This is a genomic window from Escherichia sp. MOD1-EC6300 (genome assembly GCF_002965045.1).
GTDB classification, from domain to species: Bacteria; Pseudomonadota; Gammaproteobacteria; order Enterobacterales; family Enterobacteriaceae; genus Escherichia; species Escherichia coli_F.
The window spans coordinates 230685-288156 of record NZ_PTRH01000003.1; the positions used below are offsets into that span (position 1 = coordinate 230685).

The window sequence follows — 57472 nt, forward strand, 5'->3', positions numbered from 1 at the left end:
CGCGAATCACGCCACTATTACGGGCAATTAAATTCTGACCAAAATCGACATCGCCGTTATCCTGGGCTGTTCGGAAAGATTGCAATGTTTTTAATGGTTCGCCTGCCGGATGTTTTTGCCCTTTTTCTGGGCTGACGGTGGTGAAAATACAGCGGCTACAAGGTTTAACCACATCAAACACCACATCACCAATACGAAGCACTTTCCAGCTATCTTCTTCCCAGGCTGACGCGCCGGAAACCACCAGATTGGGGCGGAATTGCTCCATTTTTACACTGGCCGGACAACGGTGTTGGAGATCACGTAACGAGGCTTCGTTAGCAAGAAGGTAAGGATAGCCATCAGCAAATGACAGAGGTACAGTGTTGTGGCGTTTCACGCGCCGGGTCATTTGTGGCCCCACCCAGCGCAATTGCACTTCGCGGGAGAAAAATCCACTTAACCATTTGTTGATCGCGTCTGGCGCAATTCGCGCGGTAAAATGTGTGCCCCAAACTTCGGTTGGTGCGTCTTGTGTTGCGAAATCAGCAAAACGAACATATGCGCTACTGCCATCTGGTGCGGTGAGATGCAAGCCATCATGCACAGGTGAAGGAGTAAACCGTACCATCTGGGGAAACTGGCGAGCGGTAATAAACGTACCGTCAGGTTCCGTGATCATAAAGATGCGATCGAAGGCCAGACCACTGACATCTGCCAGAGCATGTGTAAGACCAATGCCGCGCATCGATTTAACAGGATGAATAAAAAGCCGGGTTAATGTCGCCACGGTGCGGTCCTCAAATGAAAATAAGCCCTCAACTTTATGACATGACGCGCTTATTAGCTATAATGCGCAACAATTTTCTTAGAGTAAAAGTGACGATATGAATTCTCTGTTTGCCAGTACGGCCCGTGGGCTGGAAGAGCTGTTAAAAACTGAACTGGAAAACCTGGGGGCCGTTGAATGCCAGGTGGTTCAGGGTGGGGTCCATTTTAAGGGCGACACACGGCTTGTTTACCAGAGCCTGATGTGGAGCCGCCTGGCCTCGCGTATTATGTTGCCGCTGGGCGAGTGTAAGGTTTACAGTGATTTAGACCTCTATCTCGGCGTTCAGGCGATCAACTGGACAGAGATGTTTAATCCTGGCGCGACCTTCGCTGTCCATTTCAGTGGTTTAAATGACACCATTCGCAACAGCCAGTACGGCGCGATGAAAGTGAAAGACGCGATCGTCGATGCTTTCACGCGGAAAAATTTGCCGCGTCCAAATGTTGATCGCGATGCGCCGGATATCCGCGTTAACGTCTGGCTGCATAAAGAAACTGCCAGTATCGCCCTTGATCTCAGTGGTGATGGTTTACATCTGCGTGGCTATCGCGATCGTGCTGGTATTGCGCCGATCAAAGAAACCCTGGCAGCCGCGATTGTGATGCGATCCGGCTGGCAGCCGGGAACACCGCTGCTCGATCCAATGTGTGGTTCTGGTACGTTGCTGATTGAAGCTGCGATGCTGGCGACCGATCGCGCACCAGGTTTGCACCGTGGGCGTTGGGGCTTTAGCGGCTGGGCGCAGCATGATGAAGCTATCTGGCAGGAAGTGAAAGCGGAAGCGCAAACTCGCGCCCGTAAAGGCCTGGCTGAGTATAGCTCTCATTTTTACGGTTCGGACAGCGACGCCCGGGTGATTCAACGTGCGCGCACTAACGCACGTCTTGCGGGGATTGGTGAACTGATTACCTTTGAGGTGAAAGATGTTGCGCAACTGACCAATCCGCTGCCGAAAGGGCCGTACGGTACAGTGTTGAGCAACCCGCCATACGGTGAACGTCTGGACAGCGAACCGGCGCTGATTGCGCTGCATAGTCTGCTGGGCCGAATCATGAAAAACCAGTTCGGTGGCTGGAATCTCTCTTTGTTTAGTGCCTCGCCGGATCTACTCAGCTGCTTGCAGCTGCGTGCAGACAAACAGTACAAGGCAAAAAACGGCCCGCTGGACTGCGTACAGAAAAATTACCACGTTGCCGAAAGCACTCCAGACAGCAAACCGGCGATGGTAGCGGAAGACTACGCTAACCGCCTGCGTAAGAACCTCAAAAAATTCGAGAAGTGGGCTCGCCAGGAAGGGATTGAATGTTACCGCCTGTATGACGCCGATCTGCCGGAATATAACGTTGCCGTTGATCGTTATGCCGACTGGGTGGTGGTGCAGGAGTATGCGCCGCCAAAAACTATTGATGCGCACAAAGCGCGTCAGCGTCTGTTCGATATTATCGCTGCAACCATTTCGGTACTGGGGATTGCGCCAAACAAACTGGTGCTGAAAACCCGTGAACGCCAGAAGGGCAAAAATCAGTACCAGAAACTGGGCGAGAAGGGCGAGTTTCTCGAAGTCACCGAATATAACGCTCACTTGTGGGTGAACCTGACGGATTACCTCGATACCGGTCTGTTCCTCGATCACCGTATCGCCCGTCGTATGCTCGGTCAGATGAGCAAAGGCAAAGATTTCCTCAACCTGTTCTCTTATACCGGCAGCGCCACCGTGCACGCGGGATTAGGCGGTGCACGCAGCACTACCACCGTGGATATGTCGCGTACTTATCTGGAGTGGGCAGAACGCAACCTGCGTCTGAATGGCCTAACCGGGCGTGCGCATCGCCTGATTCAGGCCGATTGCCTGGCGTGGCTGCGTGAGGCAAATGAACAGTTCGATCTGATCTTTATCGATCCGCCAACCTTCTCTAACTCAAAACGAATGGAAGATGCGTTTGATGTTCAGCGCGATCATCTGGCGCTGATGAAAGATTTGAAACGTCTGCTGCGTGCTGGTGGGACGATCATGTTCTCGAACAACAAACGTGGCTTCCGTATGGATCTTGACGGACTGGCAAAACTGGGACTGAAAGCACAAGAAATTACGCAAAAAACGCTCTCCCAGGATTTCGCCCGTAACCGCCAGATCCACAACTGCTGGCTGATTACCGCAGCCTGAAAGGAATAGTAATGTCATTAATCAGTATGCATGGCGCATGGCTGTCGTTCAGCGACGCGCCGCTTCTCGATAACGCAGAACTGCATATCGAAGATAACGAACGTGTTTGTCTGGTAGGCCGTAACGGCGCAGGCAAATCGACGTTAATGAAAATCCTCAACCGTGAACAAGGGCTGGATGACGGTCGCATTATTTACGAGCAAGATTTGATTGTCGCTCGTCTGCAACAGGATCCGCCGCGTAACGTTGAGGGTAGCGTTTATGATTTCGTTGCCGAAGGCATTGAAGAACAAGCGGAATACCTGAAACGCTATCACGATATTTCGCGCCTGGTGATGAACGACCCGAGCGAGAAAAATCTCAACGAACTGGCGAAGGTTCAGGAACAGTTGGATCACCACAACCTGTGGCAGCTGGAAAACCGCATTAACGAAGTGCTGGCGCAACTGGGGTTAGATCCTAACGTTGCGCTGTCGTCGCTTTCCGGCGGCTGGTTGCGTAAAGCGGCATTAGGACGCGCGCTGGTGAGCAATCCGCGCGTATTGCTGCTCGACGAACCGACTAACCACCTGGATATCGAAACCATCGACTGGCTGGAAGGATTCCTTAAAACCTTCAATGGGACGATAATTTTCATCTCCCACGACCGTTCGTTTATCCGCAATATGGCGACGCGCATTGTTGATCTCGATCGCGGCAAGTTGGTGACCTATCCTGGGAATTACGACCAGTACCTGCTGGAAAAAGAAGAAGCCCTGCGCGTGGAAGAACTACAAAATGCCGAGTTCGATCGCAAACTGGCGCAGGAAGAGGTGTGGATCCGCCAGGGGATCAAAGCACGCCGTACCCGTAATGAAGGCCGCGTACGCGCCCTGAAAGCAATGCGTCGCGAGCGTGGCGAGCGTCGCGAAGTGATGGGTACCGCAAAGATGCAGGTGGAAGAAGCCAGCCGCTCCGGAAAGATCGTTTTCGAAATGGAAGACGTTTGCTACCAGGTTGACGGTAAGCAACTGGTAAAAGATTTTTCTGCCCAGGTTCTACGTGGCGACAAAATTGCCCTGATTGGCCCGAATGGGTGCGGCAAAACCACGCTGCTGAAACTGATGCTCGGTCAGCTTCAGGCGGACAGCGGGCGTATTCACGTTGGCACCAAACTGGAAGTGGCTTATTTCGATCAGCACCGCGCGGAACTGGATCCCGATAAAACGGTGATGGATAACCTGGCCGAAGGCAAACAAGAAGTGATGGTTAACGGCAAACCACGCCATGTACTGGGTTATTTGCAGGACTTCCTGTTCCATCCGAAACGGGCGATGACGCCGGTACGTGCGCTATCTGGCGGTGAGCGTAACCGCTTGCTGCTGGCGCGTTTGTTCCTCAAACCAAGCAATTTATTGATTCTTGACGAACCGACCAACGACCTTGATGTCGAAACGCTGGAATTGCTGGAAGAACTGATCGACAGCTACCAGGGCACGGTATTGCTGGTGAGCCACGATCGTCAGTTTGTCGATAACACGGTTACAGAATGCTGGATCTTCGAAGGCGGCGGTAAAATTGGTCGTTATGTCGGCGGTTATCATGATGCCCGTGGTCAGCAAGAACAGTATGTGGCGCTTAAACAGCCTGCGGTGAAAAAAACCGAAGAAACCGCCGTGCCAAAAGCAGAAACTGTAAAACGCAGCAGTAGCAAACTAAGCTATAAATTGCAGCGCGAACTGGAGCAGCTACCGCAATTGCTCGAAGATCTGGAGGCGAAGCTGGAAGCCCTACAGACGCAGGTGGCGGATGCTTCCTTCTTCAGTCAGCCCCATGAGCAGACACAAAAAGTGCTCGCCGATATGGCTGCTGCAGAGCAGGAGCTGGAGCAAGCCTTTGAACGCTGGGAGTATCTTGAAGCGTTAAAAAATGGTGGCTGATCGCAAAATAGTCGATTTAAACAGAGACAGCTGACAACGGTAAAATTGCCTGATGCACTGGGTTTATCAGGCATGAAAACCAACACTTTGTTCGTCATCTGTAAAATAGCGCATCATTAAGGAGTACCAATGTGCGAACATCATCATGCCGCGAAGCACATCCTGTGCTCGCAGTGTGACATGCTGGTGGCGTTACCGCGCCTTGAGCATGGTCAGAAAGCGGCATGTCCCCGGTGTGGCACAACGTTAACCGTGGCGTGGGATGCCCCTCGGCAGCGTCCTACCGCCTATGCGTTGGCTGCACTGTTCATGCTGTTGCTGTCCAACTTGTTTCCTTTTGTGAATATGAACGTTGCAGGAGTTACCAGTGAAATTACATTACTGGAAATTCCCGGCGTGCTTTTTTCTGAGGACTACGCCAGCCTCGGCACCTTTTTCCTGTTGTTTGTGCAACTGGTTCCCGCGTTTTGTCTGATAACCATTCTGTTACTGGTGAATCGCGCGGAATTACCGGTCCGTTTAAAAGAGCAACTGGCACGGGTGCTTTTTCAACTCAAAACCTGGGGAATGGCGGAGATTTTCCTCGCGGGTGTGCTGGTGAGTTTCGTTAAACTGATGGCTTACGGCAGCATTGGTGTCGGCAGTAGCTTTCTCCCCTGGTGTTTATTTTGTGTCCTGCAACTGCGCGCCTTTCAGTGCGTTGATCGTCGCTGGTTATGGGACGATATCGCCCCAATGCCAGAACTGCGCCAGCCGCTAAAACCGGGCGTCACGGGGATACGCCAGGGGCTGCGTTCGTGCTCCTGTTGCACGGCAATCCTTCCTGCTGATGAACCTGTGTGCCCGCGCTGTAGTACCAAAGGGTATGTTCGTCGTAGAAACAGCCTGCAGTGGACACTCGCACTGCTTGTTACGTCCATCATGTTGTATCTGCCGGCGAATATTTTGCCCATCATGGTGACGGATTTATTAGGCTCGAAGATGCCGTCGACGATTCTCGCCGGGGTTATTCTGTTATGGAGCGAAGGCTCTTATCCCGTCGCTGCGGTTATCTTTCTGGCCAGTATTATGGTGCCAACGTTAAAGATGATCGCCATCGCGTGGCTGTGTTGGGATGCTAAAGGACATGGCAAGCGCGACAGTGAAAGAATGCATTTGATTTATGAAGTTGTTGAGTTTGTAGGCCGCTGGTCGATGATTGACGTTTTCGTCATCGCGGTGCTCTCGGCGCTGGTGCGTATGGGGGGTTTAATGAGTATTTATCCGGCAATGGGTGCATTAATGTTTGCTTTAGTCGTCATAATGACAATGTTTTCTGCTATGACGTTTGACCCGCGTTTGTCGTGGGATCGTCAACCTGAATCAGAGCATGAGGAGTCCTGACAGTATGGAATCTAATAATGGGGAAGCCAAAATCCAGAAAGTGAAGAACTGGTCTCCCGTGTGGATATTTCCTATCGTCACGGCGCTCATTGGGGCCTGGGTTCTTTTTTATCATTACAGCCATCAGGGGCCGGAAGTGACCCTGATCACCGCGAATGCGGAAGGAATAGAAGGTGGTAAAACCACCATTAAAAGCCGTAGCGTTGACGTCGGCGTGGTTGAAAGCGCCACACTGGCTGATGATTTGACGCACGTTGAAATCAAAGCGCGGCTGAATTCCGGTATGGAAAAATTGCTGCATAAAGATACCGTCTTTTGGGTGGTAAAACCGCAGATTGGTCGAGAAGGGATTAGCGGTCTGGGTACGCTGCTGTCTGGGGTATATATCGAACTGCAACCAGGTGCGAAAGGCAGCAAAATGGATAAATACGATTTGCTGGATTCTCCACCGTTGGCCCCGCCTGATGCAAAAGGTATCCGTGTGATTCTCGATAGTAAAAAAGCCGGGCAGCTCTCGCCAGGAGATCCGGTGCTGTTCCGTGGCTATCGGGTAGGTTCGGTTGAAACCAGCACCTTCGATACGCAAAAACGCAATATCAGCTATCAACTGTTCATCAATGCACCTTATGACCGACTGGTGACCAGCAATGTTCGCTTCTGGAAAGATAGTGGCATTGCGGTTGATTTGACGTCAGCGGGAATGCGTGTGGAGATGGGCTCATTGACAACGCTGCTTAGTGGCGGTGTCAGCTTTGATGTGCCGGAAGGTCTGGATTTAGGGCAGCCAGTGGCACCGAAAACAGCTTTCGTTTTGTATGATGATCAGAAGAGCATTCAGGATTCGTTGTACACCGATCACATTGATTATCTGATGTTCTTTAAAGATTCGGTACGCGGTCTGCAACCGGGAGCTCCGGTAGAATTCCGGGGTATTCGCCTGGGTACCGTAAGCAAAGTACCGTTCTTTGCGCCGAATATGCGGCAGACATTTAACGATGATTACCGTATTCCGGTACTGATTCGTATCGAACCAGAGCGGCTGAAAATGCAGCTTGGTGAAAATGCGGATGTTGTTGAGCACCTTGGCGAATTGTTGAAACGTGGTTTACGCGGATCGCTGAAGACCGGAAATCTGGTCACTGGCGCACTGTATGTTGATCTCGATTTCTATCCAAATAGCCCTGCTATTACCGGTATTCGTGAGTTTAATGGTTATCAGATTATCCCGACCGTTAGCGGTGGCCTGGCGCAAATCCAGCAGCGTCTGATGGAAGCGTTGGATAAGATCAACAAACTGCCATTGAATCCGATGATTGAGCAGGCGACCAGTACGCTTTCTGAAAGTCAGCGCACCATGAAAAACCTGCAAACGACGCTGGATAGCATGAACAAGATCCTCGCCAGCCAGTCGATGCAGCAGTTGCCGACCGATATGCAGTCTACATTACGTGAGTTGAATCGCAGTATGCAGGGCTTCCAGCCTGGCTCCGCAGCCTACAACAAGATGGTGGCGGATATGCAGCGCCTTGATCAGGTGTTGCGTGAACTGCAGCCGGTGCTGAAAACGCTCAACGAGAAGAGTAACGCGCTGGTATTTGAAGCGAAGGACAAAAAAGATCCAGAGCCGAAGAGGGCGAAACAATGAAAAAGTGGCTAGTGACGATTGCGGCACTGTGGCTGGCCGGATGCAGCTCCGGCGAGATCAATAAAAACTATTACCAGTTACCTGTGGTGCAGAGCGGTACACAAAGTACCGCCAGCCAGGGTAATCGCCTGTTATGGGTAGAGCAGGTCGCTGTTCCTGACTATCTGGCCGGAAATGGTGTGGTTTATCAAACCAGTGATGTGAAGTATGTGATTGCCAACAACAACTTGTGGGCCAGCCCGTTGGATCAACAGTTGCGCAACACTCTGGTTGCCAACCTGAGCACGCAACTGCCCGGCTGGGTGGTTGCCTCCCAGCCTCTGGGAAGCGCCCAGGATACGCTCAATGTTACCGTAACGGAGTTTAACGGGCGCTATGATGGCAAGGTCATTGTCAGTGGTGAGTGGCTGTTGAACCACCAGGGACAACTGATCAAACGTCCGTTCCGTCTGGAAGGGGTGCAAACTCAGGATGGTTACGATGAGATGGTTAAGGTGCTGGCCAGTGTCTGGAGTCAGGAAGCCGCTTCTATTGCGCAAGAGATAAAGCGTCTACCTTAATTATAAAGATTTGTAAATATGACCGTCTCCGGTATGTAGCCTGAGGCGGTTTTTTTGTTTCTAACGTGCGGAAAAAGTTGTTCCTCTTCACATTTTTTGTACAACCGACATGCCCGTGTAGCTCACAAATATGACAGTGGCGTGAATTTTGCGCATTGACGGCAGTTATGATTCGCGGTATTGCTTAACTGTGATTGCACATTTAGTAATCACTGTTTTCTTTTCCACCAGAAACCAGTATGAGGGAAACGAGGCATGAAGAGACAAAAACGAGATCGCCTGGAACGGGCACATCAACGTGGTTATCAGGCCGGCATCGCCGGACGCTCAAAAGAAATGTGTCCCTATCAGACGCTGAATCAAAGGTCACAATGGCTGGGAGGCTGGCGAGAAGCCATGGCGGACAGGGTAGTAATGGCCTGATTCTGTCTCTTTAAAAAGAAACCTCCGCAATGCGGAGGTTTCGCCTTTTTATACTCTGTCTGATTTCAATCAGAAGGCAGACGTATCCTGGAACAGACCGACTTTCAGGTCGCTGGCGGTATAGATCAGACGACCATCAACCAGCACTTCGCCATCTGCCAGACCCATAATCAGACGACGATTAACAATGCGTTTAAAGTGAATACGGTAGGTCACTTTTTTCGCTGTCGGCAGAACCTGACCAGTGAATTTCACTTCGCCAACACCCAGTGCGCGGCCTTTACCTTCGCCGCCCAGCCAGCCGAGGTAGAACCCTACCAGCTGCCACATTGCGTCCAGGCCCAGGCATCCCGGCATAACCGGATCGCCAATGAAGTGGCATCCGAAGAACCACAGATCCGGATTGATATCCAGTTCTGCTTCAACATACCCTTTGTCGAAGTTCCCCCCCGTTTCGGTCATTTTGACGACACGGTCCATCATCAGCATGTTCGGTGCTGGCAATTGCGGGCCTTTAGCGCCAAACAGTTCACCGCGACCAGAGGCAAGAAGGTCTTCTTTTGTATAGGATTCGCGTTTATCTACCATGTTCTCTGTAAGCCTTATTTTATTGAAGCACGCAGGATAGCTAACACGTGTACGCTGAACAAGTCCGATCAGTTCGGAATAAACCAGTTCAGCCAACGTAATGGCCATGGAAAACGGTGACGTCCTTCCTGTTGCGATGCTTGCGCGATACGTTCCTGGATGGTTTGCATCAGCGTCGTTTGGCCTTCGCCATCCCACACCAGATTTAATAATAACGGCAGTGCGTCAGTCACATCGTCTACTGCCCAGATGGTGAATTTGCCTTCTTCTACCGCTTTCACCAGTTCACTGTGAAGACTTAAATGGCGAACGTTAGCAGTGGGGATAATGACACCTTGTTTCCCCGTTAACTCACGTTGCTGGCAAATAGCAAAGAAGCCTTCGATTTTCTCATTTAAACCACCGACTGGCTGGGCGCGACCGAATTGATCGACTGAACCTGTGATAGCAATACTCTGATTCACCGGCACATCGGCGAGGGCGCTTATCAGGGCGCAGAGTTCAGCCATTGAGGCACTATCGCCATCCACTTCGCTATATGACTGCTCAAATGTCAGCGATGCTGAGAAGGGGATCTGTTGCTCAAGCTGAAGTTCCGACATCAGGAACGCCTGCATGATCATCATCCCTTTCGCATGGATATTGCCGCCAAGCTCCGCTTTGCGTTCGATGTCAGTGAATTCACCATCGCCAATATGTACAACGCAGCTAATGCGAGAAGGTTCGCCAAAAGCGCGCGGATGACCCGGAAATTCAATGACCGAAAGGGCGTTAATTTGCCCGATGCGTTCGCCTTCGGTTTCAATCAGGATTTGCTCCTGAAGGATCTCATCCTGCATGCGTTCAGCGAGGAAACCTTCACGCCATTCACGCTGCTGCAGCATTAAGTTTAGCTGCTCGCCGGAGAAGGTGTCGCCATCGCACAGGGAGGCGACCTCTTTACACTGGCGGAGGATCCACTGCGGGCTAAGCGGAAGTGTTTCTTGTTCACCGGTGTAGCGTGCTGCTTCGCGGATAAGTACCGGCCAGGCATCCGCTCCCGGTGCAGGTAAGTGATTATGTCTGGCGGCCAATGTCACCCAGCGACACCACTGGCTTACTGACTCCGCATCGACAATCTGCAGAGTGTCTTCAAATTCGCTATAAATAGCCTGCTCTGAAAGCTCTGGTTCCATCTCCTGGAAATCAGCTAATGATTCGCGTTCGCCTACCAGAATGACTTTCAGCTTCAATGGCATCGAAGGCACAGAGACGGGGAGAGGGCGGGACTCATCAAACGCAACCCAGTCAAAACGCTCGCGGTTAACGATATTTTTCAGCCGCATCCACAGCAGAGGTTGCGCCAGCAGTGTACGCAAAGAGATGATGAGAATACCGCCATTTGCCTGATGCACCAGACCTGGCTGCAGGGTAATGTCACCATTAAACTGGCGCAGGCAGCCAAAGAGTTGTTCCGCTTCTACCCAGTCGGCAGCGACAACTTGCGTTAAAGTCGCAAAATTATCATCTGCACTCACTGCGTTACGTAAGCGGATGGTGTGGCCGGAAACCTCATAGTGACCGCCCACCAGTTGGCCTGCATCGCTTTGTAGCGCACGCGCGGCATCGGCAATAAGATTCAGATACTCAGACTCTTCCGGGGCCTTCGCCAGCATAAAAGAGGAGGATGCTCGCGTATGCAGCAACTGCTCCAGCGCAAATTGCAGTCGCGGTTGAGTATCACTGAATAAAGGATCGTTTTCGTCAATCAAATGTGGCTGAGCAAATATTTCCTGATAGCTATCGGTATCAGGAACCAGGTCACGCCATGCAAGTTTCGTAATGGTCAAAGTTGATGTTTTTTAGTCTGTTGTCAAAGCCGCGATTATACCGTAACCGGCACTGCAGCACACGTAGAAAGCACCGACAATACTCCTGGCATGGGCGTTAAAGCTCACAGGATGGAGATTCTTTTCTTCACTGGCCTAAAAAGCTGATATTCTGTAAAGAGTTACACGGTAACATTGAGATCGCTATGAAATATCAACAACTTGAAAATCTTGAAAGCGGTTGGAAATGGAAGTATCTGGTGAAGAAGCACCGCGAAGGGGAGTTAATCACCCGTTACATAGAAGCCAGTGCCGCCCAGGAAGCCGTCGATGTGTTGCTCTCGCTGGAAAATGAACCCGTGCTGGTAAATGGCTGGATTGACAAGCATATGAATCCGGAACTGGTCAATCGCATGAAGCAGACCATTCGGGCCAGACGAAAGCGCCATTTTAATGCGGAACACCAGCATACGCGCAAAAAATCGATCGATCTGGAATTTATTGTCTGGCAACGTCTGGCTGGTCTGGCGCAGCGTCGCGGTAAAACACTTTCCGAAACGATTGTTCAGCTGATTGAAGATGCGGAAAACAAAGAGAAATACGCGAATAAAATGTCTTCTTTAAAGCAGGATCTGCAGGCATTACTGGGTAAGGAATAACTGTCGAGAGTCAGTTCAATTTACGCAAGGCGAAAAAAACCCCGCAGCTGCGGGGTTTTTCTATCAGACGATAACTTAAGCCTGCGGCTGAGTTACAACGTCTTTGATGCCTTTAACTTCGATCTCTACGCGACGATCCGGAGCCAGGCAGTCGATCAGCGCAGCACGCTGTTTCACGTTGTCACAGGTGTTGCCAGTAACCGGGTTGGATTCACCCATACCACGTGCAGAGATTTTGTCTGCCGGGATACCTTTAGAGATCAGGTAATCAACAACGGACTGAGCACGACGCTCGGACAGACCCTGGTTGTAAGCGTCAGAACCGATGCGGTCAGTGTAACCCAGAACAACTACGGAACCATCTTTCGGATCCAGGTTGCTCAGCTGGCTGTACAGCTGATCCAGAGCAGCCTGACCTTCCGGTTTCAGGGTTGCTTTGTTGAAGTTGAACAGAACGTCAGACTTCAGAGTGAAGTGCTTGGTCTGTACTTCCGGTGCCGGAGCTGGTGCCGGAGCAACTACTGGAGCTGCTTCGCCCTGACCGAAACGGTAGGAAACACCCAGGCTCAGCAGGCCGTTGTCCGGACGAGTACCGATGGTGTGTGCGTCACCGATGTTGTTGGTCCACTGGTATTCCAGACGGGTAGCGATTTCAGGAGTGATCGCGTACTCAACACCGCCAGCGAAGACCGGAGAAACACCGGTATCGTGGTCTTTAAAGGATGCGCCACCAGGTACGTTAGCCTTGGTGTCTGCACGCCATACCATACCACCCAGACGAGTGTAGATGTCCAGATCGTCAGTGATTGGGTAACCCAGTTTGGCGGTCAGTTGAACGCCCTGAGCTTTATATGCGCCATTGATGTTGTCGCCTTTGTACGGCATACGACCTAACCAGTCGTAACCCATTTCAAAGCCAACATACGGGTTAACCTGGTAACCACCAAAAGCACCTGCACCCAGTTGGTTTTCGTGGGTCGGACCATTGTTGTTGATGAAACCAGTGTCATGGTACTGGGACCAGCCCAGTTTAGCACCAGTGTACCAGGTGTTATCTTTCGGAGCGGCCTGCGCTACGGTAGCGAAACCAGCCAGTGCCACTGCAATCGCGATAGCTGTCTTTTTCATTTTTTGCGCCTCGTTATCATCCAAAATACGCCATGAATATCTCCAACGAGATAACACGGTTAAATCCTTCACCGGGGGATCTGCTCAATATTAACTCTACCGATATCTTCGGCTTATGCCGAGCACCCCTGGCGATGTAAAGTCTACAACGTAGTTGAAAACTTACAAGTGTGAACTCCGTCAGGCATATGAAAAAAAAGTCTTGTATAAGGTACGTTTAATCTTTTTTGTCAGCGACAATTTACAGAAGAAAATCGCGGAAACCGCTTCAGACAAGACTTCGCAAGGAATATTAGTCACGACTGAAAGCATTGGCTGGGCGACAAAAAAAGTTCCAGGATTACTCCTAAATTTACTTAATGATACAAATTAGAGTGAATTTTTAGCCCGGAAAGTTGTCTCGTTGCGTGAGAGGATGCGCTTACCGGACGCATAATAAACCCCATAGCGTTACCTTCATTTGCCGCATCAACAAGTTCAGCATGCTCTTCTTCAGTCAAATCATCTGCCAACCAACCGATCACCACACTGTAATTGCCCGTGCGTAAAGCGCGAACCATTGACTCCACAGTGTGGCAAGGGGAGAGCTGGCTAATCTGCATCACTTTCGTTAAGGGTAGCCCAGATGCCTGAACCCATTCCCGACTCAGTTTTTGTTGCGGTGTTAACCAGAGTTGCCAGCGCGATTGCTGACCGAGTTGCTGTAACAATGGCAACAGTAGAAGTTGCGTCATCATGGGCTGATCTTCGCGATAGACAACTTCACTGATAAGCCCGGCTGTAGTGTTTTCCGTAGAGACACGCGCAATTTTACTTGCTGCGGATGAGAACGACGAAGAACGATGTGCATAGCCTGAAGTGTACATAATCAATCCAGCCCCTGTGAGTTACTGTATGGATGTACAGTACATCCAGTGACGACAAAGATCAACCCTATTTTCGGAAAGAGCCTCGCAAATTTTGTCGTTAGTGACGGGAAAACATAAATTAATCTTGCCCCTTAAGAATAAGTTGCCTATTTTCGTAGTTAACGGATCCGTTAATGTGAATAATTCTTTTATGTTATGATTTTAAAAGGAATTTTATGAAAAGCCTCTCCTATAAGCGGATCTATAAATCACAAGAATACCTGGCAACGTTGGGCACAATTGAATACCGATCATTGTTTGGTAGTTACAGCCTGACCGTTGACGACACGGTGTTTGCGATGGTTTCTGATGGTGAGTTGTATCTTCGGGCTTGTGAGCAAAGTGCACAGTACTGTGTAAAACATCCGCCTGTCTGGCTGACATATAAAAAGTGTGGCCGATCCGTTACCCTCAATTACTATCGGGTTGATGAAAGTCTATGGCGAAATCAACTGAAGCTGGTGCGTCTGTCGAAATATTCTCTCGATGCAGCGCTGAAAGAGAAAAGCACGCGCAATACCCGGGAAAGACTGAAAGATTTGCCCAATATGTCTTTTCATCTGGAAGCGATACTCGGGGAGGTGGGGATTAAGGATGTACGGGCGTTACGTATACTTGGGGCAAAAATGTGTTGGTTGCGACTGCGGCAGCAAAACAGTCTGGTGACAGAAAAGATTCTGTTTATGCTTGAAGGGGCCATTATCGGCATTCATGAAGCTGCGCTCCCGGTGGCACGCCGCCAGGAGCTTGCAGAATGGGCTGACTCTCTTACGCCGAAACAGGAGTTTCCTGCGGAACTTGAGTAATCTGGCGTTGCAGACGACCAATCTCTGGCAGTAATGCAATCAATAACCCGACTTGTTGTACGACCAGAGGTTCTTTGCTGTCTGCCCGTGGTTCAAGTTGCTGCATCCGCTGTTTCAGGTCAGCTAATGCCTGATTGACGCGTTCTTCATCAGCAGGTTGATGATGTAGCGCGTCATCAACATAGCAAACTGCGTCATCAAGAAACGCCAGAATTTCAGGATTAGTTAACTGCTCCCGGTGAGCACCGAGGGCTGAGATATAGCTGGTAAACGTATGGTTAAGGCACAGCAACCGAAACGCGGCCTCGCGAATTTGCGGGGTAACGTTCGGCTCGCTGGACATATTTGATACCACCGACGCCAGTTCAGCATCACGGTTGTGTGCATCGCGGCGGGCAATACGATACGCCAGACGGTTATCACGCCCCTGATGGTATTGCTCCAGTATGGCATCGAGATAGCGACAGTTGGCCTCGGTGGCACGTTCGAGCATGCGCGGCAGATTGCGAAACTTCCAGTCAGGCCAGATGTAGCTCACCGCCGCCCACGCAATGGCACAACCAATCAGCGTATCGATTACGCGAGGTAACGCCACTTCAAAACCTTCACCCAGCAAGTTAAAACAAAGTAGCACCAAAAGTGTGATGAACATCGTTGCATGGGCATATTGCACGTTACGGAAGGCAAAAAAGAGCACGCCGGTAATAACCAGCAGCACCAGCTGCCCTTCCAGTGACGGCACAAACCACAGCACAGGAATGCCAATGGCGATACCTACCAGCGTACCAATAATCCTTAACTTCAGGCGGTGGCGCGTGGCGTTATAGTTTGGCTGGCAGACAAACAAACTTGTCAGCAATATCCAATACCCGTGATGCATTCCGGTTATCTGAATGATGGCGTAGCCGAAGCACAACACCAGCGACATTCTTACCGCATGACGGAAGAGGGCGGATTCCGGTGTGAAGTGACGGCTAAGACGCAGCCAGATATCACTCAATCCGTGCGGGCTGTCATCAGCGAGCTCATTTTCGTCATTATTATGGGGCAGTGCCTGGGCCTGTTCTGATTCAATTGTTGCCAGTTGGGCATCAATAGCGCGTAAATTGTTCAGCAAAAATCCCAGTGTTTTGAGTAAATCGGCAGGCGCGCCGTTATCGCGCATCCGCTCCAGCGCAGCATCAATATGCGTAAAAGCGCGCTCAAAATGCGGATCATGTTGATAAGGCTGACGCAGCAAAATACAACGTGACAGTTGCTGGCACGCCTGGCCCTGCATCGACATCAGTCGCTGAAAACGGAACAGCACGTCGCTGTGGCGAAAATGTTCACGCAATGTTTGATACTGAATATGAGAAGAACTGGCACGCTCGTGAATATCCTGCGCGACAAAGTAATAATGCAGCGTGCGACGCGTTCCCCGTTGACCACGATCGCCACGTAAGCGGGTCAGCAGCGAGAGTTTCGTCTGATTCAATGTCGCCATCAGCTGACCGTTGGCGAGAGCCAAATCGTACAGCGGTGCCTGGCTTTCATCTTCAATATCAGGATCAAACATGCGCGACTTGAGCTCAAGATAACGCGCCAGTTGTTCATAGCAACGCGCCAGGTTGTCCTGTAACGGGCGGACCGGGAACAGCAGATGACCAATAAGTGTCAGGACGTTGTACCAGACGGCACCGGCCAGCAGATACATCGGCTGCTGATACCAGTGCTCATACAGTGACGTCCCCAACATAGTGTAAATGGCGATCAGTAACGCACCGAAGGCAATTGTTGCATAGCGTTGACCCAGACCGCCGAGCAAAATGAAGCCGCTGGTAGAGAGCGTTAAACCAATTGCAAATAGCCAGGGCCAGGGAAACAGCAATTCTACTGAGGCCGAGGCGATAAAAAAGCAGAACAGCGTAATGATGAGGTTACGCAAACGTCCCGCCAGCCGGTCATCGAGATCGGTCAGCGCCGCTGCCACCATCCCCAGCGTCAGCGGAATCGTCAGTTTTACATCACCCAGCCACCACGGAAACGCTGTGGTTCCACAAAGCGCAATAAAAATACGCGCGTAATACAGCCAGGCGCTGTTCCAGGTATAGCGTTTGAGCAAAGGACTTAGCATAAAGGCCATATTAGTGGATTATTCAAAACGACGACGTGCATTGGCTTCACGCGCAGCTTGCGCTGTTTCTACCGATACCACGCGACGACCGACCGGCCATAGTGCAATAGCGGCAATTTTAAAGTTCGCAATGCCGACAGGAATGCCAATGATGGAAATACATTGTGCGATGCCCGTTGCAATGTGCATCAGGCATAACCACCAGCCAAAGAAAATCAGCCAGAAAATATTCAATACCGTACCGCCAGTATTCAGCAGCACATTTTTGCCAGCCGGGTTCAGTTCATCGACATGAATAGCTTCATTGCCATAAGGCACCAGAGACAGTTTAGTGATCTCCCAGCAGGATCGTGTCAGCGGTAAGGTAAAAATTAGCACAATACTGACCAGAGTCGCCAACAGCCAGCCCAGAGTGGTGGCAAATCCGCCAAGCACAAAGTTCAGAATGTTCAAAACGGTACGCATAAAACCTCGCTTTACTGTGGTTTTCAGTAATGGGCGGCAATTGTAACGTTTTTTTGGGCTGGAGCACGTTTTCTCTGACGGTTACACTGATAAGAAATCATTTCGTGTGGATCTACAGAGTCATGGAACTGAAAGCGACAACGCTTGGAAAACGTCTGGCACAGCACCCTTACGATCGGGCGGTGATCCTCAATGCCGGGATTAAAGTCTCCGGCGATCGCCACGAATACCTTATTCCTTTCAATCAATTACTGGCAATTCACTGTAAGCGCGGTCTGGTATGGGGCGAGCTGGAATTTGTACTGCCGGACGAAAAAGTGGTGCGTCTGCACGGCACCGAATGGGGCGAGACGCAGCGTTTTTACCATCATCTTGATGCTCACTGGCGGCGGTGGAGTGCGGAGATGAGCGAAATTGCGGCTGGTGTTTTACGCCAGCAACTGGATTTGATTGCCACGCGCACCGGAGAAAATAAATGGCTGACGCGTGAGCAAACTTCTGGCGTGCAGCAACAAATCCGCCAGGCTTTGTTGGCGTTGCCGTTGCCGGTCAACCGACTGGAAGAATTCGATAACTGCCGTGAGGCGTGGCGTAAATGTCAGGCCTGGTTAAAAGATATTGAAGGCGCTCGGTTGCAGCATAATCAGGCGTATACCGAAGCTATGCTTACCGAGTATGTGGATTTTTTCCGTCAGGTTGAGTCTTCACCGCTGAATCCGGCGCAGGCCCGGGCAGTCGTTAACGGCGAGCATTCTCTGTTAGTGCTGGCCGGTGCAGGAAGCGGAAAAACGTCGGTGCTGGTGGCCCGTGCAGGCTGGTTGCTGGCGCGTGGTGAAGCGTCCCCTGAGCAAATTTTATTGCTGGCGTTTGGTCGCAAAGCAGCTGAAGAGATGGACGAGCGTATCCGAGAACGACTACATACCGAAGACATTACCGCACGCACATTTCATGCGCTGGCGCTGCATATTATTCAGCAGGGCAGCAAAAAAGTTCCGACAGTCAGCAAACTAGAAAATGATACCGCTGCCCGTCATGAACTCTTTATTGCTGAGTGGCGTAAGCAATGCAGCGAAAAGAAAGCGCAGGCGAAGGGCTGGCGGCAATGGCTGACGGAAGAAATGCAGTGGTCAGTGCCAGAAGGTAACTTCTGGGATGATGAGAAATTACAGCATCGTCTTGCTTCTCGCCTCGATCGCTGGGTAAGTCTGATGCGAATGCACGGCGGTGCACAGGCAGAAATGATTGCCAATGCACCTGAAGAGATTCGCGACTTGTTCAGTAAACGTATCAAGTTGATGGCCCCGTTATTAAAAGCCTGGAAAGGTGCGCTGAAGGCAGAAAACGCTGTCGATTTTTCCGGCCTTATTCACCAGGCGATTGTGATTCTGGAGAAAGGTCGCTTTATCAGCCCGTGGAAGCATATTCTGGTTGATGAATTTCAGGATATCTCGCCGCAGCGTGCAGCGTTGTTAGCGGCATTACGCAAGCAAAACAGTCAAACGACGTTGTTCGCCGTTGGCGATGACTGGCAGGCGATTTACCGTTTCAGCGGTGCGCAAATGTCGCTCACCACCGCTTTCCATGAAAACTTTGGTGAAGGCGATCGCTGTGATTTAGACACGACTTACCGTTTTAACAGTCGTATCGGTGAGGTGGCAAACCGTTTTATTCAGCAGAACCCTGGCCAGCTGAAAAAGCCGCTAAACAGCTTAACCAATGGAGACAAAAAAGCCGTCACGTTATTGGATGAGAGTCAACTTGATGCTTTGCTGGATAAGCTCTCTGGTTATGCCAAACCGGAAGAGCGCATTCTGATCCTGGCGCGTTACCATCACATGAGGCCTGCCAGCCTGGAAAAAGCGGCAACACGCTGGCCGAAGTTGCAAATCGATTTTATGACCATTCATGCCAGCAAAGGGCAACAGGCGGATTACGTCATCATCGTTGGCTTGCAGGAGGGGAGTGATGGTTTTCCGGCTGCGGCGCGGGAGTCGATTATGGAAGAGGCGCTACTACCCCCGGTTGAGGATTTTCCGGACGCTGAAGAACGGCGGTTAATGTACGTGGCGCTGACCCGGGCACGCCATCGGGTATGGGCATTGTTTAACAAAGAGAATCCCTCTCCCTTTGTCGAAATACTGAAAAATCTGGATGTGCCGGTGGCGAGAAAACCGTAGGAAACAGGTGGCGTTTGCCACCTGTGTAATATTACTTCAGACGGTCCGCGAGATAACGCTGATAATCGGGGATCAGAATATCGACCGCGTCGTTGAAATGCGGTGACTGGATAATGAAGTCTGCCGTTGCCACGTTGGTGGCAACCGGAATGTTCCATACCGTCGCCAGACGCAGCAAGGCTTTCACGTCAGGATCGTGCGGCACGGCATTTAGTGGGTCCCAGAAGAAAATCAATACATCAATTTTACCTTCTGAGATCAATGCGCCAACCTGCTGGTCCCCCCCCATTGGGCCACTCAACATCGCGTTGACGTTCATGCCGGTCGCGCGGGAAATTAAGTTACCGGTAGTGCCTGTTGCATACAGTACGTGTTGTTCCAGTAACGGTTGATGCCGTTCCACCCAGCTCATCAGCATTTGTTTGCAGTGATCGTGTGCCACCAGCGCAATATGTTTCCGCGCAGGTAAAGTACGTGTCGTCAGTTCCATAATGTACATCCGTAGTTAACTTTCCTACAGATTACTGTAAGCACTTATCGCTGCAAGAGAAAGACCGAAAAAGCCTGCGCACAGGCACAAAAATCTCAGGAAGATGGTTGTTTTTCCGCCCATTGCAGAAAAGTATTTCGCGTTTGTGGGTCAGCCAGTTTAAACCAATACTTCAGCCGTTGTTCTGTGAGCACCTGAGACTGCGGTGGAATAGCATCCAGCTCGGAAACACCCGAAAGCAGCGTACTGTCATCTGCCATCATCGTGGCAAATTGCGGTAGTGAAGCGCGTTTCGCGGATTTGTTATAGCGTTCAACCTCGACCTCATAATCAATCGTTTTTGCCGTTGAGGTAATGGCGAGAATATCCAGCTTTACCGGAATCGGCGTCGCATCGCCATCCAACAATTCAAGGCGCGGCGCGGCATCAAAATGGTTAGCTTCCCGCTCATTCTCCAGGCGAGGCAGGCGAAAATTGACCTGGTTGATGAGCTGGGTATTAAAACTGACCACTAGTGGTGGGGAGATATACAGCCGTTCTTCACTATTGGAAAGATGAATCGTCTTCTCAACGCGAAACACTAACTGATGTGGTCCATTATCCAGTTCAATGCTGTCCGCACCGCGCAGCAGAGAGCTGGAAACCTTCTTGCCGTCGAGTACCAGAAGATCGACATCGGTTGAAAGCCGCAGCGTGGTGGCAAAAACGGATACCGGCAAACATAATGCAATCAAGGTGGTCACGATGCCGGTTTTCATAGGTAGCTCCTGTCAAAAGACCGCCCGAATAATAATGTGTCAAAATTTTTCTTTAATCATACTTACTAACATATAGACATAATTCCCGCTTTTGCTCTCATTCATTCGTATTAGCTGCATGGTTGGCATGTCGGCTTTGTCGTACACTTTGTTAAACAGTCTGGAGGAAATAATGAAAGAAACCGATATTGCAGGCATTTTAACGTCCACTCATACCATTGCGCTGGTGGGGGCAAGCGACAAACCCGATCGTCCCAGCTATCGCGTGATGAAATATCTACTCGACCAGGGGTATCACGTCATTCCGGTTTCACCAAAAGTTGCCGGCAAAACGCTGCTGGGCCAGCAGGGGTATGGCACGCTGGCAGAAGTTCCGGAAAAAGTCGATATGGTCGATGTTTTCCGTAATTCAGAAGCGGCGTGGGGCGTGGCGCAGGAAGCGATCGCCATTGGCGCGAAAACCCTCTGGATGCAACTGGGGGTGATTAATGAGCAAGCGGCAGTACTGGCACGGGATGCCGGGTTAAATGTGGTGATGGATCGCTGCCCGGCTATTGAGATCCCTCGCCTGGGCCTGGCCAAATAAAAAATCCCCGGAAGGCCAAAACCTTCCGGGGATTTGTTCAGGGATTAGTTACGCAGACGCGGGGCCTGAAGTTGTTTGCGGATGGTCTGCGCCAGCTCATCCATGGATGGCTGTTCAGGATGTTCATCCTGCAATTCGCTACTTAGCTGGGCTTCAGCCAGGTAGGTATGAACCGGTAGGCCGTTATCGTCCTCCATCACCACGTGATACCACGGAGCGGCGCGAAGCTCGTCATTCACCGCCAGCTCATCAGGCGACGGTTCAGAGAGCGAATAAACCGGGTCGATATCCACGACCACTCCGAGATAACCTAACAGGGAATGGCGGACCTGCTGGCCGATACCGAATTTGCTGGCAATCATAGTCACCTCCCGGGAAATCTTTACCTTTGATATAAGGGTAAAATTCCACATTTCAAGTTACATGACGCGACAGGCAAACCCTTTCAGATATAGCCCTTCCGGGTAGGTAGCGATCACCGGATGATCGGCTGCCTGACGGAACTGCTCTATAAATTGTACATCACGACCGGCATCAATTGCGGCATCCGCGATGATTTTCTGAAATAAATCGCTGGTCATCAGACCGGAACAGGAGAAAGTCAGGAGAACTCCGCCTTCATTCAGCAACTGAATCGCCAGCATGTTGATGTCTTTATAGCCACGACACGCGCCCATCAACTGGCTTTTATTCTCAACAAACTTCGGTGGGTCCATCACGATAACGTCAAATTTTTCACCGCGATCGCGATAAGTACGCAGCAATTTAAAGACATCATCACGGACAAACTCAGCCTTGCTCAGATCCAGTTTGTTCAGCTCAACATTCTGCCGTGCAATATCCAGCGCTTCCTGGGAGGTATCAACGCTGACAACCTGGCTACAACCGCCCATCAATGCCGATACGGCGAAACCACCGGTATAGGAGAAACAGTTAAGTACGCGTTTATTTTCAACGTAGCGGCGGGTAGCCAGGCGGCTGTCACGCTGGTCCAGGTAGTAGCCCGTTTTGTGCCCGTGCTGTATGTCCACCAGCAGCTTCATGCCGTGTTCTTCAATCGGCAGCAGGGCAGGCGGTAGCTCTCCGGTAACGGGGCCCTGGGTCAGTTCCATCCCTTCTTTTTTACGTACCGCAACGTCGCTGCGATCGTAAATTGCACATTCCGGGTAGAGCGTTTGCAGGGCACTAATTAATGCCGCACGCTGGTATTCCGCGCCAGCGCTTAGCAGCTGCAGCACCAGAAAATTACCGAAACGATCGATAGTAATTCCCGGCAGGCCATCAGATTCACCGGCGATTAAACGATAACTGTCGAGGCCATCTTTTTGCGCCAGCCAGTCACGCCATTTTTGTGCTTGTTGCAAACGGCGGGTAAAAAAAGCAATGTCGATAGATTCATTCGGGTCAAACGTCCAGACGCGCGCCCGGATTTGCGAAGCTGGCGAATAAGCGCCGCGTGCTAACCATTTTCCCTGATGATCAACAATATCGATGGTTTCACCGAGGTTGGCTTTACCTTCCATGCGGGCAACGGCCCCGGAAAAGACCCACGGATGGCGACGAAGTAATGATTTTTCGCGCCCTTTGGCTAACACTAAACGTACACTCATAATTTACTTTTCTGTCGATGCAAAGAAATGGGCGTCATTGTCCGGAGTTTTCCATGGATTTGCAACGCGTCCATTAAGGATAAGGAGAGCAGCAATGTCGAAAGTCTGCATAATTGCCTGGGTTTACGGGCGAGTTCAGGGCGTTGGATTTCGCTATACCACGCAGTATGAAGCGAAAAAGCTGGGATTAGCCGGGTACGCCAAAAATCTTGACGATGGCAGCGTGGAAGTGGTTGCCTGCGGTGAAGAAGGGCAGGTAGAAAAATTAATGCAGTGGTTAAAGAGTGGCGGCCCGCGTTCTGCGCGTGTAGAACGGGTGCTCAGCGAGCCGCATCATCCCTCGGGGGAATTAACCGATTTTCGTATCCATTAAATACATTTTACCGGTTTTGGCAGGCCAGCAATTTTGGTGGCTTGCTTAGCCGGACCTTTCGGAAACAGTCGGTATAAATAGCGGCTGTTACCTTTTTCTTCGCCAAATTTATTCGCCATCGCTTTTACCAGCATACGAATCGCCGGAGAAGTATTGAATTCCAGATAGAAATCACGCACAAAACGCACCACTTCCCAGTGTTCTGGTGACAGAGTAATCCCTTCGTTCTCTGCAATCACCACTGCCAGCGGCTCACTCCACTGGCTGCTTTCTTTGAGATAGCCTTCGGTATCCGTTTCTATCTCTTTACCTTCGAAGATCAGCATAATTATTACTACCTTAATCAGACTGGCGGCAGTGTAACAAAAAACAAAGCCCCGCATAAAGCGAGGCTATGAAAGTGTTAGCGGGTGAGATTAATCGCGGCTGGCGAAGCCCAGAATGCTCAGCAGGCTGACGAAGATGTTGTACAGCGAAACATACAGGCTAACCGTGGCACGAATATAGTTCGTTTCACCGCCATGAATGATGTTGCTGGTTTCAAACAAGATAGCGCCAGAGGAGATCAGAATGAAGACCGCGCTGATCGCCAGATGCAGGGCAGGCAGCTGCAGGAAGATATTAGCAACCATACCAATCAGCACCACCACAATACCCGCCATCAGCATACCGCCAAGGAACGACATATCTTTGCGGGTGGTCAGCACATACGCAGAGCAGCAGAAGAACACTAACGCCGTTCCACCCAGTGCCATAGCGATTACGTCACCCATTCCGGCAGACAGATAGGTATTCAGAATTGGTCCGAGGATATAACCCAGAAAACCGGTAAAGGCGAATGCGGAGATAATTCCGGTCGGCTTATTCGCCGTTTTATAGGTCAGGAACATCAAACCATACATACCCACCAGCGTCAGAATCAGACCCGGAGATGGCAGCATCAGCACCGTACTGGCAGTTGCGGTAATCGCCGAAAAGGCCAGCGTCAGGCTCAGCAGAAAATAGGTATTACGCAGCACCTTATGGGTGCTAAGCAGCGATGTACGGTCATGTGAAGAACTAACAATACGATCCATTGAGTCACTCTCTATGACAGATGTAATTAATTAAGCAGCATAATAATAATGCGCAAGGGTACCCAGAAGTTTTACCCATCTTTACGCATTTGATCTGGAACAGGTTTAACAGCGGATTATCAGGTCATTAAGCAAATATAACGCCCTGAGAATTTCGACAGGCAAAAGAAAAAGGGGTTAGCATTTAGCTAACCCCTTATCTTATTTGGCGGAAGCGCAGAGATTCGAACTCTGGAACCCTTTCGGGTCGCCGGTTTTCAAGACCGGTGCCTTCAACCGCTCGGCCACACTTCCGGAATGACGCGCACTATAAACATCCCGATGCGGCGTGTAAACCCCTAATTTGTTCGTTTGCCTGAAAAACAGCCAAAACCGCATTGATAGCGTGAAATAACAGCAGTTTGATCATTTCATCACCATGAATTCCTTCTCATTTACTCGTTTAGCAACTGGCTAAACGTCCCCAATGCCCTGCAAAAGAAAAATAGGTCCATTTTTATCGCTAAAAGATAAAACCACATGGTTTGTATTGTTTTGTGCAAAAGTTTCACTACGCTTTATTAACAATACTATCTGGCGACGTGCGCCAGTGCAGAAGGATGAGCTTTCGTTTTCAGCATCTCACGTGAAGCGATGGTTTGCCTTGCTACAGGGACGTCGCTTGCCGACCATAAGCGCCCGGTGTCCTGCCGGTGTCGCAAGGAGAAGAGACGTGCGATATGAATAACGAGGAAACATTTTACCAGGCCATGCGGCGTCAGGGCGTTACCCGGCGCAGCTTTCTCAAATATTGCAGTCTGGCTGCCACCTCGCTGGGATTAGGCGCGGGAATGGCTCCGAAGATTGCCTGGGCGCTGGAGAACAAACCGCGCATTCCTGTGGTGTGGATCCACGGTCTTGAATGCACCTGCTGTACCGAATCTTTTATCCGCTCCGCTCACCCACTGGCGAAGGACGTCATCCTTTCCCTGATTTCCCTCGATTACGACGATACCCTGATGGCTGCCGCCGGAACCCAGGCAGAAGAAGTCTTTGAAGACATCATCACGCAATATAATGGCAAATATATCCTCGCAGTAGAAGGTAATCCGCCGCTGGGCGAGCAGGGGATGTTCTGTATCAGCAGCGGTCGACCGTTTATTGAGAAACTCAAACGTGCCGCTGCCGGAGCCAGTGCGATTATCGCCTGGGGAACCTGCGCGTCCTGGGGCTGCGTGCAGGCCGCGCGGCCCAATCCAACGCAGGCCACACCAATCGACAAAGTGATCACCGACAAACCGATCATTAAAGTGCCGGGCTGCCCGCCGATCCCGGATGTGATGAGCGCCATCATTACTTACATGGTGACGTTTGATCGTCTGCCGGATGTCGACAGAATGGGCCGTCCATTGATGTTCTATGGTCAGCGTATTCACGATAAATGTTATCGCCGCGCTCACTTCGACGCCGGAGAGTTCGTGCAGAGCTGGGATGATGACGCTGCCCGTAAAGGTTACTGTCTGTACAAAATGGGCTGCAAAGGGCCTACCACCTATAACGCCTGTTCCTCCACACGCTGGAACGATGGCGTTTCCTTCCCGATCCAGTCTGGTCACGGCTGTCTGGGTTGTGCGGAAAATGGTTTCTGGGATCGCGGTTCATTCTACAGTCGCGTAGTCGATATTCCACAAATGGGTACTCATTCCACCGCCGACACCGTCGGTTTAACCGCGCTTGGCGTGGTGGCTGCGGCTGTTGGTGTACATGCGGTCGCCAGCGCTGTTGATCAGCGCAGACGTCATAACCAGCAACCTACAGAAACCGAACAACAGCCAGGCAATGAGGATAAACAGGCATGAGCACTCAGTACGAAACTCAGGGATACACCATCAACAATGCCGGACGCCGCCTGGTGGTCGACCCGATTACGCGCATTGAAGGCCACATGCGCTGTGAAGTGAATATTAACGATCAGAATGTGATCACCAATGCCGTCTCCTGCGGCACCATGTTTCGCGGGCTGGAGATCATTCTGCAAGGGCGCGACCCGCGCGATGCGTGGGCGTTCGTGGAACGTATCTGCGGCGTCTGTACCGGCGTACACGCTCTGGCTTCGGTCTATGCCATCGAAGATGCTATCGGCATTAAAGTGCCGGACAACGCTAATATCATCCGCAACATTATGCTGGCGACGCTCTGGTGCCATGACCATCTGGTGCACTTTTATCAGCTTGCCGGGATGGACTGGATCGATGTGTTAGATGCGCTGAAAACCGATCCCCGGAAAACCTCCGAACTGGCGCAAAGTCTCTCCTCATGGCCGAAATCATCACCTGGCTATTTCTTCGACGTACAAAACCGCCTGAAGAAATTCGTTGAAGGCGGCCAGTTGGGGATCTTCCGTAACGGTTACTGGGGGCACCCGCAGTACAAACTGCCGCCAGAAGCCAACCTGATGGGCTTTGCCCACTATCTCGAAGCTCTCGATTTCCAGCGTGAGATCGTCAAAATCCACGCGGTCTTTGGCGGTAAAAACCCACATCCAAACTGGATTGTCGGCGGAATGCCTTGCGCTATTAACATTGACGAAAGCGGCGCGGTCGGGGCGGTCAATATGGAACGCCTGAATCTGGTGCAGTCGATCATTACCCGCACGGCGGATTTCATTAATAACGTGATGATCCCCGACGCTTTAGCCATCGGTCAGTTCAACAAACCGTGGAGCGAAATCGGCACTGGTCTTTCTGATAAATGTGTCCTCAGTTACGGGGCGTTCCCGGATATTGCCAACGACTTTGGCGAGAAAAGTCTGCTGATGCCTGGCGGCGCGGTGATTAACGGCGACTTCAACAATGTGCTGCCAGTGGATTTGGTTGATCCGCAGCAGGTGCAGGAGTTTGTCGATCACGCCTGGTATCGTTATCCCAACGATCAGGTCGGGCGTCATCCGTTCGATGGTATTACCGACCCGTGGTACAACCCCGGCGATGTCAAAGGCAGCGATACCAACATTCAGCAGCTGAATGAACAGGAACGCTACTCGTGGATCAAAGCGCCACGCTGGCGCGGTAACGCGATGGAAGTGGGGCCGCTGGCACGCACATTGATCGCTTATCACAAAGGCGATGCTGCGACTGTTGAGTCGGTCGATCGCATGATGTCGGCGTTGAACCTGCCGCTTTCCGGCATCCAGTCAACGTTAGGCCGCATTTTGTGTCGCGCGCACGAAGCGCAGTGGGCCGCAGGTAAGTTGCAGTATTTCTTCGACAAGCTGATGACCAACCTTAAAAACGGCAATCTTGCCACCGCCTCCACTGAAAAATGGGAACCTGCAACCTGGCCGACAGAGTGCCGTGGTGTCGGTTTTACCGAAGCGCCGCGCGGGGCGTTAGGCCACTGGGCTGCCATTCGCGATGGCAAGATTGATCTCTACCAGTGTGTGGTGCCGACCACCTGGAACGCCAGCCCGCGCGACCCCAAAGGGCAAATTGGCGCTTATGAAGCCGCGCTGATGAACACCAAAATGGCGATCCCCGAGCAACCGCTGGAGATCCTTCGTACTCTGCACAGCTTTGACCCGTGCCTCGCCTGTTCAACACACGTGCTGGGCGACGACGGTAGCGAGCTGATCTCCGTGCAGGTGCGTTAACAGCGAAGGAGAATCATCATGCAACAGAAAAGCGACAACGTTGTCAGTCACTATGTCTTTGAAGCACCCGTGCGGATATGGCACTGGCTGACGGTGTTATGCATGGCGGTGTTGATGGTCACCGGTTACTTTATCGGCAAGCCGCTGCCTTCGGTCAGCGGTGAGGCGACGTATCTGTTTTATATGGGCTACATCAGGTTAATTCACTTCAGCGCCGGGATGGTTTTTACCGTGGTCTTGCTGATGCGGATCTACTGGGCTTTTGTCGGCAATCGCTACTCCCGCGAGCTGTTTATCGTGCCGGTATGGCGTAAAAGCTGGTGGCAGGGCGTGTGGTATGAAATCCGCTGGTATCTGTTTCTGGCAAAACGTCCGAGTGCCGATATAGGCCATAACCCCATCGCTCAGGCGGCAATGTTCGGCTATTTCCTGATGTCCGTCTTTATGATCATCACCGGTTTTGCGTTGTACAGCGAACATAGCCAGTACGCTATTTTCGCGCCGTTCCGTTATGTGGTGGAGTTTTTCTACTGGACGGGCGGCAACTCAATGGACATTCACAGCTGGCATCGGCTGGGGATGTGGCTGATTGGCGCGTTTGTTATCGGTCATGTCTACATGGCGCTGCGTGAAGACATCATGTCCGACGACACAGTGATCTCCACCATGGTCAACGGCTACCGTAGCCACAAATTTGGCAAAATAAGTAACAAGGAGCGTTCATGAGCGAGCAACGCGTGGTGGTAATGGGGCTGGGCAATCTGCTGTGGGCCGATGAAGGCTTCGGCGTGCGGGTGGCGGAACGCCTGTATGCTCATTACCACTGGCCCGAGGAAGTGGAAATTGTCGATGGCGGTACTCAGGGACTGAACTTGCTGGGGTATGTCGAAAGCGCCAGCCACTTGCTGATTCTCGACGCCATTGATTACGGGCTGGAACCCGGAACGCTACGAACGTATGCCGGAGAACGCATTCCGGCCTATCTCAGCGCGAAGAAAATGAGCCTGCACCAGAACAGTTTCTCCGAAGTACTGGCGCTGGCAGATATCCGCGGAAATCTGCCAGCACATATTGCCCTCGTCGGCCTGCAACCCGCGATGCTCGACGACTACGGCGGTAGCCTGAGCGAACTGGCTCGGGAGCAACTGCCCGCCGCGGAACAGGGGGCGCTGGCGCAACTGGCTGCGTGGGGAATTGAGCCGCAACCGGCTAATGAATCGCGCTGTCTCAATTATGACTGTCTGTCGATGGAAAACTACGAAGGCGTTCGCTTGCGCCAGTACCGGATGACGCTGGAGGAGCAGGAATGAGCAACGACACGCCATTTGATGCGTTGTGGCAACGTATGCTGGCGCGCGGCTGGACGCCGATCAGTGAATCCCGTCTTGACGACTGGCTTACGCAAGCGCCAGACGGTGTGGTGTTATTAAGCAGTGACCCGAAACGCACGCCAGAGGTCAGCGATAATCCGGTAATGATTGGCGAATTACTGCGCGAGTTTCCTGATTATACATGGCAGGTAGCGATTGCCGACCTTGAGCAAAGCGAAGCCATCGGTGATCGTTTTGGCGTATTTCGTTTTCCCGCCACACTGGTTTTTACCGGTGGTAGCTATCGCGGCGTGCTGAATGGTATTCACCCGTGGGCGGAACTGATAAACCTGATGCGCGGGCTTATTGAACCGCAACAGGAGCGTGCCTCATGAGCGAAACTTTTTTCCATCTACTGGGGCCCGGAACGCAGCCTGATGATGATAGTTTTAGCATGAATCCACTGCCGATTACCTGTCAGGTGAATGATGAACCGAGTATGGCGGCCCTGGAGCAATGTGCTCATAGCCCGCAGGTGATTGCGCTATTAAACGAGTTACAACATCAACTAAGCGAACGCCAGCCGCCGCTGGGTGAGGTGCTGGCAGTCGATCTGTTCAATCTCAACGCCGACGATCGTCACTTTATCAATACGCTTCTCGGGGAAGGGGAAGTGTCAGTGCTCATTCAGCAGGCTGATGGTAGTGAAAGTGAAATTCAGGAGGCGATCTTCTGCGGATTATGGCGGGTTCGCAGACGTCGCGGTGAACAGTTGCTGGAGGACAAACTGGAGGCTGGCTGCGCGCCGCTGGCATTGTGGCAGGCGGCAACGCAAAACGTCTTGCCGACAGATTCGCTGTTACCGCCGCCCATTGATGGCCTGATGAATGGCCTACCGTTGGCGCATGAATTACTGGCACATGTACGTAATCCTGACGCGCAGCCGCACAGCATTAATCTGACGCAATTACCTATCAGCGAGGCTGATCGGCTTTTTCTCTCACGTCTCTGTGGGCCGGGAAATATTCAGATTCGCACCATTGGCTACGGCGAGAGCTATATCAACGCGACCGGCCTGCGGCATGTCTGGCATTTACGCTGTACGGACACCTTAAAAGGCCCGTTACTTGAGAGTTATGAAATCTGCCCAATACCGGAAGTGGTGCTGGCAGCGCCAGAAGATTTGGTCGACTCTGCGCAGCGGCTTAGTGAGGTATGTCAGTGGCTGGCGGAAGGTGCATCGACGTAAAAAGACGGTAAGTATCGCTTTCAGGCTTATGAATATCGCAATCGGCGAATACCTCTGGTCGTAGAGTTTCAGGATAAAGAGGGAGATCTACCATTAACGGGTTATTTTTCTCTCTTCGCCTACAGGAGTGCGCATGTGGGATGTCATTGATTTATCGCGCTGGCAGTTTGCTCTGACCGCGCTGTATCACTTTTTATTTGTACCCCTTACCCTGGGGCTGATTTTTTTGCTGGCTATCATGGAAACCATTTACGTGGTCACCGGCAAAACAATCTACCGCGATATGACGCGCTTCTGGGGTAAGCTCTTCGGTATCAACTTTGCTCTTGGCGTGGCTACCGGCCTGACCATGGAGTTTCAGTTTGGTACTAACTGGTCATTCTATTCCAACTATGTGGGCGATATTTTTGGCGCACCGCTGGCGATGGAAGCATTAATGGCCTTCTTCCTCGAATCCACCTTTGTCGGGCTGTTCTTCTTCGGCTGGCAACGGCTGAATAAATACCAGCACCTGCTGGTAACGTGGCTGGTGGCGTTCGGTTCAAATCTCTCTGCGTTGTGGATATTGAATGCCAACGGTTGGATGCAATATCCGACCGGTGCGCATTTTGATATCGACACCCTTCGTATGGAAATGACCAGCTTCAGCGAGCTGGTCTTTAACCCGGTCAGCCAGGTGAAATTTGTGCACACCGTAATGGCGGGCTACGTGACCGGGGCCATGTTTATTATGGCGATCAGCGCCTGGTATTTACTGCGCGGACGGGAGCGCGATGTTGCATTACGCTCGTTTGCCATCGGTTCCGTCTTCGGTACTCTGGCGATTATCGGTACGCTGCAACTCGGAGACAGTTCTGCGTATGAAGTCGCGCAAGTACAACCGGTAAAACTGGCGGCAATGGAAGGGGAGTGGCAAACGGAACCTGCACCTGCACCGTTCCATGTAGTTGCCTGGCCGGAACAGGATCAAGAGCGTAACGCCTTTGCCATCAAAATTCCTGCGCTGCTAGGGATCCTCGCCACTCACTCATTAGATAAACCCGTGCCGGGTCTGAAGAATTTGATGGCTGAAACCTACCCACGCTTGCAACGCGGACGTATGGCCTGGCTGTTAATGCAGGAAATATCGCAAGGCAATCGTGAGCCGCATGTGTTGCAGGCATTCCGGGAGCTGGAAGGCGACCTTGGTTACGGCATGTTGCTCTCCCGCTATGCGCCGGATATGAACCATGTCACAGCTGCACAGTACCAGGCGGCGATGCGTGGCGCGATACCTCAGGTTGCGCCGGTATTCTGGAGTTTCCGCATCATGGTGGGCTGTGGTTCTCTGCTGCTACTGGTGATGCTGATTGCGCTTTTCCAGACGCTGCGTGGCAAAATCGACCAGCATCGCTGGGTACTGAAAATGGCGCTCTGGAGTTTGCCGCTGCCGTGGATTGCGATTGAAGCCGGGTGGTTTATGACCGAGTTTGGTCGTCAGCCGTGGGCGATACAGGACATCTTACCGACATACTCCGCGCACTCCGCCTTAACCACAGGACAACTGGCTTTCTCACTGATCATGATCGTAGGGCTTTACACCCTGTTCTTAATCGCCGAAGTCTACCTGATGCAGAAATATGCCCGTCTGGGGCCGAGCGCGATGCAGAGTGAACAACCGACGCAGCAACAGGGGTAAAGGAGAAAATCATGTTTGATTATGAAACATTGCGCTTCATCTGGTGGCTGCTGATTGGCGTGATCCTGGTGGTCTTTATGATCTCCGATGGATTTGACATGGGGATTGGCTGTTTGCTGCCGCTGGTGGCGCGTAATGATGATGAACGCCGGATAGTGATAAACAGCGTTGGCGCGCACTGGGAAGGCAATCAGGTCTGGTTAATCCTCGCAGGTGGGGCATTATTTGCCGCCTGGCCCAGAGTGTATGCAGCGGCGTTTTCCGGCTTTTATGTGGCGATGATTCTGGTGCTGTGCTCGTTGTTCTTCCGCCCGCTGGCCTTTGATTATCGCGGAAAAATCGCCGATGCACGCTGGCGTAAAATGTGGGATGCCGGACTGGTCATCGGCAGTCTGGTGCCGCCGGTAGTCTTCGGTATTGCCTTCGGCAACTTGCTGCTCGGCGTGCCGTTTGCCTTCACACCGCAATTACGCGTGGAATATCTCGGCAGTTTTTGGCAACTGCTGACGCCATTCCCTTTATTGTGCGGATTGCTCAGCCTTGGGATGGTGATTTTGCAAGGTGGCGTCTGGTTACAACTAAAAACTGTTGGTGTGATTCATCTGCGTTCACAGCTGGCGACCAAACGCGCCGCACTGCTGGTGATGCTGTGCTTTTTGCTGGCGGGTTACTGGCTGTGGGTCGGTATTGATGGCTTTGTACTGCTCGCCCAGGATGCTAACGGTCCTTCCAATCCGTTAATGAAACTGGTGGCAGTGCTACCTGGTGCCTGGATGAATAATTTCGTCGAATCGCCCGTTTTGTGGATCTTCCCGCTGCTGGGGTTCTTCTGCCCATTGCTGACGGTGATGGCGATTTATCGTGGTCGCCCGGGTTGGGGATTTTTGATGGCATCATTGATGCAATTTGGCGTGATTTTCACGGCAGGCATCACGCTGTTCCCTTTTGTCATGCCTTCGAGCGTAAGTCCGATCTCCAGCCTGACGTTGTGGGACAGCACTTCCAGCCAGCTGACGCTGAGCATTATGTTGGTAATCGTGCTGATATTTTTGCCCATTGTGTTGCTCTACACTTTCTGGAGCTACTACAAAATGTGGGGGCGCATGACGACAGAAACTCTCCGCCGTAACGAAAACGAGCTGTACTAAGGAGCAGGAACAATGTGGTATTTACTTTGGTTCGTCGGCATTTTGTTGATGTGTTCGCTCTCCACCCTTGTGTTGGTATGGCTGGACCCGCGTCTGAAAAGTTAACGAATGTAAGCCTGATGAGGCACATTAGCGTCGCATCAGGCAATCAATAATGTCGGATATGAAAAGCGGAAACATATCGATGAAAGCGATCTTGATCCCATTCTTATCTCTTCTGATTCCGTTCACCCCGCAATCTGCATTCGCTCAGAGTGAGCCGGAGCTGAAGCTGGAAAGTGTGGTGATTGTCAGTCGTCATGGTGTGCGTGCCCCAACCAAGGCCACGCAACTGATGCAGGATGTCACCCCAGACGCATGGCCAACATGGCCGGTAAAACTGGGGTGGCTGACACCGCGCGGTGGTGAGCTAATCGCTTATCTCGGGCATTACCAACGCCAGCGTCTGGTGGCTGACGGATTGCTGGCGAAAAAGGGCTGCCCGCAGCCTGGTCAGGTCGCGATTATTGCTGATGTCGACGAGCGTACCCGTAAAACAGGCGAAGCCTTCGCCGCCGGGCTGGCACCTGACTGCGCAATAACCGTACATACCCAGGCAGATACGTCCAGTCCCGATCCGTTATTTAATCCTCTAAAAACTGGCATTTGCCAACTGGATAACGCGAACGTGACTGACGCGATCCTCAGCAGGGCAGGAGGGTCAATTGCTGACTTTACCGGGCATCGGCAAACGGCGTTTCGCGAACTGGAACAGGTGCTTAATTTCCCACAATCAAACTTGTGCCTTAACCGTGAGAAACAGGACGAAAGCTGTTCATTAACGCAGGTATTACCATCGGAACTCAAGGTGAGCGCCGACAATGTCTCATTAACCGGTGCGGTAAGCCTGGCGTCAATGCTGACGGAGATATTTCTCCTGCAACAAGCACAGGGAATGCCGGAGCCGGGGTGGGGAAGGATCACCGATTCACACCAGTGGAACACCTTGCTAAGCCTGCATAACGCGCAGTTTTATTTGCTACAACGCACGCCAGAGGTTGCCCGCAGTCGCGCCACCCCGTTATTAGATTTGATCACGACGGCGTTGACGCCACATCCTCAGCAAAAGCAGGTGTATGGTGTGACATTACCCACTTCAGTGCTGTTTATCGCCGGACACGATACTAATCTGGCAAATCTCGGCGGCGCACTGGAGCTCAACTGGACGCTTCCCGGTCAGCCGGATAACACACCGCCAGGGGGTGAACTGGTGTTTGAACGCTGGCGTAGGCTAAGTGATAACAGCCATTGGATTCAGGTTTCGCTGGTCTTCCAGACTTTACAGCAGATGCGTGATAAAACGCCGCTATCATTAAATACGCCGCCCGGAGAGGTGAAACTGACCCTGGCAGGATGTGAAGAGCGAAACGTGCAGGGCATGTGTTCGTTGGCCGGTTTTACGCAAATCGTGAATGAAGCACGCATACCTGCGTGCAGTTTGTAATGCATAAAAAAAGAGCATTCAGTTACCTGAATGCTCTGAAGCTGATGACAAACGAAGAACTGTCTGATGCGTAGGCCGGAAAAGGCGTTCACGCCGCATCCGGCCACCTTACCTTCAGTTTTACTCTTTCTCGGAGTAACTATAACCGTAATAGTTATAGCCATAACTGTAAGCGGTGCTGGCGCGTTTAATCACACCATTGAGGATTGCGCCTTTAATATTAACGCCAGCCTGTTCCAGACGCTGCATTGACAAGCTCACCTCTTTGGCGGTGTTCAAGCCAAAACGCGCAACCAGCAGGCTGGTGCCGACAGAGCGCCCCACGACCGCAGCATCGCTCACCGCCAGCATCGGCGGCGTATCGACAATCACCAGATCGTAATGGTCGTTCGCCCATTCCAGTAATTGACGCATCCGATCGCGCATCAGCAGTTCAGACGGGTTAGGTGGCACCTGACCGCGAGTAATCACATCAAAGCCTCCTTTGCCAAAATGCTGGATCACTTTGTTGAGCTCATCTTTCCCTGCCAGATATTCCGACAAGCCATGTTCATTACTCACGGTAAACAGGTTATGCGAATAACCACGACGTAAGTCGGCATCAATAAATAACACTTTTTGATCGGACTGGGCGATCACCGCCGCCAGAGTTGAACTGACGAACGTTTTACCACTGTCTGGCGTCGCACCGGTGATCATCAGAATGTTATTCTCTGTCTCCATCATAGCGAAGTGCAGACTGGTTCGTAGCGCACGTACGGCTTCCACAGCAGAATCCGCCGGGTTATCCACCGCCAGGAAGGGGATATTTTTAGTACGATGGCGCTGCTGATTAGAAAATAAATTTTTCTTACGCAGACGGGTACGCTTATCCAGCCACTCGGACATCGGGATAGTGGCATAAACGCTGATGCCGTGCTCTTCCAGTTGTTCCGGTGCTTCTACACCACGACGCAACATCGCACGCGCCAGCACGGCACCCACCGAAATAAACAGGCCAAGAATAAAACCAAGCACCACATTCAACGCTTTTTTCGGTTTCACTGGCTGCGGCTGAGTGACTGCCGGGTCGATAATCCGCACGTTACCAATCGCACTGGATTTCGAAATACTCAACTCCTGCTGGCGGTTAAGTAATTGCAGATATACCGCACGGCCCGCTTCTACGTCACGGCTTAAACGCAATACTTCCTGTTGAGTGGAAGGCATTGCCGATACCCGCTTATTCAGGCGTTTGCGTTCTTGCTCCAGCGTCTGGCGTTTTTCCAGCAGCGCACGATAAGTTGGGTGATCTTTCTTATACAGCTGGGAGATCTCGGCCTCGCGGAAGGTCAGCTCATTGAGTTGATTATCAACGTTAACAATCTGCTCAAGAACGGCTTTGGCTTCCAGGTTAAGGTCAACCGAATCGCGCTGCTGGCGATAAACGTTGAGTTTTTCTTCCGCCTGGTCCAGCTCGCTGCGCACTTCTGGCAACTGGCGCTGTAAGAATTCAAGGCTTTGTGAATCCTGCGCCGCCTGGCGAGCGATATTCTGTTGCAAATAGTTGTTAGCGATGCTGTTCAGAATACGGGTAATCAACTGGGGATCATCACCGGTCATGGTAAGTTCCAGCATCCCGCTTTCTTTACTGCGTTCGCTAACGGTAAATGTTTCCTGCAACGCGTTAATCGCTTCCAGTTCGGTACGCTGGCTCAGGACAAACTGCGTTCCTGGTTTGGCCTTAATGTCCGCGATAGTCAGCGCAACGCCGTCTTTTTCCAGACGCTGGCCGACCATACCATTGACGGTGAACCCTTCACCTTCCAGCGTATAGTGGCCGTTTTCCCCAACTGTGAGTGTAAGTTGCTGATCCTGACCATTCAGTTGTGGGATATGCATCCAGCTGATCGCCAGCTCACCTGGTTTCTCTTTGGTTAATCTCGCCCAGCCGCGACCCACAATCGGAAAATACTTTTGCTCAACTATGTCGCGCAGATTCAGTTCAGCAATGGTTTTACCGAGAATCATGCGTGATTGCAGTAGTTGGATCTCCGGTGCTGACTCGGGCGATGAGTTAGGGATCATATCGCTCAGGCCGCTGAGAATGGCGTTGCCCTGTTTCTGCTCAACCTGGACCAGCGTATCTGCCTGATAAATTGGCGTGCTTAACAGCGAGTAAGCGACAGCGATCAGCGTGAACAACGCGGTTACGCTGATAATAAACTTACGGTGATCCCATAACTCGCCGACCAGACGAAGCAGATCGATCTCATTTTCCTGAGTGCTGCCTGGTGGCGTATTCATATTTTTAGTTGTCATCGTATTTTATAAACTCAAATTACCGGCTAAGGCGCTTCGCCCATTCCTGACTGGCGCGCTCCAACATGCCGTAAACATGTTCAAATGCGTCCTGGCTTTTACGATAGGGATCAGGGATCTCTTTCTGTTCCAGCCATTGCCCAAACAGCATTGTCTTCCCGCGGACCTCGGGAGCGATTGCGGTAACCTGAGCAATATGCTCTGACTCCATTGCCAGAATCAGATCGTAATTTCGTGCCATCTCAGCAGTGAGCTTACGTCCGGCATGTCCTTCAAGAGATACGCCATGATTAGCAGCAACATCTGCTGCTGTCGCATCTGCAGGGTGTTTTACCAGACCATGAACACCTGCTGATTTGACTTTTACGCCTGGCAGACGTTTACGCAGCAAGCGTTCGCCAATGGGCGAACGGCAAATGTTGCCGGTACAAACCACCAGGATTGAGTTAAATTTTAGTTGGGCCATGTTTGAATCCACCGTGAAGTCTCTGTCAGGTCATGCACCCCGGAAATCGTCGGTACCAGTAGAGAAATCACACGGTTCCAACGAGCCAGCGGCGCAGTAGTGACATAAACAATGTCGTAAGGTTCAAGCTGGAATTCCGTTCCGAGTATCATTGCCGATGCGTCCTTCGCATTCAGCTGATAAATATTGGCGATTTTGCCATTCTGCTTGTTTTGCGTTGCACGAATAACAAAAATCCCCGTCGCATCAGCGACATCCTGATTCATACCCTCAGCGTTACCCAGTGCTTCCGCCAGGGTCATACCGCTGCGGTCCATTTTCAACGTGCTCTGTTTACCCACTTCACCCATCACGAAGACTTTCAAATCATCGTTACGCGGAATAAATAAAATATCGCCCGGGTGCAGCAGTTTGTTCTGGCGCAAGTCGCCACGCTGCATCAGCGCATAGAGGTTCACTTTGGTCTTTACGCCATTCTGGGTGAGCACCACGTTGCGCCAGTCTGCATCTGCGGTCAGCCCCCCCGCGGCGTTAATCGCATCCATGATGGTCAGAGGAATATTGGTAATCGGCTGCTGACCAGATTTGCTGACTTCGCCGGTGACGTACGCTTTTTGCGAGCGGAACGCCGCGACGCTGACATCGACCTGCGGGCTTTCAATGACTGAATCCAGACGCGCTGTAATCTCGTTGCGTACCTGGGTAAGTGTTTTCCCGGCCACTTTCAGGCGACCAATATAAGGGTAGAAAATCGCACCATCGGCGTTAACCCAGTTGCCGGTATCACTGGCGCTACGGTATTGCCCTGCGGGGGTGGTTAGTTCCGGGTGATCCCAGACCGTCACCATCAACACATCCCCAATGCCGATACGATACTCATAGTTCGCGATTTGCTGCTCCAGCTCCGGGTTAGCCTGCGACATAATCGGTTTGGCGCGCAGCTGATCAATCAATCCTGGCGTGACGGGATAGATATTGACCATTTTGTCCAGGTCATACTGATTGTCAGGTAGTTCAATGACATCCTTGTTACTGGTCGATAAATTCTGACCAGGAACAAGGGTACATGCTGTCAAAGACAGAACAGCCAATGTCAGTACCGAAAACTTAAAAATGTTCTTTTTCATTGGTTTATATTTATCAGTCAATGTAATGTTATGAATTACGTCAGGTTATTGTCCAACCGGTACTTCTCGCTCTGCCGTCATTGGATAGAGCTGGTATTTACGTGACAGCATTTGTCCACCGTCACGCGTCAATGGTGTCCACGAAACCACCGCGCGGTTGCGGTTAGGTCCAATGGTCATCAAGTCGAACGGAATCGAGATATAAAACCCTTTACTAAAGCCGCCTTCGCCGTAGTCATCTTTAGATACGTTACTGATTGCCGCCCATACTCCTACTGCCACGCCGCTGTCAAAGCGTTTGGCGACGTCGATCGTTGCGCCTTTATCTTTTGCCAGATATTGCCCAACGCTAAGTTTCATCAGTACGCCATTGAGCGTCGGCGGGTTCCAGTAAGCCGTCACGAAACCTGTTGGCGTGGAATAATCGGTGAAGCGCATCATGTTGTCCCAGTCACGCTGCTTCACGTAGTTAACGTCCACCCCCAGCGCCCAGCTGGCATCGAGCGGGCGATAAAGCAGCTCGGAACCAACACCGGCATACATCGTTTCCAGATAACCGCCGTACACCTGGCCATAGAAACCGTTGCCTAAGTCGGCAAAATAGTTCGCCTGCAAGTTGTTGAGATAAACGTCATTGCGAACGTAGTCACGGATATGCGTGCGCACGCGGGGGAGGGTAGAGTCCGCGGGTAACAGCGAAGACTTAAACTTGTCGTAGTTGTTGTAAATATTGGTGAAAATACCGCCATCAAGCAGCAGGTGATCGGTAAACCAGTAGCGGGCGCTGGACATCAGCCCCAACTGGAACATATAGAAATCTTCCGGGCCGCCCAGTGACTGTGAAAGTGTTGGGTTGAAAGAGTAGCTAAAGCGATCTTCACGAATACGGTAGCCCCGACCAAAGGCAGAAAGATCTTCAGCTTCAACACGTTGTTGTTGCAGTGGCTCTGCTTTACCAGGCGCGGTACCGGCGAGCTGTTTGCGCAGGCTGGCTACGTCGGTTTCGGTCGTCACCATCGCCATATGCTCGCGCTTTTGCGTCACGCTAATCTTCTCAACGCCTTGCGGCAGGTTATTCACCAGAATCCGGTTGGCACGATCGACCGCTTCGCGAGAATCACGGTATTTGTATTGTTGACCAGACATATACAGCGTCTTATCGCGCAGCTGAATTTCCGGTGCTTCAAAACCTGCGTTGTACTTCAGCGCGGTAAGTTGGTTCGCTACTGTGGTGTACTGCAATCCTTCAGATTCCGGCGCAGGTTGATATGCCGGTTTTGGCGTATCGCGCAGGGCAGGGCGCAGATCGTTGAAATTGGTCCGTAACGTGAAGCCAAACATCAACGTGTTACCGCGTTCATAACTCAGGTTGAGATCTGCCCAGCTGGCAGCGCGATAAACTGCGCCGACGTTGAAATGGCTTGCCTGAGGCAGTTTGCCAGCGAAATCATTCTGGTAATTGTTGCCGTCGTATTCGAGTTTCAGACGCAGGGGATTCCACGGCGTTTGATACTCAATGCCGCCAAAGATGGAAGCCGGGCCACGAAAGATATCGCTAAAGCTGATATCGCCCGCATCGTGAGACTCTGCACGATGACAATATTTATCGCTCACCCGGCAAAACGGGTTGGTAATATTGCCCGCATTACCGGCGTAGCCCCATGCCATCCCGAGGGTGAAATCAAATGGCCCCGCTTGCTTGCTGGCCACCAAATATTCACCGTCAAACAGACCCGTACCAGCAATATCACGTTTACCAAACGCCACTTGCGGTAGCCAGTAACCTTCTTCCCACAGGCGAAGTTTAAAATCGAAAGATTTGTCTTTGTATGACTGATCGCCGCTGAAATCTTCCCACTGGCTATATTTGCGTGTGCGCACATCCGTATAACGAATGGTGCCTTCCAGCCATGGGAACAGCGCCACGGACGTGGAGTAGAAACGGTATTGATCGTTATCCCGGTAGTTGACGCTGAATTCACCTTCCGGTGCGATGCGCGCATTTGGCATCTGCAACAATCCTGTGCCGCCAAAGTCTGATTGCGACGACCCCAGCGGATCCGGGTAGGTTAATACTTCAGCATGACAGGCACTGGAGACGGCAATGGCCAGGCAGCTTAAAAGATAAGAGTTCTTCTTCATCAGTCAGGAACACGTTGCGTTAAAACAGACACAATCTGGTCATTTAAATCAGCATATTTTTCGGGCAGTACATGCGCAGAAAAGCCCAACCAAAGCTGGCTGCCAGGCGGTGGTTCCACATGTCTTTTATTCCACAGGGCAACAGGGGCGACGACAGTCTCACCCTCAGGCGTAATCACCATAACGTTATTCTTGTCCGCGCCTGCAAGGCGGGGGTGATCTTGCAGATAATCGGTAACGCTACGGCCTGCCTGCCAGGGCAATTGCCCAGCCCCAGAAACCGCACCCAGCAGAGTAATAGTCACCGGACGCTGTACGGTATAGAGCGTATAGTCCCCGACCAGCGGGGGATTGCTGTTCTCATCCACTCGTACAAAATCAGGGTCCAGTTTGACCGGTAAGCGACCAGTGATATTGAGATTGAGTAACTGCTGGCGCACGGATTTAATCGTTGCCACCACATCGTCGTCAGCTTCTGCTTCCCAGGAAGCAAGCTGTGCCAAGACATGTTGGTAGTCTTTAAGCGCTTTAGCTTTCGCCGCAGAGTCGGTCAGCAAGGCACCAGGCCACCAGAGGCGATCGCGCAGTTGCGGTTGTGTCACCAACTGGACAACATTTTCCACGGGGCCAACGGAAAGGGGCTGTTGTTCGCCAGGCAGATAAATAGTCACCGTTCCTTGCGCAAAGGCATGGGGTGTCATTACGTAAAGTACGCTGGCAATGAAATACGACTGTAATTTATTCATGGTGCGGGTTTAAGAAACGTCATTTCTACGGGAATAACCCCTGCGCCTAACATTTGCCGACTTTGACGAACCTGGCCAGTAGCCGAATCGACCCAGAATGTGTTTTGCCACTGTTTTTCTGGCAGCGTGGAAGTCACCTCTTCCTGCCAGACATTACACAGCACATCGCGACCCGCAATATTCAGCGTCTCTAATCCAGCAAAGGAAAAAGTGGAACTCAGGGTCGCAGAGCGAAAATGATTGTCTTCACTCCAGAGAATATCGCGCGTCCAGCGGCTGCCGTCTTTTATTGCCAGCGCGTTACGCAGAGGGTCCTGCCCGGAATTTGTCACTTCCAGCAGATTATTATTAAGTTTGACGGTTTTTAAAAGACGTCCATTGTGGGTAACCAGCATGGCGTTATCCTGGGATAACCATTTGCTTTGTTCTTGTTCTATATATCCCAGTACCACAAAGATTCGTTGCCCTTCATTAAGGCGTAAATACATCGTGGAATAAGGCAACGCCTGGATCTGCTGATCCGCTACGGTGATATCCTGATTATCGAAAAGGCTGGCGCGAAATGTATCGACCATACTTTGCTGGCTGTGTGTACATCCCGCAAGAAATAGTGCGAAAATCGATAAAATAAGAGGGCGCACCTTTAATCCTTGAAAGGTTAATTAAAAAAATGCAAATCTCTAAAGCCCGGTACGAATATCGCAACCGGGTATCATTTAACTTTAATTTTGACGCGTTAAAGCAGTATTAGCGCGTAGTGGACGTGGTGGTCGAGGTGTTATGAGAACCGCCATCGCCATTGTCATTTGCTGCAACTACTGCCAAAGTCGCCACACCAACAGCCGTTGCCACACCGACAACCGTCGCCGTGCCGACAGCGCCAGCAGCTACGCCACCGGTGGTAGCAGCAGTCGTAGTGGCACCAGTAGTGGTCGTTGTGGTGCCAGTAGTACCCGTCGTTGCCTCGGTCCCGTTTGCTACTTCTGGTGCAGCAAACGCAGCTGGCGTCGTCAACATGAAGGCCATAAGGATTGCAGAAAGCTTGTGTTTCATAACTTTTCCTTTATTCATCGCATGGACAATACGTACGCTTGAGATCAGGATTGTCTACTTTGAGTATAACATCCTTGTGAAATCTCCCTTTCCGCATACCGTCGGTACTATATACCGCGAGTGGGAAAGGCGCGCAGAGAGAAATATAAGATTGTTAACGATTTCCCTCTGGAAATACGACTTGTGAGCATAAGATAAATCTTAGAAAAATACAAATTAAAGATAAGAAAATTGTTAAGAAAGCTATTAACTATTGTTGGTGATATAGTTTCAAGCGGTACTATGATTGACTGTTAAGTAGCATTTATAACTATTAGGTGCAGAGATATTCGGCTAAATGGATTTGTTTTCCGGGGTGAAAGTAACTTTTGTTATAATGTGCGATGTTGACTATTGAGCTTTTTTAATAAAAACAGCCAGCTTTAAACAAGCTGCGTCATCTTAAGAGAGATAAACATTTGCCGCTGTTGGTCCGCGTAGGCCATTTACGCGGCAAAATTCCACGCGTAATCCTGGTATAAGCACTTCTGCGTCGCGGGGAGTGAATGCGGAAATATGGACCTGGACTTCTTTACGACCGTCGGAGGGGATAATGAATCCTTTGCCGCTTTTGCGATCAAAGGTTTTGACAATTCCTGTCATTTTACGGGACAAACAAATTCCTTACTGAAAATACTGCGCTGCACTATACGGGGTTAATAAAATAAAGCCAGCGATATTTAAGACCGCCGGACGGCTAAAATAAAAATTGCTTAATCTCAATTATCATGCGTTAATAGCTGCGTCGGTTTGAAAGACAGACAGCATACAAAGTAGTTTACTAAAGTAGTTCTCATTATCAGGCATTATCCCCTTCTTTTGAGTCTCTCTCCTGAACACTAAGTAGTTTCTGTATTAAAGCCCTGTTTGCCGAAAGGCCCAAAATGAAGGAAGTAAAATATGTCTAATAAAATGACTGGTTTAGTAAAATGGTTTAACGCAGATAAAGGTTTTGGCTTTATCACTCCTGATGATGGCAGCAAAGACGTTTTCGTCCATTTCACCGCCATCCAGAGCAATGAATTCCGCACGCTGAACGAAAATCAGAAAGTTGAATTTTCTATTGAGCAGGGGCAACGTGGTCCCGCGGCAGCGAACGTTGTTACGCTCTAAGGTTGCCGTTATTACTCAACATCTCCATTTCCGCTGTCCATGTTGTCATGGTTCACAGTACCGCACATCGGCATTCGATGTGACGGAGCGAAATCCTTTAGGGGCAAAGTGTATTTTTTGTAAATCGACGATGATCACCTTTGATAACGTCGCGCTGCAAATACGCACTGACCATGCGCCGCTGGATTTCACAAAATAAGATCAGGCTCCCTCGTGGAGCCTTTTTTATATCTGCCTTATTTTTCTTCAACGCTGTATGTATAGTAAGCGATAACCTGTTGATTATTGAATCTTTAGGGGAGATAGCTTATAACATTTCTTACCTGACCAGGGTACCGGGAACCAACACCTTACTGGCGTGTTGCTGTCTTTTAAGACCAGAAGAGGTTAACAGTGAATATTGAAGAGTTAAAAAAACAAGCCGAAACGGAAATCGCTGACTTTATCGCGCAAAAAATCGCCGAGCTGAACAAGAATACAGGGAAAGAAGTCTCTGAAATTCGCTTCACCGCACGAGAAAAAATGACCGGGCTTGAAAGCTATGATGTCAAAATCAAAATAATGTGATTTTGTGAACATCACCCCGTGCGAGGTGATGTTCCGCTTGTTGCTAATTTAGTGACCAATCATTGGCGCTTGCGGAATTAAGCGTCGGTACAATTCCTCCGGCACCGGGCTTTGCCATACTCCCGCATACATTGCGTAACCAATCACCGCAAACATAATCCCCAGAACCAGTAGCGTCATTAACCAGCCAGACAACGCAAAGGCTTTTTTATTTGCCGCAGGTTTTTGCAGTGAAAAGGTCAATGTTGAGGCTACCGGACATGACTCTACGCAAGTCATACAACCGGTACATTCCACGGTTCGTACCTGAATTAATTTATCGACCGGGATCCGCGATGGGCAATTTTTTGCGCATTTGCCACAGTCGATACAACTTTCGGCATTGCGACGAATCTTAAACGGCGACAATAGCGAAACCACGCCCATCAGCGCGCCATATGGGCAAAGATAACGACACCAGGCATGGCGAATAAACAGACTGACAATCAGCAAAACGGTCACGCTGATTAATGTCGCGGTCCCCATATGACGAAAGAAATCGAGCATTTTAACGTCCATCACCACGCTGTAGGGCGACAACATAAAATAGTGAATAGCCTGAGCGGGCATCAATAACGCGATATAGAGAAAAAAACTCAACAGCAAATACTTCACGCCGCGCAGAGGAATATCCAGACAGCGGGGAAGGACAAATTGCCGACCAAACAGTTTGTTACCGAGATCGCCGATGAATTCAGAAAGCGTACCAATCGGGCATAACCATGAACAAAAGGCCTTTTTTAGTAATAGACTGATGACGATAAAAGCGACCAATAACAGCATCGCGGCGGCGTGGACGGACGGTAACTGGCCTGTTGCAAGGCTATATTTCAGATTCATCAGACCGGCAATCGGTAGCCAGCCTTCGATGCCTCCTGGCCTGGCGACAAATGTCGTACTACCTGCCGTTTCGTAATAGCGCACCCAATACCAGAACGTGATGGCAATATAAATATTAATTGCCAACAGTAATAATTGCGTCGCTTTACGCCAGGTCGTGGCATTGCGCCAGTCATTCCACGGTAATTTGCCGCCCGTCGTACCTGGCCGCCGCTGCCAGCGGGTTCTTCTTTTCTCTGCCATGATTTTGCCAGTCCGTTAAGTTGCATACCAAATGCCACTATTCTAGTTGTTCTTAACTGGCTGATATTGATTCAAATCGCGTTCAGGTCTTTCTTATTCAACCATGCTTCCAGAGCGGCAACACTGCGTGTAATTTCTTCGTGTGGAAGGGGGGCAGATAATGGCTGCTGCTCCAGTTGTGCGCATAGCTGGCTGGCGCTACGCATTCCCAGACTCGAACAACTGCTTTTTAGCTGATGCGCAGCACGCTTTATTTTCTCGCTATCCTGACTGGCGCGGGCAATGTCGATGTCATCGAGAAGCGGCAGGGCATGTTGTTTAAATAATGTCAGCCATTCGTGGATCTTCTCCGTCCCCATCAACTGAGCATCTTCATTGAGTTGCGATACATCCAGCGGTTGATCGTTATTGACTTGCAGTTGAAGATAGTGCGCCAGTAACTGACCGAGTACTTCACGCGGCACCGGTTTAGGGATAATCCCGTGAAATAGCGAACTGGTACGCTGGCGCAACGTTTCGTCGATGACATGGGCGCTAAAGCCAATCAAAACCAGCGACGGATATTGCTGTACCAGTTGTCGGGCAAGGGTAATACCGTCGATATCCGGCAGATCAAAATCCACCAGTGCCCCAGCAAACGGTTCGCTATTTTGCAACGTCTCTATCGCGTGCGCGGCATTGCCAACAGCAACGACCTGCGCACCACTGTTGTTCAGCATCTCAACGGTAATTCGCTGGGTTAGCGGGTTATCTTCAATTAACAGCAAACGTAAACCGTCCAGATGCACCGCCTGATTGACTGTTTTTGGCACGGGTGCCGTGGCAATACGTAACGGCAAGCGTAAACAAAAACAGCTTCCAACCTCCGGCGTGCTGGTGGCGCTGAGTTCGCCGCCCATCGCCTGGGCCAGACGGCTACTGATAGTCAGCCCCAGCCCGGTGCCGCCGCGTTTGCCGCTAACCTGAACAAATGGCTGGAAGATTTCAGCCAGTTTCGAGGGATCAATACCGCAGCCGCTGTCTTCCACTTCGACCAGCCATTGTTCGCCATCAGTGCGACTACGCAGGATAATGTGCCCTTCGTCGGTGAAACGCAGGGCGTTGCTCAACAGGTTGGTTATAACCTGACGAATACGCCGCGGATCGCCCATTAACGCAGTCGGTACATCGTCGGCAATTTCAGTTACCAGGCGAAGCGGACGACCTTTCACCCGTCCGCTCATTAATTGCAGGGTACTTTCCAGCAGCGGGCGCGGTTCAAAGGGCTCATCGCTGACCGAAACATTCTTGCCGCCTGCTTCGATAGCCGAATAATCGAGAATATCGTTGAGGATGGTCAGCAACGATTCACCAGAGTCAGTAATTGCCCGCAAATCATCACGCTGGGCATTAAGTGCGGGGTTATCTGCCAGCAGTTGCGCGGTGCCGAGAATACCGTACAGCGGTGTGCGGATCTCATGGCTCATCGCCGCCAGAAACGCCGATTTTGCCTGGCTGGCTTTTTCTGCTTCCGCCCGTGCCTGTCGGTGTTCTATCACCAGCTCCTGCAATTCAGCTGTACGCGCTTTGACCTGCGCCGCCAGCTGTTCGCGGTGGCGATTCAGTGCATGAACACTGCTGCGAAACGCATCCATCAGCCGCCCGATGGTGTCCAGCTCCCGCACGCCAGCGGTTTCCGGGAAAGGGGAGTTGATATCACCGTCCAGCAGTCGTTGCAGCGCCTGCGTTTGTTCGGCAAGGGGACGCGTGACTGAGCGATAAACCACGCGCCAGAGGATCAGAATCAGTGCGCAAAGAGAAACTATCCCCAGCAATAACAGGCTGTATTGCCCGCGTGCACTGGCTTTTTCCAGATGCGCCAGGCCATGCTGATTACGCAGCTCAATGGTGTCGACCAGTTGACTGACTTCGCTACTAAACTGCGCGAACTGGGCGATGTTATTTTGGGCGAGAGTTTGCAGGTGATTGCTGATTTCACTGTCCTGCTGATACAGCGCCAGCAAATCGCTATATTGGCTAACGGTAGTTAACGTTGTCGCGACCTGTGCACGAACACCGGGATCTTCAATGCGTATTTGCCGACGTTGCAGAATTTTAACCGCATTATTGAGTTGCTTTTCCAGCGTTGGCGCATTTTTCTGGATCTGTTCCAGCCCCAGATTCATCACCATTTGCTGCACCCGCAGGGCGCTAAGGCGCAGTTCATTCATCTGGTTAACGTACTCAAGATCGATATCAATCAGCCGATCAAGTGCGTTTTCTGCGGCCTGACGCTGATGTTGTTCGATCAAATCGTAAATCCCGGCCTGGGTCGCTCCGGCAGAGGTTGCCGCATTATTCGCCTGACCTTGTGCCAGGCGTGCGATCTCATCGGCAGCAGCGACTATCTGCTGGCTGAGTTGCTGTTGTTGCTGGCGCAGTTGCAAACGCTGCCCCACCAGTTCCCCTTGTTGACGTAACGAACGGGAGATCTCCTGCTCCTGTTGTTCAATAGCGGTAGTGTCAAACCCTTGTTCCCGTAACGCTTGCAGCAATGCGTTAATCTTCAGGCTTTGTGCGGTGAGCATTCGCCCCTGCGCCTGCCACATCTTTTCGTTATCGGCACTGGTCAGGTTCTGGGCGGCGAAAAGTTCCCAGGCGCTGGCTTCGCTCAACTGGCGCGCCATATTCATGGTAGGAATCAATGCCTGAGTATTGTCTTTTTCCACCTGGCTGATAAAGCGCAGGTTGTACCATCCCACCAGGGTACTGGTCAGGGTTAACAGCGCCATCAGGGCAAAGCCCATCCAGAGTCTTCGGGTCAGGGTTAAATTCACGGTCAGTGTACTTAAGGTGAAAAAGGTTGAGTCGCAAAGCGGAATGCATCTAGCATAAAGCCTTATTATTGATGAGGCTATCATGCGCGTACTGCTATTGTTACTTCTTTCCCTTTTCATGTGGCCTGGTTTTTCGGCTGATAACTTGTTGCGCTGGCATGATGCGCAGCATTTCACGGTGCAAGCCTCTATGCCGCTTAAAGCCAAACGCGCATGGAAACTGTGCGCGCTTTATCCCAGCCTGAAAGATTCATACTGGTTATCGTTGAACTATGGTATGCAGGAGGCTGCTCGCCGCTACGGTGTGGATTTAAAAGTGCTGGAGGCAGGCGGCTACAGCCAGTTGGCTACCCAGCAAGCACAAATCGACCAGTGCAAACAGTGGGGTGCAGAGGCCATCTTGCTCGGAAGTAGCACGACGTCATTTCCCGACCTGCAAAAGCAGGTAGCAAGTCTTCCGGTGATCGAACTGGTAAATGCTATTGATGCTCCCCAGGTGAAAAGCCGCGTTGGTGTGCCGTGGTTTCAGATGGGCTATCAACCAGGGCGATATCTGGTGCAATGGAGTCACGGAAAACCACTGAACGTGCTGTTGATGCCCGGCCCCGATAACGCCGGGGGCAGTAAGGAGATGGTAGAGGGTTTCCGCGCCGCCATTGCCGGAAGCCCGGTGCGTATTGTCGATATTGCGCTCGGCGACAACGATATTGAAATCCAGCGTAACCTGTTGCAGGAGATGTTGGAGCGCCATCCAGAAATCGACGTTGTGGCCGGAACGGCGATTGCGGCAGAGGCGGCAATGGGTGAAGGGCGTAACCTGAAAACGCCGCTGACCGTGGTGTCATTTTATCTTTCACATCAGGTGTATCGCGGACTAAAGCGGGGAAGAGTGATCATGGCTGCCAGCGATCAAATGGTCTGGCAGGGGGAACTGGCGGTTGAGCAAGCGATCAGGCAATTACAGGGACTATCGGTGTCTGATAATGTCAGCCCACCGATTTTAGTCCTGACGCCGAAAAATGCCGACCGCGAACATATCCGCCGCTCGCTGTCACCAGGGGGATTTCGTCCGGTCTATTTTTATCAGCACACATCAGCGGCTAAGAAATAACCTTCGCCATGTTGTGTTACCAGTAAATCCGCGCTGAGTTTATGACGTAAACGACGAATTAACACATCGACGGTGCGCAGGTCGGGGTTTTCCACCCGGCGCGCAGAAAGCATACGCAGCAGACGTTCACGGCTGAGAATTTCGCCCGGATTGGTCACAAATGCCACCAACATTTCATACTCTGCGCGGGTTAGTTTAATCGGTTCGCCATCAAGCTCCAGCGTATGGCGCGACACATTCAGGCAATAACCGGCAAAGCGATAGCAGTTGTCCTGAGTGAGCGGTTGAGCTTGTCGCGCGAGGTCGATTCGCCAGAGCAGATTTTTCACCCGTACCACCAGTTCGCGCAGTTCCAGCGGTTTGGTGACGTAATCGTCTGCGCCCATTTCCAGCCCAACAATACGGTCAATCCGATCGCTGCGTCCGGTAACCAGAATAATACCCACCGTCGAACGTTCCCGCAGGGCGCGGGTTAACATCAGGCCATTTTCATCGGGCAAATTGATATCCAGCAGAATTAAATCCACTGGCTGGTTTTGCATAATTTCACGCAGCCCGGCACCGCTCGCCGTAACGGAAACCGTATACCCCTCCTGAGTGAAGTAGGTTTGTAATCGCGCCTGGGTAACCGGCTCATCTTCAACAATAACAATGTGATGTGGCATCAGAGAGTTTTACTCATTCTGTTCATATCTGTTCATATTCTGCCGTAAGCCGTTCATCCTGACCAGTGCCGCTGTTCATATTTGCTCATTAAGATCGCTTCACTAAACCATAATTTTACAGGGGCTATTATGCGGAAACTCTGGAACGCGTTACGCCGACCCAGTGCTCGTTGGTCGGTACTGGCGCTGGTCGCTATTGGGATTGTGATTGGCATTGCGCTGATTGTGTTACCTCACGTGGGGATCAAAGTCACCAGCACAACCGAATTTTGTGTCAGTTGCCACAGTATGCAACCGGTGTATGAAGAATATAAACAGTCGGTGCATTTCCAGAACGCCTCCGGCGTGCGAGCTGAATGCCATGACTGCCATATCCCGCCGGATATTCCAGGCATGGTGAAGCGTAAACTGGAAGCGAGCAACGACATCTACCAGACCTTTATTGCCCACTCCATTGATACACCTGAGAAATTCGAAGCCAAACGCGCGGAACTTGCCGAGCGTGAATGGGCGCGAATGAAAGAAAACAACTCGGCAACCTGCCGCTCCTGCCATAACTACGACGCGATGGATCATGCGAAGCAGCATCCTGAAGCGGCGCGTCAGATGAAGGTGGCAGCGAAAGATAATCAATCCTGCATCGACTGTCATAAAGGTATTGCCCACCAGTTACCTGATATGAGTAGTGGCTTCCGTAAGCAGTTCGATGAGCTGCGTGCCAGTGCTAATGATAGTGGTGACACGCTGTACTCCATTGATATTAAGCCAATTTATGCGGCGAAAGGCGATAAAGAAGCGTCTGGTTCTCTGCTGCCTGCTTCGGAAGTGAAAGTCCTTAAACGTGACGGCGACTGGCTGCAAATTGAAATCACTGGCTGGACGGAAAGCGCAGGACGTCAGCGTGTACTCACCCAGTTCCCTGGCAAACGCATCTTTGTTGCTTCGATTCGTGGCGATGTTCAGCAGCAGGTGAAAACGCTGGAGAAAACCACCGTTGCCGACACCAATACCGAGTGGAGCAAATTGCAGGCCACCGCGTGGATGAAGAAAGGCGACATGGTGAACGATATCAAACCGATCTGGGCTTATGCGGATTCGCTGTACAACGGCACCTGTAATCAATGCCACGGCGCACCGGAAATCGCCCACTTCGACGCTAATGGTTGGATTGGCACGCTCAACGGCATGATTGGCTTTACCAGCCTCGATAAACGTGAAGAACGCACCTTGCTGAAATATCTGCAAATGAATGCGTCTGATACCGCAGGTAAGGCTCACGGCGATAAGAAGGAAGAAAAATAATGAACAATAACGATCTCTTTCAGGCATCACGTCGACGTTTTCTGGCACAACTCGGCGGCTTAACTGTCGCCGGGATGCTGGGGCCGTCACTGTTAACGCCGCGCCGTGCGACTGCGGCGCAAGCGGCGACTGAGGCTGTCACCTCGAAAGAGGGCATTCTGACCGGGTCGCACTGGGGGGCTATCCGCGCGACGGTGAAGAATGGTCGCTTTGTGGCGGCAAAACCGTTCGAACTGGATAAATATCCGTCGAAAATGATCGCCGGATTGCCGGACCACGTACACAACGCGGCGCGTATTCGTTATCCGATGGTACGCGTGGACTGGCTACGTAAGCGCCATCTCAGCGACACCTCCCAGCGCGGTGATAACCGTTTTGTGCGCGTGAGCTGGGATGAAGCCCTCGACATGTTCTATGAAGAGCTGGAACGTGTGCAGAAAACGCACGGGCCGAGTGCCTTACTGACCGCCAGTGGTTGGCAGTCGACGGGGATGTTCCATAACGCGTCGGGGATGTTGGCGAAAGCGATTGCCTTACATGGTAATAGCGTTGGTACGGGTGGGGATTACTCGACCGGTGCTGCGCAGGTGATCCTGCCGCGTGTAGTTGGCTCTATGGAAGTGTATGAACAGCAAACCTCCTGGCCGCTGGTATTGCAGAACAGCAAAACCATTGTGCTGTGGGGCTCCGATTTGCTGAAAAACCAGCAAGCGAACTGGTGGTGCCCGGATCACGATGTTTATGAATATTACGCGCAGTTGAAAGCGAAAGTCGCCGCCGGTGAAATTCAGGTCATCAGCATCGATCCGGTTGTTACATCCACTCATGAGTATCTGGGACGCGAGCATGTGAAGCACATTGCGGTTAACCCGCAAACTGACGTGCCGCTGCAACTGGCGCTGGCGCATACGTTGTACAGCGAAAACCTGTACGACAAAAACTTCCTCGCTAACTACTGCGTGGGCTTTGAGCAGTTTCTGCCCTATCTGCTGGGCGAGAAAGACGGTCAGCCGAAAGATGCCGCATGGGCTGAAAAACTGACTGGCATTGATGCCGAAACCATTCGTGGACTGGCGCGGCAGATAGCGGCGAACAGAACGCAGATTATTGCTGGTTGGTGCGTACAGCGTATGCAGCACGGTGAACAGTGGGCGTGGATGATTGTGGTTCTGGCGGCGATGCTGGGGCAAATTGGCCTGCCGGGTGGTGGCTTCGGTTTTGGCTGGCACTATAACGGCGCAGGCACGCCGGGGCGTAAAGGCGTTATTCTGAGTGGTTTCTCCGGCTCTACGTCGATTCCACCTGTTCACGACAACAGCGACTACCAAGGCTATAGCAGCACTATTCCGATTGCCCGTTTTGTCGATGCGATCCTCGAACCGGGAAAAGTGATCAACTGGAATGGTAAATCGGTAAAACTGCCACCGCTGAAAATGTGTATTTTTGCCGGAACTAACCCGTTACATCGTCATCAGCAGATTAACCGCATTATCGAAGGCTGGCGCAAGCTGGAAACGGTTATCGCTATAGATAATCAGTGGACCTCAACCTGCCGCTTTGCCGATATCGTACTGCCTGCGACCACGCAGTTTGAGCGTAACGATCTCGACCAGTACGGTAACCACTCTAACCGTGGGATCATCGCCATGAAACAGGTGGTGCCGCCGCAGTTTGAGGCGCGCAACGACTTTGATATTTTCCGCGAGCTGTGCCGTCGCTTTAATCGTGAAGAAGCCTTTACCGAAGGGCTGGACGAAATGGGCTGGCTGAAACGCATCTGGCAGGAAGGTGTACAACAGGGCAAAGGACGCGGCGTTCATCTGCCAGCGTTTGATGACTTCTGGAATAAGAAAGAGTACGTCGAGTTTGACCATCCGCAGATGTTTGTTCGCCACCAGGCATTCCGCGAAGATCCGGATCTCGAACCGCTGGGCACGCCGAGTGGCCTGATTGAGATCTACTCGAAAACCATCGCTGATATGAACTACGACGATTGTCAGGGGCATCCGATGTGGTTTGAGAAAATCGAACGCTCCCACGGCGGGCCCGGCTCGCAGAAGTATCCGTTGCATCTGCAATCTGTGCATCCGGATTTCCGACTTCACTCGCAGTTATGTGAGTCAGAAACGCTGCGTCAGCAATATACGGTCGCGGGTAAAGAGCCAGTATTTATTAGCCCGCAGGATGCCAGTGCGCGCGGTATTCGTAACGGTGATGTGGTACGCGTCTTTAACGCTCGTGGTCAGGTCTTGGCTGGAGCAGTGGTTTCTGACCGCTATGCACCCGGCGTGGCACGAATTCACGAAGGGGCATGGTACGATCCAGATAAAGGCGGCGAGCCTGGTGCACTGTGTAAATACGGTAACCCCAACGTGTTGACCATCGACATCGGTACTTCGCAGCTGGCGCAGGCGACCAGTGCACATACCACGCTGGTGGAAATTGAGAAGTACAACGGAACAGTGGAACAAGTGACGGCGTTTAACGGCCCCGTTGAGATGGTGGCGCAGTGCGAATATGTTCCCGCGTCGCAGGTGAAATCATGACCACGCTGACAGCACAACAGATTGCCTGTGTCTACGCCTGGCTGGCGCAGTTGTTCTCCCGTGAGCTGGACGATGAACAACTAACGCAAATCGCCAGTGCGCAGATGGCTGAATGGTTTTCGTTGCTAAAAAGCGAACCGCCGCTCACTGCGGCGGTAAACGAGCTGGAAACTAAAATTGCCGCTCTGACAGTGCGTGACGACGCCCGTCTGGAACTGGCCGCTGACTTTTGCGGCCTGTTTCTGATGACCGACAAACAAGCGGCGCTGCCTTATGCATCGGCCTACAAACAGGACGAGCAAGAGATTAAACGCTTGTTAGTTGAGGCAGGGATGGAAACCAGCGGCAATTTCAACGAACCGGCAGATCATCTGGCGATCTATCTCGAGTTGTTGAGTCATCTGCATTTTTCGCTGGGAGAGGGGACCGTTCCTGCGCGAAGAATCGACAATCTGCGGCAAAAAACACTGACGGCGCTGCGACAATGGTTACCGGAGTTTGCGGCGTGTTGCCATCAGTATGATAGCTTTGGTTTTTACGCGGCACTAAGCCAGTTATTGCTGGCGTTAGTGGAGTGCGACAACCAAAACAGATAATGCCGTTTGTAGGCCAGATAAGACGCGTTGAGCGTCGCATTAGACATTAAGGCAGATCCGCCGGATGCGGCATGAACCTTATCCGGCCTACGGGGACAGTGCGCTTTGTAGGCCTGATAAGACGCGTTAAGCGTCGCATCAGGCAACAAACTCACGGATGAGCCACAAACCGGGAAAGCCGCTGGCGCAGCAAGCGGTTTTCCTGCTTCAGGTGCGCAATATCATCCATTAACGTCAGCGCCACCGCGATCCCCGGCCAGTCCAGAGCCAGTTCATGACGCAGGCGTACCGCACGTTGCACCACAATGGCGGCATGGTCGTCAAATACCCAGGTTGTTTCCAGGCGCTCTCGCGGTTCAACCACCCCCAAACCGACAATTTCATTCAATTCCTCTTCAGAGATGCCGGTATGTAGGCAAAATTCGGTAATAGTAAAAGTCACCGTAACATTAGCCATCATGCTTTCCCCCAATCTTTACGTGGTTCAAAAGACGACTGGGCGTCTGCCAGTTGCTGCCACAGCGCGGCCGTATTTTCATCCGGTTTCGGCGGCATCACGATTTTCAGTACCGCATACAGATCGCCGGTCTGTTTTTTGCTCACCAGGCCTTTGCCTTTAACGCGTAATCGTTGCCCGGCCTGACTGCCCGGCGGGATAGTTAGCAAAATGCTTTCTTTCAGTGTTGGAACGGTGACTTTAGCACCCAGCGCCGCTTCCCACGGGCTAACCGGCACCACAATTTCCAGATCCTGGCCGACAATATCAAACAATGGATGCGGCGCAATATGAATCACCAGCCACAAATCGCCATTTGGGCCGCCATTTTCGCCCGGCGTTCCCTGGCCTTTCAGGCGGATGCGTTGACCATTGCCGACGCCCGCCGGGATCTTCACATTCAGCGTTTTCGGGATTTCCTGTTCGATCATGCCAAAGGCGTTATAAACCGGCAGGTTATAGCTGATGGTACGCTTGTGCTCAGTAAGCGTTTCTTCCAGGAATACCGCCACTTCGATTTCAATATCGTGGCCGCGGGTGGCGGGGCGTTGACGGCTCTGGCGGGCATGCTGACCGAAAATTGACGAGAAGATATCGTCAAAATCTTCGGCGTTAAAACTCTGACCGTCGTCATGATGGAATTGACGGTTAAATTGCGGATCGTTGCGATGTTGCCACATCTGATCATACTCAGCGCGACGTTGTTCATCACTTAACACTTCCCAGGCTTCAGCGACCTCTTTGAAGCGGGCTTCGGCATCCGGTTCTTTGCTGACATCAGGATGGTATTTGCGGGCCAGTCGACGATAGGCGGTCTTGATTGTCTTGAGATCGTCCGTCGGTTTCACGCCCATGATGGCGTAATAATCCTTTAGTTCCATAGCGTTATCTCGCGTAAATCAACACAAATTGAAGGAACCCCTGTAAGGTAACTCCTATAAGTGTAGGGTAATCCTCAAAATTTCATATGCCAACACAGAATATGTTATTGAAATCATCGTGGAGAGGAGGTGGCGTCAAGATGGATTGCTGAGCATAGTTTAAACAGGTAAAAGGGTGAGCGATTTTTGATAGTTAAATCAGGCACTTTAAGCTTAACTAGGACGTCATTATTTATTAAATTTTATAGGCGCTATATATGGGTAGTAATATACATGGAGTAAGTTGCAGTGCTAATAATTATTTGAAAACAGCCTGGGCCGATATAAAAACCAGGCGCGAAGAAAATCAAAAATGTTCAATCACGCTTTTTGAACAAAAACTAGAGTGTTTTATGCGGTTGTACAATGAAATCATGCGGAAAGAAGAAAATATTTCATGCCTGGTGTGTGAATCACTAGAAACAGAATTAGAGGAAATGCAAAATGATAATGATTTATCTTCATTTATGAAAACATTACGTACTCATGATACAAACACTTATTCAGGGGATTCAGGAGGCATTACCTATACTATACAATATTTTCAAGAAAGAGAGCTTGTTAATATATCCTTGCCGGGTATGTTTTCACAGGCTATTGCAGGCTTTAAAAGTAGCTGTTGGTATAAATTTATAGCATATGTTGATATCTTAAATGAGTGTAATGATGTTTTTTCTGAGTATTGCTTTGATGATGATGAAATTACGAGTGTCCAGCCAAAACGGATAAATACGCCGGGAATATATGATTCAGTTACTGGTATTGATTTGTCTGGTATATCTTTTATTCAGAGTGAAATTAATCAAGCACATAAATTAAAATACGCGCCTGTAGATGGCGATGGATATTGTCTGTTAAGAGCCATACTGGTTATAAAACACGTTGATTATTCATGGGCGCTTGGTAGTCAAAAGACGCAAAAAGAAGTATACGACGAATTTATTAAAATTGTTGATAAACAAGTGATTGAGTCTTTTGTTGATGCAGCATTCTTTAATCTCAGGGAAGATATTAAGACATTATTTGGCGTTGATCTGCATTCTGATAACCAAATTCAGGATATGGGTAATTCTTTAGCGTCGAATTTTATTAAGTTTAAAAAAGAATTCATTGGTAGTTGCTTGAATGACGAAAGATGCATATTGCATTTACCCGAGTTTATATTTAATGATAACAAGGGTTCGCTTGTTTTAAATACCGACTCTCCGGAAAAGGTTAAAGCGGTGAAGAATTTCCTTGCTGTGCTTTCAGATAGCATTTGTTCATTGTTTATTGTTGCCTGTAATGTGGGATCAATCTCCTTGGGAAGTGAATCCTTTTCAACGGATGAAGATCTTGAGTATGGTTATTTAATGAATACTGGCAATCATTATGACGTTTACCTCCCTACTGAAC

56 protein-coding genes and 1 tRNA gene (2 of these 57 only partly in view) are annotated in these 57472 nt (G+C 51.1%); 30 read left to right on the forward strand and 27 right to left on the reverse strand.

The features are described 5' to 3' along the window. Positions 1-769, reverse strand: partial view of a 6-N-hydroxylaminopurine resistance protein YcbX gene (gene ycbX / locus BGE37_RS06090; protein WP_105277078.1) — the 5' portion only. 341 nt of this gene lie to the left of the window's left edge; 769 of the gene's 1110 nt are visible here — the first part of the coding sequence; its start codon is at positions 767-769; its stop codon lies off the left edge, out of view. Positions 770-866: 97 nt separating this feature from the next. Between ycbX and rlmKL the strand changes: the two genes are divergently transcribed. The 6 genes from rlmKL (at position 867) to rmf (ending at position 8905) form a co-directional block, all read left to right on the forward strand. Next, positions 867-2975, forward strand: coding sequence for a bifunctional 23S rRNA (guanine(2069)-N(7))-methyltransferase RlmK/23S rRNA (guanine(2445)-N(2))-methyltransferase RlmL (gene rlmKL, locus BGE37_RS06095; RefSeq protein ID WP_001086527.1), 2109 nt, complete (start codon positions 867-869; stop codon positions 2973-2975). A gap of 11 nt (positions 2976-2986) precedes the next feature. Beyond that, positions 2987-4894, forward strand: a complete 1908-nt coding sequence (locus tag BGE37_RS06100; protein WP_032302808.1) for an ABC transporter ATP-binding protein — start codon at positions 2987-2989, stop codon at positions 4892-4894. A 129-nt stretch (positions 4895-5023) separates the two neighbouring features. Next, positions 5024-6277, forward strand: coding sequence for a membrane integrity-associated transporter subunit PqiA (gene pqiA / locus BGE37_RS06105; protein WP_000333176.1), 1254 nt, complete (start codon positions 5024-5026; stop codon positions 6275-6277). 4 nt (positions 6278-6281) lie between these two features. Then, positions 6282-7922: an intermembrane transport protein PqiB gene (pqiB, locus tag BGE37_RS06110; protein WP_000445539.1), complete on the forward strand. Its 1641-nt coding sequence runs from the start codon at positions 6282-6284 to the stop codon at positions 7920-7922. Further along, positions 7919-8482, forward strand: coding sequence for a membrane integrity-associated transporter subunit PqiC (gene pqiC / locus BGE37_RS06115; RefSeq protein WP_000759110.1), 564 nt, complete (start codon positions 7919-7921; stop codon positions 8480-8482). The genes pqiB and pqiC overlap by 4 nt, the downstream gene beginning before the upstream one ends. A gap of 255 nt (positions 8483-8737) precedes the next feature. Next, positions 8738-8905, forward strand: a complete 168-nt coding sequence (gene rmf / locus BGE37_RS06120) for a ribosome modulation factor (protein ID WP_000828648.1) — start codon at positions 8738-8740, stop codon at positions 8903-8905. A gap of 69 nt (positions 8906-8974) precedes the next feature. Here rmf and fabA read toward each other — a convergent pair whose 3' ends face one another. After that, positions 8975-9493, reverse strand: coding sequence for a bifunctional 3-hydroxydecanoyl-ACP dehydratase/trans-2-decenoyl-ACP isomerase (fabA, locus tag BGE37_RS06125; RefSeq protein WP_000227927.1), 519 nt, complete (start codon positions 9491-9493; stop codon positions 8975-8977). A 68-nt stretch (positions 9494-9561) separates the two neighbouring features. Continuing rightward, positions 9562-11322: an AAA family ATPase gene (locus BGE37_RS06130; RefSeq protein WP_032183878.1), complete on the reverse strand. Its 1761-nt coding sequence runs from the start codon at positions 11320-11322 to the stop codon at positions 9562-9564. Between the two features lie 185 nt (positions 11323-11507). Between BGE37_RS06130 and matP the strand changes: the two genes are divergently transcribed. Beyond that, positions 11508-11960, forward strand: coding sequence for a macrodomain Ter protein MatP (gene matP / locus BGE37_RS06135; RefSeq protein ID WP_000877161.1), 453 nt, complete (start codon positions 11508-11510; stop codon positions 11958-11960). A gap of 75 nt (positions 11961-12035) precedes the next feature. Here the strand turns inward: matP and ompA are convergent, their stop codons facing one another. Then, entirely contained in the window at positions 12036-13088 is a 1053-nt protein-coding gene (gene ompA, locus BGE37_RS06140; protein ID WP_000750415.1) for a porin OmpA, read from the reverse strand. 356 nt (positions 13089-13444) lie between these two features. Then, positions 13445-13954, reverse strand: coding sequence for an SOS-induced cell division inhibitor SulA (sulA, locus tag BGE37_RS06150; RefSeq protein ID WP_000288710.1), 510 nt, complete (start codon positions 13952-13954; stop codon positions 13445-13447). Between the two features lie 218 nt (positions 13955-14172). Between sulA and sxy the strand changes: the two genes are divergently transcribed. Beyond that, positions 14173-14802, forward strand: a complete 630-nt coding sequence (gene sxy / locus BGE37_RS06155; RefSeq protein ID WP_000839153.1) for a CRP-S regulon transcriptional coactivator Sxy — start codon at positions 14173-14175, stop codon at positions 14800-14802. Here the strand turns inward: sxy and yccS are convergent. Together yccS and BGE37_RS06165 are read right to left on the reverse strand one after the other, a co-directional pair. After that, positions 14765-16927 (reverse strand): YccS family putative transporter, encoded by a 2163-nt coding sequence (gene yccS / locus BGE37_RS06160; protein WP_000875038.1) that lies wholly within the window; start codon positions 16925-16927, stop codon positions 14765-14767. The genes sxy and yccS overlap by 38 nt on opposite strands. A 9-nt stretch (positions 16928-16936) precedes the next feature. Beyond that, entirely contained in the window at positions 16937-17383 is a 447-nt protein-coding gene (locus BGE37_RS06165) for a YccF domain-containing protein (RefSeq protein WP_001261235.1), read from the reverse strand. 122 nt (positions 17384-17505) lie between these two features. On the opposite strand from BGE37_RS06165, the gene helD reads away from it, so the two are divergent. Then, on the forward strand, positions 17506-19560 hold the full coding sequence (gene helD, locus BGE37_RS06170) for a DNA helicase IV (protein WP_105277080.1): 2055 nt from the start codon (positions 17506-17508) through the stop codon (positions 19558-19560). Positions 19561-19591: 31 nt separating this feature from the next. Here helD and mgsA read toward each other — a convergent pair whose 3' ends face one another. Next, entirely contained in the window at positions 19592-20050 is a 459-nt protein-coding gene (mgsA, locus tag BGE37_RS06175; protein ID WP_000424181.1) for a methylglyoxal synthase, read from the reverse strand. A 95-nt stretch (positions 20051-20145) separates the two neighbouring features. Then, positions 20146-20808, reverse strand: coding sequence for a DUF2057 family protein (locus tag BGE37_RS06180; protein ID WP_000847791.1), 663 nt, complete (start codon positions 20806-20808; stop codon positions 20146-20148). A gap of 172 nt (positions 20809-20980) precedes the next feature. Between BGE37_RS06180 and BGE37_RS06185 the strand changes: the two genes are divergently transcribed. Next, entirely contained in the window at positions 20981-21394 is a 414-nt protein-coding gene (locus tag BGE37_RS06185) for a CoA-binding protein (RefSeq protein WP_000665218.1), read from the forward strand. Between the two features lie 44 nt (positions 21395-21438). Here BGE37_RS06185 and hspQ read toward each other — a convergent pair whose 3' ends face one another. Next, on the reverse strand, positions 21439-21756 hold the full coding sequence (hspQ, locus tag BGE37_RS06190) for a heat shock protein HspQ (protein WP_001295356.1): 318 nt from the start codon (positions 21754-21756) through the stop codon (positions 21439-21441). A gap of 57 nt (positions 21757-21813) precedes the next feature. Further along, the gene (gene rlmI / locus BGE37_RS06195) at positions 21814-23004 is read right to left on the reverse strand and encodes a 23S rRNA (cytosine(1962)-C(5))-methyltransferase RlmI (RefSeq protein WP_105271013.1); all 1191 of its coding nucleotides are present in this window, start codon (positions 23002-23004) and stop codon (positions 21814-21816) included. Positions 23005-23098: 94 nt separating this feature from the next. Between rlmI and yccX the strand changes: the two genes are divergently transcribed. Beyond that, entirely contained in the window at positions 23099-23377 is a 279-nt protein-coding gene (gene yccX, locus BGE37_RS06200; RefSeq protein WP_000048224.1) for an acylphosphatase, read from the forward strand. On the opposite strand, the gene tusE is transcribed toward yccX, so the two are convergent. The 3 genes from tusE to BGE37_RS06215 all read right to left on the reverse strand — a co-directional run bounded on the left by tusE (position 23374) and on the right by BGE37_RS06215 (position 24747). Continuing rightward, positions 23374-23703, reverse strand: a complete 330-nt coding sequence (gene tusE, locus BGE37_RS06205) for a sulfurtransferase TusE (protein WP_000904443.1) — start codon at positions 23701-23703, stop codon at positions 23374-23376. The two genes, yccX and tusE, sit on opposite strands and share 4 nt — an antisense overlap. Before the next feature lie 90 nt (positions 23704-23793). Then, positions 23794-24453: an FtsH protease modulator YccA gene (gene yccA / locus BGE37_RS06210; RefSeq protein WP_000375136.1), complete on the reverse strand. Its 660-nt coding sequence runs from the start codon at positions 24451-24453 to the stop codon at positions 23794-23796. Between the two features lie 206 nt (positions 24454-24659). Then, positions 24660-24747, reverse strand: a tRNA-Ser gene (locus BGE37_RS06215). A gap of 425 nt (positions 24748-25172) precedes the next feature. Between BGE37_RS06215 and hyaA the strand changes: the two genes are divergently transcribed. From hyaA to appA, 10 genes are all read left to right on the forward strand, one after another. Then, entirely contained in the window at positions 25173-26291 is a 1119-nt protein-coding gene (gene hyaA, locus BGE37_RS06220; protein WP_001353311.1) for a hydrogenase 1 small subunit, read from the forward strand. Then, positions 26288-28081, forward strand: coding sequence for a Ni/Fe-hydrogenase large subunit (gene hyaB, locus BGE37_RS06225; protein WP_105287865.1), 1794 nt, complete (start codon positions 26288-26290; stop codon positions 28079-28081). Before hyaA ends, hyaB begins: the two co-directional genes overlap by 4 nt. An 18-nt stretch (positions 28082-28099) precedes the next feature. Further along, positions 28100-28807, forward strand: coding sequence for a Ni/Fe-hydrogenase b-type cytochrome subunit (gene hyaC, locus BGE37_RS06230; protein ID WP_001186424.1), 708 nt, complete (start codon positions 28100-28102; stop codon positions 28805-28807). Beyond that, positions 28804-29391, forward strand: a complete 588-nt coding sequence (gene hyaD / locus BGE37_RS06235) for a hydrogenase 1 maturation protease (protein ID WP_032183885.1) — start codon at positions 28804-28806, stop codon at positions 29389-29391. The genes hyaC and hyaD overlap by 4 nt, the downstream gene beginning before the upstream one ends. Further along, complete coding sequence (gene hyaE / locus BGE37_RS06240) at positions 29388-29786, forward strand: hydrogenase-1 operon protein HyaE (protein WP_000063962.1); 399 nt, start codon at positions 29388-29390, stop codon at positions 29784-29786. The genes hyaD and hyaE overlap by 4 nt, the downstream gene beginning before the upstream one ends. Then, positions 29783-30640: a hydrogenase expression/formation protein gene (locus tag BGE37_RS06245; protein ID WP_105271015.1), complete on the forward strand. Its 858-nt coding sequence runs from the start codon at positions 29783-29785 to the stop codon at positions 30638-30640. The genes hyaE and BGE37_RS06245 overlap by 4 nt, the downstream gene beginning before the upstream one ends. Before the next feature lie 133 nt (positions 30641-30773). Further along, entirely contained in the window at positions 30774-32318 is a 1545-nt protein-coding gene (gene appC / locus BGE37_RS06250; protein ID WP_088541660.1) for a cytochrome bd-II oxidase subunit 1, read from the forward strand. A gap of 11 nt (positions 32319-32329) precedes the next feature. Further along, on the forward strand, positions 32330-33466 hold the full coding sequence (gene appB / locus BGE37_RS06255) for a cytochrome d ubiquinol oxidase subunit II (RefSeq protein WP_088541661.1): 1137 nt from the start codon (positions 32330-32332) through the stop codon (positions 33464-33466). A 12-nt stretch (positions 33467-33478) separates the two neighbouring features. Then, a complete protein-coding gene (gene cbdX / locus BGE37_RS06260) occupies positions 33479-33571 on the forward strand; it encodes a cytochrome bd-II oxidase subunit CbdX (protein WP_000270305.1) in 93 nt (30 codons plus the stop codon). Between the two features lie 79 nt (positions 33572-33650). After that, a complete protein-coding gene (gene appA, locus BGE37_RS06265) occupies positions 33651-34949 on the forward strand; it encodes a bifunctional acid phosphatase/4-phytase (RefSeq protein WP_088541699.1) in 1299 nt (432 codons plus the stop codon). A 120-nt stretch (positions 34950-35069) separates the two neighbouring features. Here appA and etk read toward each other — a convergent pair whose 3' ends face one another. The 8 genes from etk to cspH form a co-directional block, all read right to left on the reverse strand. Continuing rightward, entirely contained in the window at positions 35070-37250 is a 2181-nt protein-coding gene (etk, locus tag BGE37_RS06270; protein WP_000208659.1) for a tyrosine-protein kinase, read from the reverse strand. A 19-nt stretch (positions 37251-37269) separates the two neighbouring features. Next, on the reverse strand, positions 37270-37716 hold the full coding sequence (gene etp, locus BGE37_RS06275; RefSeq protein WP_000057871.1) for a protein-tyrosine-phosphatase Etp: 447 nt from the start codon (positions 37714-37716) through the stop codon (positions 37270-37272). Continuing rightward, positions 37704-38843: a polysaccharide export protein gene (locus tag BGE37_RS06280; RefSeq protein WP_001295357.1), complete on the reverse strand. Its 1140-nt coding sequence runs from the start codon at positions 38841-38843 to the stop codon at positions 37704-37706. Before BGE37_RS06280 ends, etp begins: the two co-directional genes overlap by 13 nt. Positions 38844-38888: 45 nt before the next feature. Next, positions 38889-40985 carry a YjbH domain-containing protein gene (locus tag BGE37_RS06285; RefSeq protein ID WP_000742336.1) on the reverse strand — a complete coding sequence of 699 codons (2097 nt, stop codon included), beginning with the start codon at positions 40983-40985 and terminating at the stop codon, positions 38889-38891. Continuing rightward, positions 40985-41731: a capsule biosynthesis GfcC family protein gene (locus BGE37_RS06290; RefSeq protein ID WP_032183888.1), complete on the reverse strand. Its 747-nt coding sequence runs from the start codon at positions 41729-41731 to the stop codon at positions 40985-40987. The genes BGE37_RS06285 and BGE37_RS06290 overlap by 1 nt, the downstream gene beginning before the upstream one ends. After that, positions 41728-42372: a lipoprotein GfcB gene (gfcB, locus tag BGE37_RS06295; RefSeq protein WP_001316256.1), complete on the reverse strand. Its 645-nt coding sequence runs from the start codon at positions 42370-42372 to the stop codon at positions 41728-41730. The genes BGE37_RS06290 and gfcB overlap by 4 nt, the downstream gene beginning before the upstream one ends. Before the next feature lie 106 nt (positions 42373-42478). Beyond that, the gene (locus tag BGE37_RS06300; RefSeq protein WP_032183890.1) at positions 42479-42784 is read right to left on the reverse strand and encodes a hypothetical protein; all 306 of its coding nucleotides are present in this window, start codon (positions 42782-42784) and stop codon (positions 42479-42481) included. A gap of 441 nt (positions 42785-43225) precedes the next feature. Continuing rightward, positions 43226-43438 (reverse strand): cold shock-like protein CspH, encoded by a 213-nt coding sequence (gene cspH, locus BGE37_RS06305; RefSeq protein WP_000087763.1) that lies wholly within the window; start codon positions 43436-43438, stop codon positions 43226-43228. Between the two features lie 285 nt (positions 43439-43723). Between cspH and cspG the strand changes: the two genes are divergently transcribed. The 4 genes from cspG to BGE37_RS06325 are packed head-to-tail and all read left to right on the forward strand — an operon-like array spanning position 43724 to position 44503. After that, the gene (gene cspG / locus BGE37_RS06310; protein WP_000066490.1) at positions 43724-43936 is read left to right on the forward strand and encodes a cold shock protein CspG; all 213 of its coding nucleotides are present in this window, start codon (positions 43724-43726) and stop codon (positions 43934-43936) included. Positions 43937-43946: 10 nt separating this feature from the next. Next, positions 43947-44135: a cold shock small protein YmcF gene (gene ymcF, locus BGE37_RS06315; RefSeq protein ID WP_071524879.1), complete on the forward strand. Its 189-nt coding sequence runs from the start codon at positions 43947-43949 to the stop codon at positions 44133-44135. Then, complete coding sequence (ymcE, locus tag BGE37_RS06320) at positions 44110-44340, forward strand: protein YmcE (protein ID WP_032183892.1); 231 nt, start codon at positions 44110-44112, stop codon at positions 44338-44340. The genes ymcF and ymcE overlap by 26 nt, the downstream gene beginning before the upstream one ends. Beyond that, positions 44330-44503, forward strand: coding sequence for a GnsA/GnsB family addiction module toxin (locus tag BGE37_RS06325; protein ID WP_001019197.1), 174 nt, complete (start codon positions 44330-44332; stop codon positions 44501-44503). The genes ymcE and BGE37_RS06325 overlap by 11 nt, the downstream gene beginning before the upstream one ends. Before the next feature lie 48 nt (positions 44504-44551). Here the strand turns inward: BGE37_RS06325 and BGE37_RS06330 are convergent, their stop codons facing one another. Together BGE37_RS06330 and torS are read right to left on the reverse strand one after the other, a co-directional pair. Beyond that, the gene (locus tag BGE37_RS06330; RefSeq protein WP_032183893.1) at positions 44552-45625 is read right to left on the reverse strand and encodes a 4Fe-4S binding protein; all 1074 of its coding nucleotides are present in this window, start codon (positions 45623-45625) and stop codon (positions 44552-44554) included. A gap of 71 nt (positions 45626-45696) precedes the next feature. After that, on the reverse strand, positions 45697-48441 hold the full coding sequence (torS, locus tag BGE37_RS06335) for a TMAO reductase system sensor histidine kinase/response regulator TorS (RefSeq protein ID WP_105277089.1): 2745 nt from the start codon (positions 48439-48441) through the stop codon (positions 45697-45699). Between the two features lie 82 nt (positions 48442-48523). Between torS and torT the strand changes: the two genes are divergently transcribed. After that, entirely contained in the window at positions 48524-49552 is a 1029-nt protein-coding gene (torT, locus tag BGE37_RS06340; protein WP_105277090.1) for a TMAO reductase system periplasmic protein TorT, read from the forward strand. Here the strand turns inward: torT and torR are convergent. After that, positions 49525-50217 carry a two-component system response regulator TorR gene (gene torR, locus BGE37_RS06345; protein ID WP_001120131.1) on the reverse strand — a complete coding sequence of 231 codons (693 nt, stop codon included), beginning with the start codon at positions 50215-50217 and terminating at the stop codon, positions 49525-49527. The two genes, torT and torR, sit on opposite strands and share 28 nt — an antisense overlap. 129 nt (positions 50218-50346) lie before the next feature. Here torR and torC point away from each other — a divergent pair, with 129 nt between their 5' ends. The 3 genes from torC to torD are packed head-to-tail and all read left to right on the forward strand — an operon-like array spanning position 50347 to position 54661. Continuing rightward, positions 50347-51519, forward strand: a complete 1173-nt coding sequence (gene torC / locus BGE37_RS06350) for a pentaheme c-type cytochrome TorC (RefSeq protein ID WP_001230242.1) — start codon at positions 50347-50349, stop codon at positions 51517-51519. Further along, positions 51519-54065 (forward strand): trimethylamine-N-oxide reductase TorA, encoded by a 2547-nt coding sequence (gene torA, locus BGE37_RS06355; RefSeq protein WP_105287866.1) that lies wholly within the window; start codon positions 51519-51521, stop codon positions 54063-54065. Before torC ends, torA begins: the two co-directional genes overlap by 1 nt. Continuing rightward, on the forward strand, positions 54062-54661 hold the full coding sequence (torD, locus tag BGE37_RS06360; protein WP_088541668.1) for a molecular chaperone TorD: 600 nt from the start codon (positions 54062-54064) through the stop codon (positions 54659-54661). Before torA ends, torD begins: the two co-directional genes overlap by 4 nt. A 151-nt stretch (positions 54662-54812) precedes the next feature. Here the strand turns inward: torD and cbpM are convergent, their stop codons facing one another. Together cbpM and cbpA are read right to left on the reverse strand one after the other, a co-directional pair. After that, entirely contained in the window at positions 54813-55118 is a 306-nt protein-coding gene (cbpM, locus tag BGE37_RS06365) for a chaperone modulator CbpM (RefSeq protein WP_000024566.1), read from the reverse strand. Beyond that, a complete protein-coding gene (gene cbpA, locus BGE37_RS06370; RefSeq protein WP_105287867.1) occupies positions 55118-56038 on the reverse strand; it encodes a curved DNA-binding protein in 921 nt (306 codons plus the stop codon). Before cbpA ends, cbpM begins: the two co-directional genes overlap by 1 nt. Before the next feature lie 257 nt (positions 56039-56295). On the opposite strand from cbpA, the gene BGE37_RS06375 reads away from it, so the two are divergent. Next, on the forward strand, positions 56296-57472 hold the 5' portion of the coding sequence (locus BGE37_RS06375) for a hypothetical protein (RefSeq protein ID WP_000535375.1). The gene runs 77 nt beyond the window's last position; only the first 1177 of its 1254 coding nucleotides appear in the window; the start codon lies at positions 56296-56298; its stop codon lies beyond the right edge, outside the window.

What these genes read in the sequence shown, in the direction of transcription:
- rlmKL (WP_001086527.1), top strand. Translation starts at nt 867, where the DNA reads ATGAATTCTCTGTTTGCCAGTACGGCCCGTGGGCTGGAAGAGCTGTTA.
- BGE37_RS06100 (WP_032302808.1), top strand. Translation starts at nt 2,987, where the DNA reads ATGTCATTAATCAGTATGCATGGCGCATGGCTGTCGTTCAGCGACGCG.
- pqiA (WP_000333176.1), top strand. Translation starts at nt 5,024, where the DNA reads ATGTGCGAACATCATCATGCCGCGAAGCACATCCTGTGCTCGCAGTGT.
- pqiB (WP_000445539.1), top strand. Translation starts at nt 6,282, where the DNA reads ATGGAATCTAATAATGGGGAAGCCAAAATCCAGAAAGTGAAGAACTGG.
- pqiC (WP_000759110.1), top strand. Translation starts at nt 7,919, where the DNA reads ATGAAAAAGTGGCTAGTGACGATTGCGGCACTGTGGCTGGCCGGATGC.
- rmf (WP_000828648.1), top strand. Translation starts at nt 8,738, where the DNA reads ATGAAGAGACAAAAACGAGATCGCCTGGAACGGGCACATCAACGTGGT.
- fabA (WP_000227927.1), bottom strand. Translation starts at nt 9,493, where the DNA reads ATGGTAGATAAACGCGAATCCTATACAAAAGAAGACCTTCTTGCCTCT.
- matP (WP_000877161.1), top strand. Translation starts at nt 11,508, where the DNA reads ATGAAATATCAACAACTTGAAAATCTTGAAAGCGGTTGGAAATGGAAG.
- ompA (WP_000750415.1), bottom strand. Translation starts at nt 13,088, where the DNA reads ATGAAAAAGACAGCTATCGCGATTGCAGTGGCACTGGCTGGTTTCGCT.
- sulA (WP_000288710.1), bottom strand. Translation starts at nt 13,954, where the DNA reads ATGTACACTTCAGGCTATGCACATCGTTCTTCGTCGTTCTCATCCGCA.
- sxy (WP_000839153.1), top strand. Translation starts at nt 14,173, where the DNA reads ATGAAAAGCCTCTCCTATAAGCGGATCTATAAATCACAAGAATACCTG.
- yccS (WP_000875038.1), bottom strand. Translation starts at nt 16,927, where the DNA reads ATGGCCTTTATGCTAAGTCCTTTGCTCAAACGCTATACCTGGAACAGC.
- BGE37_RS06165 (WP_001261235.1), bottom strand. Translation starts at nt 17,383, where the DNA reads ATGCGTACCGTTTTGAACATTCTGAACTTTGTGCTTGGCGGATTTGCC.
- helD (WP_105277080.1), top strand. Translation starts at nt 17,506, where the DNA reads ATGGAACTGAAAGCGACAACGCTTGGAAAACGTCTGGCACAGCACCCT.
- mgsA (WP_000424181.1), bottom strand. Translation starts at nt 20,050, where the DNA reads ATGGAACTGACGACACGTACTTTACCTGCGCGGAAACATATTGCGCTG.
- BGE37_RS06180 (WP_000847791.1), bottom strand. Translation starts at nt 20,808, where the DNA reads ATGAAAACCGGCATCGTGACCACCTTGATTGCATTATGTTTGCCGGTA.
- BGE37_RS06185 (WP_000665218.1), top strand. Translation starts at nt 20,981, where the DNA reads ATGAAAGAAACCGATATTGCAGGCATTTTAACGTCCACTCATACCATT.
- hspQ (WP_001295356.1), bottom strand. Translation starts at nt 21,756, where the DNA reads ATGATTGCCAGCAAATTCGGTATCGGCCAGCAGGTCCGCCATTCCCTG.
- rlmI (WP_105271013.1), bottom strand. Translation starts at nt 23,004, where the DNA reads ATGAGTGTACGTTTAGTGTTAGCCAAAGGGCGCGAAAAATCATTACTT.
- yccX (WP_000048224.1), top strand. Translation starts at nt 23,099, where the DNA reads ATGTCGAAAGTCTGCATAATTGCCTGGGTTTACGGGCGAGTTCAGGGC.
- tusE (WP_000904443.1), bottom strand. Translation starts at nt 23,703, where the DNA reads ATGCTGATCTTCGAAGGTAAAGAGATAGAAACGGATACCGAAGGCTAT.
- yccA (WP_000375136.1), bottom strand. Translation starts at nt 24,453, where the DNA reads ATGGATCGTATTGTTAGTTCTTCACATGACCGTACATCGCTGCTTAGC.
- hyaA (WP_001353311.1), top strand. Translation starts at nt 25,173, where the DNA reads ATGAATAACGAGGAAACATTTTACCAGGCCATGCGGCGTCAGGGCGTT.
- hyaB (WP_105287865.1), top strand. Translation starts at nt 26,288, where the DNA reads ATGAGCACTCAGTACGAAACTCAGGGATACACCATCAACAATGCCGGA.
- hyaC (WP_001186424.1), top strand. Translation starts at nt 28,100, where the DNA reads ATGCAACAGAAAAGCGACAACGTTGTCAGTCACTATGTCTTTGAAGCA.
- hyaD (WP_032183885.1), top strand. Translation starts at nt 28,804, where the DNA reads ATGAGCGAGCAACGCGTGGTGGTAATGGGGCTGGGCAATCTGCTGTGG.
- hyaE (WP_000063962.1), top strand. Translation starts at nt 29,388, where the DNA reads ATGAGCAACGACACGCCATTTGATGCGTTGTGGCAACGTATGCTGGCG.
- BGE37_RS06245 (WP_105271015.1), top strand. Translation starts at nt 29,783, where the DNA reads ATGAGCGAAACTTTTTTCCATCTACTGGGGCCCGGAACGCAGCCTGAT.
- appC (WP_088541660.1), top strand. Translation starts at nt 30,774, where the DNA reads ATGTGGGATGTCATTGATTTATCGCGCTGGCAGTTTGCTCTGACCGCG.
- appB (WP_088541661.1), top strand. Translation starts at nt 32,330, where the DNA reads ATGTTTGATTATGAAACATTGCGCTTCATCTGGTGGCTGCTGATTGGC.
- cbdX (WP_000270305.1), top strand. Translation starts at nt 33,479, where the DNA reads ATGTGGTATTTACTTTGGTTCGTCGGCATTTTGTTGATGTGTTCGCTC.
- appA (WP_088541699.1), top strand. Translation starts at nt 33,651, where the DNA reads ATGAAAGCGATCTTGATCCCATTCTTATCTCTTCTGATTCCGTTCACC.
- etk (WP_000208659.1), bottom strand. Translation starts at nt 37,250, where the DNA reads ATGACAACTAAAAATATGAATACGCCACCAGGCAGCACTCAGGAAAAT.
- etp (WP_000057871.1), bottom strand. Translation starts at nt 37,716, where the DNA reads ATGGCCCAACTAAAATTTAACTCAATCCTGGTGGTTTGTACCGGCAAC.
- BGE37_RS06280 (WP_001295357.1), bottom strand. Translation starts at nt 38,843, where the DNA reads ATGAAAAAGAACATTTTTAAGTTTTCGGTACTGACATTGGCTGTTCTG.
- BGE37_RS06285 (WP_000742336.1), bottom strand. Translation starts at nt 40,985, where the DNA reads ATGAAGAAGAACTCTTATCTTTTAAGCTGCCTGGCCATTGCCGTCTCC.
- BGE37_RS06290 (WP_032183888.1), bottom strand. Translation starts at nt 41,731, where the DNA reads ATGAATAAATTACAGTCGTATTTCATTGCCAGCGTACTTTACGTAATG.
- BGE37_RS06300 (WP_032183890.1), bottom strand. Translation starts at nt 42,784, where the DNA reads ATGAAACACAAGCTTTCTGCAATCCTTATGGCCTTCATGTTGACGACG.
- cspG (WP_000066490.1), top strand. Translation starts at nt 43,724, where the DNA reads ATGTCTAATAAAATGACTGGTTTAGTAAAATGGTTTAACGCAGATAAA.
- ymcE (WP_032183892.1), top strand. Translation starts at nt 44,110, where the DNA reads ATGCGCCGCTGGATTTCACAAAATAAGATCAGGCTCCCTCGTGGAGCC.
- BGE37_RS06330 (WP_032183893.1), bottom strand. Translation starts at nt 45,625, where the DNA reads ATGGCAGAGAAAAGAAGAACCCGCTGGCAGCGGCGGCCAGGTACGACG.
- torT (WP_105277090.1), top strand. Translation starts at nt 48,524, where the DNA reads ATGCGCGTACTGCTATTGTTACTTCTTTCCCTTTTCATGTGGCCTGGT.
- torR (WP_001120131.1), bottom strand. Translation starts at nt 50,217, where the DNA reads ATGCCACATCACATTGTTATTGTTGAAGATGAGCCGGTTACCCAGGCG.
- torC (WP_001230242.1), top strand. Translation starts at nt 50,347, where the DNA reads ATGCGGAAACTCTGGAACGCGTTACGCCGACCCAGTGCTCGTTGGTCG.
- torA (WP_105287866.1), top strand. Translation starts at nt 51,519, where the DNA reads ATGAACAATAACGATCTCTTTCAGGCATCACGTCGACGTTTTCTGGCA.
- torD (WP_088541668.1), top strand. Translation starts at nt 54,062, where the DNA reads ATGACCACGCTGACAGCACAACAGATTGCCTGTGTCTACGCCTGGCTG.
- cbpM (WP_000024566.1), bottom strand. Translation starts at nt 55,118, where the DNA reads ATGGCTAATGTTACGGTGACTTTTACTATTACCGAATTTTGCCTACAT.
- cbpA (WP_105287867.1), bottom strand. Translation starts at nt 56,038, where the DNA reads ATGGAACTAAAGGATTATTACGCCATCATGGGCGTGAAACCGACGGAC.